Here is a 57,262-nt window from a genome sequence, read left to right on the forward strand (position 1 = left end):
CCATGCGCGTCTGATTGCAAACTTCGCGACGCCGCCGAGTTTCGCGCGCGTCCCGAACAGGGGCGTGTTATCGTTCGTCGAACGGCTCGGAATGCGAAGGAGACTCTGGGTGCGGACATCCTCTTGGCTCCACGTCCTTCGTCGCGCAGCCCGCCGGCTGAAGAGATGGCAGCGGCGGTTGGCGCGCGCTGCCAACCCCGACGGCAAGGACATGCACGAACTCTTTCTGTTTGGTCCTCACGGCTGATTGCTGGTTGCCTTGACGCATGCCCAATCGAGACCGCGGCAGATGTGATCCATCGCCACGCTGACGTCAGTCTGCCCACGCCGCGCATGTCGTGCGGCCGGATCACGCACAGAGCGATAACATGACAGCTCCTCGAGCGCGTCACGTCATCATCGTCGGCGGGGGCGCGAGCGGCGTCCTGCTGGCGCACCAGCTACTGCGTCAACCGACGGACGATGTCCGCGTCAGCCTGATCGAGCAGCGTCCCGACATCGGGCGCGGCATCGCCTATCATACCGGCAATCCGGATCATCTGCTCAATGTACGGGTCGCGAATATGAGCGCGCTGCCCGACCAGCCGGATCATTTCTGGCACTGGCTGATCTCGCGCGGGGCGGACGCGCCGCTCTGCCCTGATCCCTATTGCTTCGTGCCGCGGCGCATCTTTGGCGACTACATTGCCAGTCTGCTCGAGCAACAGGCGTCCGATCAGGCCGACATCCAACGCCTGTCGATCGTGCACGGCAGGTGCATCGCCCTCCGCGAACGGCGAGGCGACGTCACCGCCAGCCTCGACGACGGCCGGCAGCTGATCGGCGACATCGTCGTTCTCGCAACCGGGCACGATCCACGCGCGAACAGCCCGGGTCATGCCGATCCCTGGGCAGCACCGTCTGCCGCCGCGATCGCCGACGACGCGACCGTCCTGATCCTCGGCACGGGCTTGACGATGGTCGATTACGTGCTGTCGTTGCTGCGCGACGGACATCGCGGGCCGATCGTTGCGATGTCGCGGCGGGGCCTTCTCGCCAAACCGCACCGCCGGGTCGACGCCGTACGCATCGAGGAGGCGGAGGTCCCCTTCGGCTCCGGAATCGGCAGCCTGCTTCGCTGGCTTCGCGGCCGCATCGACCGGCACATCGCAGCGGGCGGCGACTGGCGCAGCGTCATCGACGGGCTTCGCCCCCACACCCAGCGGCTGTGGCGTGAGCTCCCGCTTTCGTCCAAGCGCCGGTTCCTCGAGCACGCACGCGCCTGGTGGGACGTGCATCGGCATCGGATGGCGCCGGAAGTGGAGGTCCGGATCACCGAAGCGATCTATGGAGGCCGGCTCACCCCGATGGCCGCGAAGCTGATCTCGGCCGAGCCCGACCGGACAGGCGCGAGCGTCAGTTACCGGCGACGCGGCGAGACCAGGCTCCATCGCATGCATGTCGGCGCCATCGTCGACTGCACCGGCATCGTCAAGGATCCGCGCGCAACCGCCAATCCCGCGGTGCGCAGCCTGCTCGAGCTTGGCCTGGCGCGCGTCGATCCGCTCCGCATCGGCATAGAAACCGATCGCAATTGCGCAATCATCGGTCACGACGGCGTCCCGTCACGTCGCCTGTATGCCGTCGGCCCGCTCACGCGCGCCGCGTTCTGGGAAATCAGCGCAATTCCCGACATCCGCAACCAATGCGCCGAGCTTGCCGCTCTGCTGGTTCGCGCCGACGAGGAGCGGCAACTCGCATCCCCCGCGCGCGTCTAGGACTTCGGCTCTGATTGAATCAGAACCGAAAATCCAGCCCTTTGTTCTGACGCGCTCTCTTCTTCACGCGAACCGGTGTCCACTTCGCTCGAAAATGCTCTAGCTGCTGCCGAAGCCGGCCGGAATGAACGCCGGCAGCTTCTCCTCGATGAAGTGCTTGACCTCCGGCGAGTTGAAGACCTGGATGAAGGCCTTCAGGCGCGGATCGTCCTTCTTGTCCGGCCGCGCGGTAAAGCGCAGCACGAGACCGTCATCGACCGTGCGGTCGATCACCAGCGCCGATTTCGGATCACCGCCGGCCGGTATCAGATAGGTGATATTGACGAGCGCAAGCGTAACGTCGTCGAGCGACCGGTAGGTCTGCGCCGGATCGAGCTCGACGATCTTCAGGTTCTTGGGATTTTCGATGATATCAAACCGGCTCACCGAAAAACCCTTGCCCGGCGCCAGCTTGATCAGTCCGGCGCGTTCGAGCAGGATCAAGCCACGCGCGCCGTTGAGCGGCTCGTTCGGGATCGCAACGCTGTCGCCGGACTTGATCTCGTCGAGCGACTTGATCTTCTTCGAGAACAGCCCGACGGGCGCGATCACGCCGACCTTGTCGACCTGGATCAGGTTGAAACCGCGCTGCTTGTTCTGGATCGCGAGATAGGTGGCGTGCTGGAACAGATTGGCGTCGACGTCGCCGCTGTTCACCACCTCGTTCAACGCGACCCAGTCCGACAGCTCGACGATCTTGACGTCCTGCCCCTTGTCCTTGGCGAGCTTGGCGGCAAAGGCAGCCAACTGACCGACCGGGCCGGCGCTGGTCGCAATCTTGAGAGGTTCGTCCGCAACGGCGGCCGCAGTCATGGCAAGCAGCACGCCAGCTGCCTGCGCCAGGCGCAACAATGTCTTCATGGTCTCGGTTTCAACTCCGTCTTCTGGGATCGATCAGGCCGCCTTGCGGCCGCTGCTTCCCGCCTCAGCCTCGGCCAATGCCTGGGTGATGTCAGCGAGGATGTCGTCGGGATGCTCGATGCCGACCGAAAGCCTGATGTAGCCGGGCGTCACGCCTGCCGCGAGCTGCTCCGCGGCGCTCAGCTGCTGATGGGTGGTCGATGCCGGGTGGATCGCCAGCGAGCGCGCATCGCCGATGTTGGCGACGTGATAGAACAGTTTCAGCGCATCGATGAAACGACGGCCGGCCTCGACGCCCCCTTTCAGCTCGAAGCCGACCAGCCCGCCATAGCCGCCCTTCAGATAGAGATCGGCGCGGCGCCGGTCCTCCCCGCTCTGCAGTCCGGGAAAGATCACATGCGAAACGGCGGGATGCCGTGCCAGGAAGTTCGCGACCTTGATCGCGTTCTCGTTGTGCTGACGCAACCGCAGCGGCAAGGTCTCCAGTCCCTGGATGAACTGAAATGCGTTCTGGGGAGCGACCGCGGCGCCGAGATCGCGCAGCAGCTTCACGCGTGCGCGCAGGATGTAGGCGATCGGACCGAGCGGCTTGGCTGCCTCGGTCCAGATCGCGCCGTGATAGGCATCGTCCGGCTGCGTCAGCAGCGGGAACCGCTCGGCGTGCGCCGCCCAGTCGAAATTGCCGCCATCGATGATCGCTCCGCCAATCGACGTGCCGTGGCCGCCGATATACTTTGTCGCGGAATAGACGACAATCGCCGCGCCGTGCTCGAACGGGCGCGCAATGAGCGGGACGGCGGTGTTGTCGAGAATCAGCGGCACGCCGAGCGAACGACCGATATCCGCGACTTCCCTGATCGGGAAGACGTTGAGCTTCGGGTTCGGCAGCGTCTCGGCGAAGTAGGCCCGGGTCTTCGCATCGGTCGCCCGGCGGAAGTTTTCCGGATCGGCCGGATCGACGAAGCGAACCTCGATGCCGAACTGCTTCAGCGTCTGCGACAGCAGCGTCCAGGTGCCGCCGTACAGATCGGTCGATGAGACGATATTGTCGCCGGCTTGCGCGATGTTGAAGATCGCGTAGGCCGTCGCCGACTGGCCTGACGCCACGGCCAGCGCGCCAACGCCGCCTTCCAGCGCGGCCAAGCGCTCCTCGAACGCGTCAGCCGTCGGGTTCTTGATCCTGGTGTAGATCTGTCCGATCGCCTCCAAGGCGAACAGCCGCGATGCGTGATCGGTATTCTCGAATTGAAAGGACGTCGTTTGGTAGATCGGAACGGCGACGGCGCCGGTCGCCGGGTCGGACCGGTACGATCCGCCATGCAAGGCAAGCGTCTCGACATTCTTGGTTTCGATCGGCATCTCGAAAATCTCCTGAAATCCGTGGACCCAGCATCAAAAGGCAAAGAATGATGCGCAGCAGCGTCCGCGACTGTCGAGACATCGGAGAAAATAGCGATGAGCGTGCTGGCGGCGCGTCTGATGGCGTCGCTAATTTTTCGGCCGTTGCGCCAATCGCGTAAGATTTGTTTCACTGCGCCGCCGGTTTGAACGGCTCAGCGGAGCTGATGGGCCATCTGCTGATCGCGCCTGCAAATCGGTACGCAATGTCGTGCATACCGTGATTTCGAACAGCACGACGAAGTCGAACAAACGAATCTCTGCTGCGCCAGATCGAAGACGAAGCACGATTTTGATCCTGTCTTTCCAAATAGAAAATAAAGCCGCGTAGCTGACGTGATAAATCACCTCTCAGTCCTCAATTGGCGGAATCGCGCGATGACCAGACCAAAGGAACTTCGTTTCAACGCGTTCAACATGATGGCGCCGAGCCACAACTGGGCCGGCCTCTGGTCACACCCGCGCGACACTTCACTTAACTACAACTCGCTCGACTATTGGGTGGACTACGCCAGAACGGCCGAACGCGGCCTGCTCGACGGCATCTTCCTGGCCGACGTCTTTGGCATCTATGACGTCTACGGCGGCAGTCCTGAGACTGCGCTGCGTCACGCCGTTCAGTTGCCGAACGCCGAGCCGACCCTGCTCGTCTCCGCCATGGCTTACGCAACGAGGCATCTCGGCTTCGGCATCACGTCCAACCTCACCTACGAACATCCCTACCAGTTCGCCCGCCGCTTCTCGACGCTCGATCATCTCACTCGCGGCCGGATCGGCTGGAACATCGTCACCGGCTATCTCGATAGCGGCGCCCGCGGAATGGGTCTTGAGGCCAACCGCGCGCATGATGAACGCTACGAGGCGGCCGAGGAATTCCTCACCGCGGCCTACAAGCTATGGGAAGGCAGCTGGGAGGACGGCGCGGTCCGCCGTGACCGGACAGCGCGCGTGTTCACCGATCCGGCAAGGATCCACAATGTGCGGCACCAGGGACCTCATTACCGGGTCGACGGCATCCACCTCGCCGAACCGTCGCCACAGCGCACACCGTTGCTGTATCAGGCGGGAACCTCGAAGCGCGGCCGCGCCTTCGCGGCGAGGCACGCTGAGGCGATCTTCCTCAACGGCCAGACCAAGCCCATTCTGGCCCGCGCCGTACGCGAGATCAGGGAGGCGGGCAAGGCGTTCGGACGCGACCCCTATGATATCCGCCTGTTCGCCGGAGCGACCGTGATCGTTGCCCCGACGCGCGCGGAGGCCAACGATCTGCTCGAGGAGTACGCAGGGTATGTCGATCAAGCCGGCCAGCTGGCCCTGCTCTCGGGCTGGACCGGCATCGATTTCTCGAACTATCGTCCCGATCAGGCGGTACGATATGTCGAGAGCAACGCGATCCAGTCGATGGTCGAGAATTTCACGTTGCGGAGCGACCGGCCGGTCAAGGTCGGTGATCTCGCGACGCTGAGCCGGGTCGGCGCACGCTCGCCATTCGTGGTCGGTTCACCCCAGGACGTGGCGGACGAGCTGATCGCCTGGGCCGACGAGACCGACGTCGACGGCTTCAACCTGTTCCGCCTCGTCGCGCCGGAATCGCTGACGTCATTCGTCGACCTCGTCGTGCCGGAATTGCAGTCACGCGGAGTCTACAAGACAGCCTATCGCGAAGGCACGCTCCGCGAGAAGCTGTTCCCCGGACGCGGTCCCTATCTTGACGCTACGCATCCCGGCGCCGGCTTCCGCCGCGCCTCGACGGCAGCGCGCACCGAGGCCGCCGAATAGATCAGCCTGGAAACCTCCTGGCGATGGGCGATCAACGCCCGTCACCAGGTTGCGATGTAGGTGCCCTTGAAGCGCTTCTCGAGGAATGCCTTGACCTCTTCGGAATGGTAGGCATCGATCAGCTGCTTGACCCAGGGCTTGTCCTTGTCCGCCTCGCGCACGGCAATGATGTTGACCCACGGGCCATCGGCCGCCTCGCGGGCAATTGCATCGGTGGCGGGATTGAGCCCGGCCTGAACCGCATAATTGTTGTTGATCGAGACCAGATCGACATCTTGCAAGGAACGCGGCAACTGCGCGGCATCAAGCTCGACGAAGCGCAGATGCTTCGGATTGTCAGTGATGTCGGCAATGGTCGACGCGACGTTATTGGGATCCTTGAGCTTGATCACGCCGTGCAGCGCAAGGATCATCAGGCCGCGCGCGCCATTGGAAGGATCGTTGGCGATCGCCACCCGCCCGCCATCCGGAAGATCGGCCAGCTTCTTGTATTTCAACGAGTAGACACCTTGCGGCGACGCAATCGTGTTGGCGACCTTGACGATCTTCCAGCCGGTCTTCGATATCTGGTTCTTCAAATAAGGCTCGTGCTGGAACGAATTGGCCTCGAGATCCCCGAGCGCGAGCGCCTGGTTCGGGATCACGTAGTCGGTGAATTCGACCACCTTGATGTCGAACCCATGGCCCGCAGCCACCTTCTTGACGACTTCGAGGATCTCGGCGTGTGGTCCGGCCGTGACGCCGACCCGGACCGTCTCGGCCCTCGCGGTGCCGACCAGGAGCGTTACCGCGGCAACCGCCGTCATCAGAATACGCATCATCTTCCCTCAGCGATTGGATCGTCGACTACCAGCCGGGCAGCACCGCGCCCTTGAACTTGGTCTGGACGAATTCCTTGATCTCGGGCGTGTGGTAGCTATCGACCAGGATCTTGACCCACGGCTTGTCCTTGTCGGCGGAGCGAACCGCAATCAGATTGACGTATGGCCCTTTCGGATCCTCGCGCAGGATCGGATCCTTGACCGGATTGAGACCAGCCTGCGTCGCATAGTTGGTGTTGATGACCGCCGCATCGACATCGTCGAGCGCCCGGGGCGCCTGGGCTGCGTCGACCTCGACGAATTTCAGCTTCCTGGGATTGTCGGTGATGTCGATAACAGTCGGCTTGAAGCCGACATCGCTCTTCAGCTTGATCGCGCCCTTGTCGCGCAGCAGAAGCAGCGCCCGGCCGCCATTGGTCGGATCATTGGGAATTGAGACCTTGGCTCCGTCAGGAACGTCGGCCCAGCTCTTGTGCTTGCGCGAATAGACACCGATCGGAAAATTGACCGTCAATCCCACCTGCTCGATCTTGTAGCCGCGATCGGCTTTCTGGTTGTCCAGGTAGGGCTGGTTCTGAAACGAGTTGGCCTGGATGTCGCCGGCATCGAGCGCGGCGTTCGGAACGACATAGTCGGAGAACTCGATGAGCTGAAGCTCGAGCCCGCTCTTCGCCGCGATCGGTTTCACGGCCTCGAGGATTTGTGCATGCGGCCCGGGCGTCACACCAATCTTGATCGTTTCTGCCGCGGCGGCGGTCGACCAGATCGCAACAACGCCTGCAAGTGCGAAAATGGATCGAAGCAACATCCTGGTCTCCATGGAACTGAAATCGTCATCAAGCTCATCGCCCGCTCCGGGGACGAAATCAATGAAATGAGAATCCAAATTTTCTCGCATGACGAGTTGCCACTGCTGCGGCCGCGAGGAAAAGAGAATGGAGGCGGCCGGGCATTTTGGCGCAGCGAGCGACCTATCTGCTGATCCCGGCCGCAACGCGCGCGCCAAAAATACTTTTTCTCGCTGACTTCGCTTGCAGAGAAAATTGCACTCGTTCGGGCGATTTCTCCGCGATTGCCTCCGGCGCTCTGATTGCACACAAATGACAACAGATCGAACCGGTTTAGGACGTCTCACCATGCCCATCTTTGCCCGCCCCATTCCGCCAGCGCAGGCCGCATCATCGGCGGCTGCGATGTCGCGCCGTCTTGCTGTCGCCGCCGTCGGGCTGCTTGCGATGACCTCGCTGGTTCGGCCTGCGGCGGCCGAGGAAATCCGGATCGGCTACCAGAAATCGTCGACGCTGACCGCGATCCTGAAGACCAACGGCGCACTGGAGAAGGCGTTGGCGCCGCTCGGCATCACCGTGTCATGGCACGAGTTCACCAGTGGCCTGCCGCTGCTCGAAGCCATCAATGTCGGCAGCATCGATTTCGGGGCCGACGTCGCCGACACCGTGCCGATCTTCGCCCAGGCCGCCGGCGCCAAGCTCGCTTACGTCGCGGAAGAGGCCGCCTCTCCATCGGCGCAGGCGATCCTGGTGCCGAAGGAATCCGCGATCAAGTCGCCGGCCGATCTCAAGGGCAAGAAGGTCGCGGTCACCAAGGGCGCAGGCAGCCACTTCCTGCTGCTGGCGGTACTTGCCAAGGCCGGACTGTCCTTCAAGGACATCACGCCGGCCTATCTGACGCCGGCGGATGGCCGCGCGGCGTTCGTCAGCGGCAATGTCGATGCCTGGGTCGCCTGGGATCCGTTCCTCAGCAGCGCGCAACGCCAGTCCGGCGCGCGCATCCTGACCGACGGCAGCGGCGGGCTCGCAAGCTACAAGCGCTACTATCTCGCGTCGGCCGCGTTCGCCGAAAAGCGGGCCGATGCACTGAATGTCATCTTTGCCAGGCTGGTCGAAACCGGCACCTGGGTCAAAGCCAATCCCAAAGACGCCGCGGCGCTGCTCGCCGGCCTGTGGGGCATCGACGCCACCACGGTGGAGGAGGCCAACAGCCATCGCTCCTACAAGGTCGGCGTGGTCACCCCGGCCGGCCTTTCCGAGCAGCAGCGGATCGCCGATACTTTCACGGCCGAAGGTCTGCTGCCACGCAAGGTCGATACCGGCGACGTCAAGATCTGGGCGCCGAAGGGATCGTGACGGCGCTGCGTCTTTAGCGGTGGCGCAGGCGACGGTTGACGCGGCGTGCCAGGTAGTCGCCGGCGGTCTGTACGGTCTGAACCAGTGCGATCAAAACGACGACGACCGCAAGCATCATTTCGGGCATGAAGCGCTGATAGCCGTAGCGAATGCCGAGATCGCCGAGGCCGCCGCCGCCGACGGCCCCGACCATTGCAGAGTAGCCAAGCAGGCTGACCACCGCGAGCGTCAGGGCCAGCACCAGGCCCGGCAAAGCCTCCGGGATCAGGACCTTGAACACGATCTGCAACGGGCTTGCACCGAACGAGGACGCCGTCTCGATCAGACCGGCATCGACCTCGCGGATCGCGGCCTCGACCAGACGGGCGATGAACGGCGTTGCCGCGATGGTGAGCGGCACAATTGCCGCGCCCGATCCGATCGAAGTGCCGGCAATCAGCCGCGTGAAAGGAATGATCGCAACCACCAGGATGATGAACGGCGTTGAGCGGGCCGCATTGACGATGACGCCGAGCACGCCATTGGCTGACGGCGCGGCGAACAGCTCCCCTTTCCGGCTGGTCGCCAGGAAAACGCCAAGCGGAAGGCCCAGCGCGGTCGCAACCAGCGCGGCCACCGAGACCATGAAAAGGCTTTCCCCCGTGGCCTGAACGATCAGGTTGATGAGTTCACGCGACATAGCCGAGACGCTCCACCAGAATGTCATGCTGAGAAAGATAGGCCAGGGCCTGCCTGGCCGCGGCTTCACCGCCGGGGATGCCGAGGATTAGCGAACCCACGTGCTGGCCGCCGATCTCGTCGATGCGGGCCGACAGCAGCGCCACGTCATGGGACAACTCGCGCGAAAGCCGCGCCACCACGGTGTCGCCGGCTTCGGTGCCGCGCACCTGCACGCGAAGGACCGCCTGCCCGCCTGCAACCGGTTGCGGCGAAAGGCGGCTCGCCAGCGAGACCGGAACACTGTCCCCGATCACCTCGGAAAGGAACGCCTGCGTGACCGGATGCCGGGGATGCGTGAAGATCTCCGCGACATGACCTCGCTCGACGACCTGGCCGCCGTCGATCACCGCAACCTCCTTGGCGAGCTGGCGGACAACCGACATCTCGTGGGTGATCAGCACGATCGTGACCCCGAGCTCGCGATTGATGTTGGCCAGCAGATCCAGAATCGCACGCGTGGTCTGCGGATCGAGCGCCGACGTCGCCTCGTCGGACAGCAGCACATTCGGCCGTGTCGCCAGCGCGCGGGCGATGCCGATGCGCTGTTTCTGGCCGCCGGACAATTCGGACGGATAGCGATCGTACTTGTCGGCAATGCCGACGAGCTCGAGCAGCTCGGCCACACGGACGGCGATGTCAGCCCTGGACCAGCCGGCGATCTCGAGCGGCAAGGCGATATTGTCCGCCGCCGTCCGCGACGACAACAGGTTGAAGTGCTGGAAGATCATGCCGATCGAGCGCTGCGCCAGACGGAGCTCGCGGCCGGCAAGCGCCGAGATCTCGCTGTTATCGACGACGACGCGGCCGCTCGACGGCTTCTCAAGCCCGTTGATGAGACGGACGAGGCTCGATTTGCCGGCGCCGGAGCGACCGATCACGCCGGTGATCGAGCCACGCGGGATCGCGAAGTCGATCGCCTGCAGGGCATGCACGCTCGGCTTGTCGCGATAGGCCGGATAGACCTTCGAGACCGCCTCGAAGCGGATCATGGCTTCGCTCGCGTTGGGAGCGAGCGGAATGGGCGGCAGCGGCGCAACAGGCTGCGCCGTCGTCAGGGATTGATGTATATTCATTCGGTCGGTCCAATTGGGAAATGGCTTCGGTCGCCGGGCGCAGCCCGGCTCAATGACCAAAGAGCAGATAGCTGCGGTCGATGCCGCGGAGATCGCGCGTCTCGTCGGTCCAGCCGACCGCGCGGCGGTAACTGCCCAACGCAGCAGTCTGCCGCAGCGCGACCACATCGGTCGGGCGAGGCTCCTCCGCATAAGGCGACACGTAAAGCGCGTCCTCGGGACAATACAATTCGCAGAGGAAACAGGTCTGGCAATCGCCCTGACGGGCGATCACCGGAATCCCCTCCGTCTTGTCGAAGACATTGGTGGGGCAGACATTCACGCAGATGTCGCAGGACGTGCAGCGCTCGGCGTCGATCACCTCGATCATTCCGCGGCCTCTGCATAGCTGGCCTCGGCATGCGGCCGCACCGTGGTCCAGACCTCGTCAAGGCCGCCGCTCGTCACGTAATGGCGTTGGCGGTCGTCCTGATCGGGATAGTCGTCGCGGCGATGCATGCCGCGGCTTTCGTGACGCGCCAGCGCGCTGCGGTACATCCAGCGCGACGTCGCCAGCATGGCCGCGCTCTCGCGGGCACGCAGCAGATCGTCCTTGCTCGCCGCATCGGCCGCCGAGGCGTCGGACCATTCCGCATCGAGCCGCGCCAGCGCGCCTTCGAGACGCGAGGCGTGCCGGAAATAGTTCAGCTCATACGGATAGACCTCGTTCTGGACCGCCTTTGCCAGCGCGGCCGGCTCAAACGCGCGACCCGCTCTGCTTCGAAACGCGACGGTACCGGCGGACGCCAGCCGTCGCTGACGTACCGGGCCCAGCTGCCTTGCATAGCCGGCAGCGCCCCATCCGGCCCAGGTCCCCGATGACATCGCCCAGGCGGCATTGTGGCTGCCGCCGCCGGTGAAGCCGCCGCAGATCAATTCGCGCGTCGCTGCATCACCGGCGGCGTAGAGTCCCGGCACGCTGGTGGCGCAGCTGTCGTCGACAATGCGAAGGCCGCCGGTGCCGCGCACGGTGCCTTCGAGCCGCAAGGTGACGGGGAAACGCTCCCTGAAGGGATCGATGTCGGTGCGATCGAACGGCAGGAAGAAATTCGGCTGCGACGCGCGCATGTGACGCTGCACAGCGTCGTCCGCCTTGTCGAGGCGGGCATAGACCGGTCCCTGAAGCAGCGCGCGCGCAATCGCCGATCGCCCGCCCTTGGATGCCGCACCGGGAACGACGCTGCCGTCCTCATAGCTGAAGGTCGCCCAGCCGTAGAACAGCGTCTTGGTCACGGAGCCGAACGCCGGCGAGATCGCATAAGGGTTGGAGAATTCCATGCTGCTGAACTCGGCCCCGACCTCCGCGGCCATCAGATAGCCGTCCCCGGTCAGCACATTCGATCCCAGCGTCTTGCTCAGGAACGCGCAGCCGCCGGTCGCGATGACGACAGCCTTGGCGCGCACTATCCAGCGATCGTGCTTCTGGCGGCGCACGCCGCCGGCTCCCGCAACCGAGCCGTCGTCATCCACCAGCAGCTCAAGCGCCGGACTGTGATCGAGAATGGTGACGCCGGCCTGCTTGGTGCGCTTGCGCATCAGGCGCATGTATTCCGGCCCTTGCAGCGAATTGCGCTGCGACTTGCCACCGTCGTCGACCGGGTAAGGGTAACCCCAGGCAGCCAGACGATCGCTGTCCTCGTAGGTCTGGTCGAGCACGCGCGCCATCCAGCGGCGATCCTGCAAGTACCCGCCCATCTTTTCGCGATTGGCCATCGCGGCCTCGCGCATTGCCGGATTGGGATCGACATACCAGACGCCGGTGCCGGCAGCCGCGGTGGCACCCGACGTGCCGCAAAATCCCTTGTCGGCGAGCACGACGCGTGCGCCGCGCTCGGCGGCGCTCACCGCAGCCCACGTCCCCGCCGGCCCGCCGCCGATCACCAGCACGTCAGCGTCGAATTCGACCGAGCCGCCTGGCACAGTTCGCTGTTCGGCGCGTCGCTCGTGGACTGTCATCGCTCAATTCTCCGAGCGGCACCGATTGCTTGCAATGCGCCGCAACAGCATCGTTACGCGAGTAGGCTTCGCTGGCAATTTCAGATATTTGCACAGACTTGGACGAAGCTTCCCCTGCCGCTGCGCGCCAAAGAATATTCATGCGGCGACGGGCGGGACGTTCCGTTCATCGCAGAAGATCGACACCGGATTTGTCCGCAGATCGCACGGGAGAGACGGATATTTCTTTTTGCATGGAGGCGCCGGCCGTTCGTTTTCATGCGGCCAGACAGGCGATATTTCGTGAATCGTCTCACCTCAATGCGTGGCAGCCATGTCCGATCGTCAGCTTCACCTCAATGTCAACCTATTGCACTCCGGCGTCTATGCGTCGGCGTGGCGGCTGCCCGAAAGCGATCCTCGCGCCTGCTTCGACGTCGGCCATTATGTGCGCGTGGCTGAGATCGCCGAGCGCGGCAAGCTCGATGCGATCTTCCTTGCCGACACACCGGCGATCACCGACCGCATCGACTACCGCTCCTTCACGTCGATGGAACCGACGATCGTGCTGGCGTCGGTGGCCGCGGCGACCAGCCATGTCGGGCTGATCGCGACCGCCTCGACCACCTACAACGAGCCCTACAACATCGCGCGTCGCTTCGCGACCCTGGACCTGGCGAGCGGCGGCCGCGCCGGCTGGAATGCGGTAACCACGGCCGACGCGTCGGCCAGCCGAAATTTCGGCCTCAGCAACGTGCTGGAGCACAAGGCCCGCTATGAGCGCGCCAAGGAGTTCGCCGAGGTCGTCCACGCACTGTGGGACAGTTGGGAGGACGACGCCTTCGTCGGCGACAAGTCCTCGGCGCGATTTGTCGATACGTCGAAGGTTCATCCGATCGCGCATCGCGGCGCCCATTACTCCGTGGCCGGCCCGCTCAACGTGCCGCGTTCGCCGCAGGGCCGCCCGGTGACCGTGCAGGCCGGCGGCTCGAGCGACGGCCGCGATCTCGCTGCCGCGCAGGCCGAAGCCGTGTTCACGCTGGCCCAGACGATCGAGGAAGGCGTCGCCTATGCGCGCGACCTGCGCGCCCGCGCCGCGGCCTACGGTCGCGCCGGTGACTCCATCGTCATCCTGCCGGGCCTTGCCACCGTGATCGGCAGCACCGAGGCCGAGGCGAAACGGCGGCACGATGAGCTGTGGGAGCTGGTTCCGATCGAGTACAGCCTCGCGCGTCTCGCGGGCACATTGCAGGTCGATCCGGCGATCCTAGAGCTCGACAAGCCGCTACCCGATCCACTCCCACTGCCGGCCAACGCCAACCACACCATGTTCCAGGGCACGGTGAACCTTGCGCGCCGCGGCAACCTCACCGTCCGGCAATTGTTGCGGGCACTCGGCGGTGGGGTCGGACACCGGATCATCGTCGGCACGCCCGAGCAGATCGCCAACGACATCGAGGCCTGGTTCAAGGCTGGCGCGGCCGACGGATTCAATCTGATGCCCGACGTGTTGCCGACGGGGCTCGAAATCTTCGTCGACAGCGTGGTGCCGATCCTGCAGCGCCGCGGTCTGTTCCGAACCAATTACGCCGGCACCACCTTGCGTGAGCATTTTGGCTTGCCTCGGCCGATCAGCCGCTTTGCGCGTCAGACGGAAACCGCCGCAACCGCGTGACGCAGCTATCGCGAACCCGCCAGCAGTGCTCTCGTATCATTTGCAACAGATGACGCTGCGCGGACGCGCGGGATGATCTCCTTCGCAAAGCGCTCCATCTCGGCCTCGAAAGGCTGGAACTGCAGCATGAACAACTCGATGCCCGCGGCATGGAACGCCTCGATCCGGGCGGCCACGTCATCATAGCTGCCGACCAGCCCGGCAGCGGTCCCGCCGTTGCTGCCGACCCGCTCCGACTTCTGCATGGTCTGCATCATCACGACCTTCGGATCGGTGTTCTGCCGCTGGATCGCCTTAATCGAGGCGTCCTGCCGCGACAGCTCCAGCAGCCGCTCATAGGCGGCCTGGGCCTCGGCCTGCGTCTGGCGCGCGATGACGAAGGCGGACAGCCCGAAGCGAAGCGGCGCCGAGGTCCGTGGCCGCGCCGCCACGTCGGCAATGAGGCCCGCGACATCCTCGAGCGGCTGACCGTTGATGAACCAGACGTCGCCGTGGTCGGCGACCAAAGCGCGCGCCGGCTCGGACTCGCCGCCGACATAGATCAATGGTCGCGGTCGGTAGAGGCTCGTCGGCCGCAACAGATAATCGCGGACGTCGAAATGTTCGCCCTTGTAGGTCAACCGCTCGCCCTGCATCAGGCGCGAGACGATCGTGACCCACTCGCGGCCATAGGCGTAACGGGCATCGTGCTCGGCAAAGCCGATGCCGGCCTTGTCGAGCTCGGGCCGGTTCCAGGCATTGACCAGGTTGATCGCGAAGCGTCCGCGGCTGATGTTCTCGATCCCGAGCGCAAGCTTGGCCAGAACCACCGGGTGGTAGAGATAGGGTTTGATGGCCGCGATGATCTCGATCCGGCTGGTCAATGCCGCAACGGCCGCCGCCGCGCTCCAGGCCTCGAGCTGATCGAAATCCTCCTGATGCGGATTGATGGTGTGCTGCGCGATCAGCGTGGAATCGTAGCCCAGCGCTTCGGCGGCAAGCACGAGGTCGCGATTGCGCTCCCACGATGCGTCATACGGCTCCTCCGGATCCTGATAGGCCGCGCGCGAACCATGGACCAGCGCCCAGATGCCAAAGCGAAGCGGTCGTGTCGACATTCCGTCTCTCCGATTTCCCTGACGTTGCGTCGGCGTGTTTTCAAAGAAGCACGGCGGCAGATCAAGCAGCGGCGCATCAAAAGATTATCCTTGCCGCGCGGCGCGCGCCGATGAACCAGAAAACTCCGGACGCAGCGACAATTGGAATACGGCTCTATTTCTGTTCGAGAAAATTCGTGGGACAGTTTGCGTCGCATGAGCCGCGCGCCCTTTCGAACGACGACGAACCGTCAATCGAGAGAACGGCAGACCATGCCGCGCGCGATCAATGACGTCCGCGCGCCGTGTTGGATGAGGACCGAACAGACTTGAGCAACCTCGAACAGGCTGCGCCATCAACCGCGTTTGATTCAACGCCGCGCAGCGATCAAACCGCATCGCCGTCCCGGAAGCCACGAGTAGAGATCGGCCGGCGCGGCATGCTGCTGCTGTCGTGGCTCGCCCCGGTCGTGCTTCTGATCGTCTGGGAATTGCTGGCGCAGGCCGGCTGGCTCTCGCCGCAGGTGCTGCCGGCACCGAGCAAGGTCGTCCGGACGGCATTCAAGCTGGCGACGTCCGGAAGCCTGCTGAACGATCTCGGCGTCAGCCTGCTGCGCGCAACGGCCGGTTTTGCGATCGGCGGCAGCGTCGGATTCGCGCTCGGCATCCTCGTGGGCTTCTCGCGGATCGCGGAGGCCGCGATCGACCGCAGCATCCAGATGATCCGCGCGATCCCGTTTCTCGCCGCGCTGCCGCTGGTGATCGTCTGGCTCGGCGTCGGCGAAGCCCAGAAGGTCTTCCTGGTCGCGCTCGGCGTCGCCTTCCCGATCTACATCAACACCACGCTGGGTATCCGGCAGGTCGACCCGAAGCTGCTCGAGCTCGGCCGCGTCCAGGGCCTCGGAACGCTCGAGCTGATCCGGCGCGTCATCCTGCCCGGCGCCCTGCCCTCGATCCTGACCGGTGTGCGCTATGCGCTGGCGACCGCGTGGCTGGCACTGGTGGTCGCAGAGACCATCGGCGCCCAGTCCGGCATCGGCTTTCTCGCCATGGATGCACGCGAGTTCCTGCGCACCGACGTGATCGTGCTGACGATCGTGATCTATGCGCTGATCGGTGTCGCCGCCGACGGCATCGCGCGCGCCCTGGAGCGACGGCTATTGGCCTGGCATCCGAACTATGGAGGCGCACGATGACGTTGCACGCCGTGCCCTCACCGGCCGCGATTGCGCCGGCCGTCGTGGTGACGGGACTGCATCGCGCCTATGGCAGCCGCGTGGTGATCGAGAACCTCAACCTGCGCATCGAGCGCGGCGAGTTCGTCGTCCTGCTCGGCGAAAGCGGGTGCGGCAAGACCACGCTGCTGCGGGCGCTGGCCGGCCTCGATGCGATCGACGGCGGGCGCATCATCGCACCACGGCGGCCGGCCGTCGTTTTCCAGGAGCATCGGCTGCTGCCGTGGGACAGTCTGTGGCGCAACGTCTCGCTCGGCCTCAATGCGAGCGACGCCCGTCAGCGCGCCGCCACCGCGCTCACCGAGGTCGGACTCGGCGGCCGTCTCGATGACTGGCCGCGCAACCTCTCGGGCGGACAGGCGCAGCGCGTGGCGCTGGCGCGCGCGCTGGTGCAGGAGCCCGAGCTGCTCTTGCTCGATGAGCCCTTTGCCGCGCTCGACGCGCTGACCCGCATTCGCATGCACGATCTGGTGCGCGAGCTGGTCGCCGTCCATCGGCCCGGCGTTCTCCTGGTCACCCACGACGTCGACGAGGCGATCGCGCTCGCCGACCGCATCCTGGTGATGCGCGAGGGCCGGATCGCGTTCGAGCATCGCATGAAACGTAACGGCGCAGCGCCGATCGCCCGCACCGACCTGCTGGCGGAGCTCGGCGTCGGCGCCTCTCACCCCATTCCTGCCTGAGGACCACTCGATGTCTATCCTACGGTTCACCAACCCCACCCGTCGCAGCTTCCTTGGCGGCGCCGCCTTCGGCGTCGGCGCGCTTGCCGGCTTTGACCTGTCCGAGCCGGCGCATGCGGCGACCGGCCGCGTCACCGACACGGTGCGTCTGACCTGGGGTTTGAGCGGCCTCAATCTGATCGCCAAGGAGCGCGGCGAGTTCGAGAAGCTGCTGGCCAGGGACGGCATCAAGGTCGAGTGGCTCGGGCCGTTCCCCAATCATGCACCGACGCTGCAGGCTGTGACCGGCGGCAGCGCCGATTTCAGCTTCGGCGGCAGCACGACGCCGGCACTCGCCGCGATCATCGCCGGCTCGCCGCTGGTGTTCACGCAATTCGTGGTCTACGAGCCGCGCACCACTGCGATCATTGCGCGGGATGACTCCGGCATAAACAAGGTCGAGGATCTCGTCGGCAAGTCGGTGGCGGTGAACCGTTCGGGTCTCGGCGAATTCCTGCTGGTTGCGGCGCTCGAGAAGCACAAGGTCGACCGCTCCAAGGTGACGTTCGTCTATCTCAACCCGCCGGACGCAGCGCCGGCGCTGGCCTCCGGGAAGGTCGACGCCTGGTCGATGTGGAGCCCGGGCGTCGATATCGCGCGGCTCGAATACAAGGCGCACGACATCTTCCTGGAAGGTCGCGATCTCGAGTTCCAGATCGACTACACGTCCTACCTGACCACCCGAAAATTCGCGACCGACAATCCTGCGCTGGTCCGGGCCGTCAACGATGCCTTCCGCGCCGAGGGCAAGTGGATCTCCGCGAACAGCAAGGATGCCGAATACATCGCGCAAAAGGCCGGCAAATACAGCGACCAGGTCCGCGACCAGTTCATCGCGCTGAACCGGCAGTATCGCTACTTCGCCGCCAACGACGAAAACTTCCTCGCCGAGCTGCAACGGGCCGCCGACTGGCTGGTCGCGCGCAAGGTGCTCCCGGAGCCGATCAAGGTCACCGACCATTTGGCCCAGGTCTGATCAACAACCGTCCGACTAATCAACGCGCTTCGAGTGACACCAATGAACAAGCCTTTATCCGCTACCTCGCTGGAGCCTTCCGACCGCCTCCGCAGCCACGCGCCCGATATCGACGCGCTGCTTGGCCGCATCGCGGAAGGCGCCGCCGACCGCGAACGCGAGCGCGTCCTGCCGTTCGCGCAAGTCGATCTCATTCGCAAGGCCCGCCTCGGCGCGTTGCGGCTTCCGACCGAATCCGGCGGCGCGGGTCTGTCGATTCGCGCATTGTTCGAGATCGTCATCGGTCTCGGCGAGGCCGACGCCAATGTCGCGCATATCCTGCGCAACCATTTCAGCGTCGTCGAACGCCTGGTGCGCCGGCCGAAGGACGATCAGCACAGGCAGTGGCAGAAGGCAGTCGCCGACGGCGCGATCATCGGGCTTGCGGCGACCGAACTCGACACGCCGAAGGTCGGCAACGTCACGCCGAACACGACACTCACTGCCGACGGCGACGACTATTTGCTCAACGGCACGAAGTACTACAGCACCGGCACGCTGTATTCGGACTACGTCCTCGTTCGCACCGCCGACGCATCCGCCACCAATGCCGCCGTGCTGATTCCGGTCAACCGCGAAGGCATTGAGCTCATCGATGACTGGGACGGCCTCGGGCAACGATTGACGGCGACCGGCACCACTCACTTCCGCAGCGTGCGCGTCAAGCGCCAGGAGGTCGTGTTCGATGCACCGGACACCGGCTATGGCATTCCCTACTCCAACACATTTGCCCAGCTCTTCCTGACCGCGATCAATGCCGGCATCGCGCGCGCCGTGCTGCGCGACGCCAGCGCCCTGGTGCGGACCCGCAAGCGAACGTTCTATTACGCGCCGAGCGAGGTTCCGGCGGACGACCCGCTGCTGCAACAGACCGTCGGCCAGATCGCCAGCGGCGCGTTCGCCGCCGAGACCGTGGTACTTGCGGCCGCGGAGGCGCTCGATGCCGCCACCGACGCTTTCGATGCAGGCGACGAAAACGCCGTCGATGCCGCGCACAGGGCGGCGCTGCTGTCGGCCAAGGCCAAGATCGTTGCGGACGAATTCGCGATCCGGAGCGGCAGCCTGCTGTTCGACGTCGGCGGTGCATCGGCCACCAAGAAGGCGACCAATTTCGACCGCCACTGGCGCAACGCGCGCACGCTGGCGTCGCACAATCCAAACACCTTCAAGGCGCGCTCGATCGGACAATACGAGATCAGCGGCACGCCGCTACCCGCCAAGGGCTTCTTCTAGAGCCCCGCTCCGATCGAATCGGAACGAAGCTCTGGCTTGTTGTTTTGATGCGTTTTCTTCACGCGAACCGGTATCACTTCGCTCGAAAACGCTCTGGCGAGGTCCAATCCGGCGAGGCAATGCAAGGGAGAATCCCGATGAGCAGGCCGGATATTCATCTTGTCGACGCCGACCACGAGGTCGAGCGTCAATTTCGCCTTGTCATGCGCCGCCTCCCGGGCGGCGTTTGCATCATCACCGCAGGACAGGGTGAGGACATCACCGGCATGACGGTGACCTCGCTGACGTCGCTCAGCGCCAGCCCACCCCGGTTGCTGGTCAGCATCAACCGGCAGGCATCGTCCTTCGCACCGATCGCGCGCCATCGGCTGTTCGGCGTCAACATCCTCGGCTCCGACCAGCAGGCCCTGGCCGAGCGCTTCAGCAATGGCCGGCTGAAAGGCAGGGAACGCTTCGAGGGCACCGACTGGACCCATGGAGCCTCGGGCGTGCCGTTGCTGCAGCGGTCGCTTGCGATGATCGAATGCCAGGTCGAGGAGATCATCGAGCGGCATTCCCATGGCATCATCGTGGGCCGCCTCGCCAGCATGGAATTGTCGCATCGGCTGTCCGGCCTCACTTACTGGAATGGACAGTATGTCCAGATCGATCACGAAGCCGATCTCGACCTATTGGCCGAAGTCAGCATTCCTCTGGCGCATGTCCGTTAGAACAGAGAAAGGGCGCAGCATGAAACGCGAATTGCCGCCAGCATCGCCTCCGTCAACGGCCGGTGCGGTCAGCAGACCACCAGGCCGCTGGCAGCTCGACCGGATCGTGGCCGAGTTGCGCACGTCGCGGGAGGAGACCCACAGCATCCGGCAAGACGGCGAGGCCCGCCGTGCGCCCTCGCGCGACGTGCTGGAGGCGATCCTGGATGGCCTCACCGAGGCGCTGTTTCCGCGCCACTACGGCCAATCGGACCTCGACGGCGAGAACATCGACTATTTCGTCGGCAATACGCTGAGCATAGCATTGGATTCGCTCAGCGCGCAGATCCATCGCGGCGCGCTGTTCGTTGGCGACGAGCTGGAGCCGGGCTTTGCGCACGAAGAGGCGATCGAGCTGACACGCGCATTCGCCACCCAACTGCCGTCGGTCCGCGGACTTCTGATCAACGATCTGCGGGCGGCATTCGTTGGAGACCCGGCGGCGCGGAATTTTCCCGAGATCCTGATCGGCTATCCCGGGATGACCGCCATCATCCACCATCGCCTTGCGCATCTGCTCTACCAGATCGGCGCGCGGCTGGTGGCGCGCCTGATGTCAGAGATCGCCCACACAAGGACCGGCATCGATATCCATCCGGGCGCTCGGATCGGTTCCGGATTCTTCATCGATCACGGAACCGGCGTCGTGATCGGCGAAACCGCCATCATCGGCAACAATGTCCGGGTCTATCAGGCCGTCACGCTCGGCGCGCGGCATTTCCCGACCGACGACGAGGGCCATGTGATCAAGGGCGACGCCCGCCATCCGATCGTCGAGGATGACGTCGTGATCTACGCCGGCGCAACCATACTCGGCCGGATCACGATCGGCCGCGGGTCGACCATCGGCGGCAACGTCTGGCTGACCAAGGACGTGCCGCCGAACAGCATTGTGGCGCAGGCCACCGCACGAAACAGTCCGAGCGGCGCCTGAACCACGGCCTCACGCCGCGACCTGTGCCTTCCATCGCATCAAGCGCCGTTCCAACGCCTCCAGGACGGCATTGAATGCCAGCCCGATCACGGTGATCCCGGTTATGCCGAAATACATCTGCGGGATCAGGAAGCTGTACTGGCTGTTGATGATGAGATAGCCGAGACCGGCCTTGGCGCCGACCATCTCGGATGCGACCAGCACCAGCATGGCTGACGCACTGGCGAGGCGAATGCCGACAAAGATCGTCGGCAGCGCCGCCGGCAGGATCACCTTGCGGAACAGCTGCTGCGGGGTCGCGCCCATGGTCCGCGCCGACTTGATCAAGAGCGGATCGACCTGCTTCACCGCGGCGATGGTGTTGAGCAGGAGCGGCCAGGCGCAGCTATAGACCACCATCGTGACCTTCGAGAGCTCACCGATGCCGAGCAGCAGGATGAACACCGGCAACAGCGCGAGCGGCGCGGTATTGCGGCAAATCTCGATGAACTGGTTCAGCAGATCGCCGAGCCTTGTGTACCAGCCGACGGCCAGCCCGAGCGGGACGAACAGTACGACTGACACCAGAAACCCGCTCAGGGCGCGGAGCAGGCTCGCGGAGGCGTCGTCATAGAGCTCGCCGGTTTGCGCGAGCTGCCAGCCTGCGGCGATGACGTCAGAGAAGGGCGGCAGGAACACCGCGTCGATCAAGCCGAGCCTGGGCGTGGCCTCCCAGATCGCCAGAAGGGCGATCAGCAGCAGGGAACGGCGCCCGAAAGCTGCCAGACCGCGGGTCGCGGCGCGGACCGCGCTCACCAGCGGTGACCGCACCGCCGGCGTATGCTCGTCTCGCCGCCCATGCGCGAGCTCCAGCAATGTCAGCATCTCCAGGCTAGACATGAGCGACTTCCTTTACTTCACGGTCGGCACGGCCTGCGCTGACCCTGCCCGCCGATTGCCCCTGCTGCGCCTTCTGCACTTCCTCGCGGAGCAGGCTCCAGATCTCATGGCGCACGCGACCGAATTCCGACAACGAGCGCACATCCTCGGCTTCGCTGCGCAAGGCCGCGGGGATGTCGACAATCTGTTTGATCCGGCCCGGACGCGACGTCATGACCGCCACGCGCTGACCGAGCACAACGGCCTCGTCGATGCCATGAGTGATGAAGATGATGGTCTTGCCGGTGGCACGCCAGATCCGCAGCAACTCGCCTTGCAGCGTTTCGCGCGTCTGGGCATCGAGCGCGGCGAACGGCTCGTCCATCAGCAGCACCTCCGGATCATAGGCAAGGCTGCGCGCGATCGCGACGCGCTGCTTCATGCCGCCGGAGAGCTCATGCGGATAACGGTCAGCAAAACCGGACAGCCCGACCAGGTCGAGAAAGTGCCGCGCAATCTCTCCGCGCTGCTTCGGCTTGAGGCCGGCAATGTCGAGCCCGAACTCGACATTCTGCGCGGCGGTGCGCCATGGAAACAGCGCATACTGCTGGAAGACGACGCCGCGGTCGCGTCCGGGCCCGACGATCGGCCGGCCGTCGAGCAGGATGCGGCCGCTGGTCGGCCTCGCAAGCCCGCCGAGCAGATCGAGCAATGTCGACTTGCCGCAACCGCTTGGACCGACCAGGGCCAGGAATTCGCCGGCGCGGACGTCGAACGTGATGTCCTCGAGCGCGGTGAAGCGGCCCGCCGGCCGGCCTCCCTCGCCTCGGGTGACGAACTCCTTGCGGACCTTGTCAAAGCTGATCTTGACCGACGTCATCGCGCCTCCGCCGTCCTTCCGGGACGGAAATAGTTGAACTCGTTGGTGTAGGTGTCCGAAGCCTTGATCTGGCCCGGCTTGAGCAGGCCGTCCTTGACCAGCCAGTCGATCCAGACCTGCAGCTCGGCATCCGAGATCACGCCGCCCTTGGACGCGACGCCGGTGCTCTTCCAGTACTTGATTGAGGAGGCATCCTCGTTGCGCTTGCGCTCCGTGATGATCCGGTCGAAGCGGGCCCGCACTTCATCGGGCGGCGTCGTCTGCGCCCACTGAATGGCTCGCGAGATACCCTCAACCAGCTTGCGGGCGGTGTTCGGATTGTCCTTGATGAACTTCTCCCGCAGCACATAGGCACCGCCGGTGAATTGTCCGAACAGATCGGTATCGTTGAAGAGCGAACGGATTCCGCCACGCTCCAGCGCCTTGTCGCGCAACACGCCGCTGAGCGCGCTCACCTCGACCTGCCCTTGCCGCAGCGCCTGCTCGCCGGTGACGGGTGGGACCGCCACCAATGTCACCTGCTTGGCCTCGCCGGCGCCAAGGCCGTTCCGCGCCAGATACTCACGCAGCACGAACTCCAGATGGGCGCCAAGCGTATTGACCGCGACCTTCTTGCCGATCAGGTCGCGGGCCGTCTTGATCGGACTGTCGTCCTTCACATAGTAGCCGTAATAGGTGTTTGCGTCGGAACCGTAGTAGCCGACCACCGCCTTGATCGGCGCCTTGGCCGCGATCAGCTTGATAATCGCGCCATAGAATGCGCCGCCGACGTCGATGTCGCCGGTGACGACGGTCTGGATGTCCTGCGGTCCGCTGATGGTGTTGCCGACCCATTTGAGCTTCAGGGGCGCGAGGTAGCCGAGGTCCTCGGCGAGCTCGGTGAACGTCACCTGCCCGGCCCAGCCTTGATAGCGGATCTCGGTCTTCTCGAGCGGAGGCTCGGCGAAGGCCGGAGCGATCAGACCCGACGCAAAGGCGCCGGCCAGCAGCAATCGCACCGCCCGGCGCGCGGCGGCTCGCCGCGCGCGCAGAATTCGAATGATGGCATTCATCGTGTTGCTCCAATAGGCGACATGCTCAGGCTGCCTTCGCCGACTGCGGCTTCGGCGATTTGATCCGCGTCACGCTGTGGCGGCCGTCGACGCTGACCGGAACCTCGCCATCGATGGTGGCGCGGCGCACCACGCGATGCTGCTCGCCGTAGTCATTGACTGCGTAATGCTGGGTCGCGCGATTGTCCCAGATCGCGACGTCTCCTGCCCGCCAGCTCCAGCGCACGGTGTTCTCGGGAGCCGTGATGTGAGACTGGAACAGATCGAACAGCTTCTGGCCGTCATATTTCGGCAGGCCGACAAAGCGCTGGACGAAATTGCCGAGCACCAGGGTGTGCTCGCCCGTTTCGGGATGGACGCGCACGACCGGATGCTCGGTCTCATAGATCGTCCCGGTGAATACCTCGTCGAAATGCTTTCTGTCGGCGTCGGTGGCGCGAGACTTCACCGCGTAATCATAGGCATTGCTGTGAACCGCCCAGAGCTCGTCGGCGAGCTTGCGCAACGGTGCCGGCAGATCGAGATAGGCCGCCGCCGTGTTCGACCAGACGGTGTCACCGCCATAGGGCGGAATCACCACGCCGCGCAGCACCGAGATCTTCGGATAGGCATCGACGAACGTGACGTCGGTATGCCATTGGTCCGCGCGGCCGCCACCACGCCCCGAATCCAGCTCGAGGATCGACGACGTGCCCTTGCTCGGGCCGATGGTCGGATGCGGCACCAGTTTGCCGAGCCTGACCGCGAAGCGCTCCTGCTCGCCGTCGTCGAGGTGCCCCTGGTCGCGAAAGAAGATCACCTTGTGCTCGAGCAGCACCTGGTTGATGGCACGGATGACCGCGTCGGGAAGGTCACCCGACAGCTTCACATTCTTGATCTCGGCACCAAGCCGGGCAGCACGCTTGACGATGTCGGCGCGCGGAATGACGTTGTCGATGGTGGTCGTGTTGCTCATGATGTTGGTCTCGTCGCCGCGATCCCCTGGACAAGGCTCCGCCATGCGCCGGTCGCGGAAACGACGGCGGAGATGAATGATGTGGTCGTGATCCTCGCTATTCCGCCGCGACGGGCTGCGGCGGCCGCCAGACAGCCGGCGCATAGAGCTCGGCGGTGAAATTCTCCGCGATCTCTCCGTTGATGCGCGCCTCGTGAGATGCAAGGTCGGCCAGGAACAGATCGCGGCTGATCCTGGCGGTGATCCCCGGAATGTCGCGCTTGAAGCTTGGAACGTCGCCGATCGGCAGGCCGAAGCTGACAAATGCCGCCGGGTTGAAGACGTGAATGTCCTTCAGATACGGCGCGCGGCCCGGAACTTTCTCCAGATACTCGTGCCCGGACCCGAGATAAGGATAGGCCGCCAAGCCATCGTCCTTTTCGCCGTCAGGCGGCACGAAGCGATCTCGCCACAGCAGAATTTCGTCGACGAAATCGCCGAGCTCGGACTGCGCGCCAAGATCGACGGAATAGCCGGTCCCGGTAATCGCGAAATCGAACGCGAACTCGCCCTGCGGAGTGATGGCGACCGGCCGTACCCCCTTCAATTGCGCCGAGGTCCACGGCGCGCCCAGATGCAGATGAAAATTGGGAAAGGCGACCGCGCGCGAGATCGCATCCGGCGGCGGCGTCGACCCAGCCTGCCTGAACCGAATCGCCTGATGCCAGCGCACCGCATCAGGCAAGCTGCCATAATTGTCATAGGCTCCCGGGTAGCCGCGGATCCGAATGACCGGCAACGCGGCCAAGGTCTCCCGGCGCGCAAACAGATGAACGTCACGCGCTCCGGCCTCAAGGGCCGCGGCCGCCGCATCGAAGGCCGACGCAGCACTCCCGACCACCGCAACGGAGAGACCACGCAGCGGCCTGAAATCGATCTTCTCCGATGTATGCGCATGGAATCGCTTCGGCAGGGCCCGCAGCGCATCAGGGACATAAGCGCCCCCGCTACCCGCAAAACCGGTTGCGAGCACCAGCTTGCGCGTGGTCTCGATGGTCGTGACCCCGCTCCGCTCCAGATGTAACCGCAGATGATCGGCTGCGGGCTCGATGTGGAGCAGCCGCGTGCCGTAACGAATGCCGGCGCCAGTCACGCGGCGATACCAGTCGAGATAGGCCGCCCAGTCGAGCCGCGGAATCCGATCGAGCGCGTCGAAGGCCGCCGCGCCATGGCGCGCTTCATACCATGCCTGGAAACCAAGACCGGGCAGACCGAGCTCCGGACCTGGAAGCGTCTTCGGGGTACGGAGCTTGTGCATTCGCGCGCTCGTCAACCACACGCCGGCCTTGCTGGCGTCGGCGGCGGCATCGATCACCGAAACCTTGCCGATCCCGGCGCGCCGAAACGCAAACGCGAAGGCCGCGCCGGACTGGCCACCGCCGACCACGACGACGTTGTGATCGATCCCGTCGCGATCAGGCACCCAGTTCTGCGGGTCGGCCCCGATCAGCCGGAGGGCCTCGCGGGCGACGCTGTCAGGATCGGATTGCGGCATGAATGACCACCTCGCTTTGACGTTGCAAATCGTAAAAGCGATCGACATTCAGTCAATGAAACGAAACCAGCTTTGTTTTCGATAGCAGGCAATGTTCGCGTCGTGAACAACGCGGGCATTGAAATATTTGCGATGATCGCCGCCTGACCGATCGTCTCATGTGCATTGCGACGTGCGGGATCGGCGCGATCGATTGGGAAAACCTCCCAAATCATGCACCGCCCGGATCGGCGCGATCGCACTCATCTCCGGTGAACGACGAACTCGTCACGTTCATGCTCGCTTGCCGCGCAACAATGCAAATTCATTTCATCGCCGTCGACATAGAGTCTGCCGCAACGCACGCGCCTGACGTCGACGCGCGGCGAGCAACGATGGGTCTCTCGAAATGCCGCAAACTGTTGGCGACATCAGCCTTGAACACGATACTCCGGAGCTCGCCCGCTCCTATGATGAAGCGGGACTCGTTCAATTTCGCCACGGCAAGTTCCTGATCGGGCCGCTCGCCATCAAGTCCGGCGAGCACGTGCTCGACATCGGGACGGGAACCGGCAGGCTTGCGGAATTCGTGGCCGGACTGGTCGGCCCGGACGGCCGCGTGATCGGTATCGACCCGCTTGCCGGCCGCATCGAAATTGCGCGCCTTCGACAGGGGAATAACCTCCAGTTCGCCGCCGGGCGCGCCGAAGATCTGTCGGACTTCGACGACGCCCAGTTCGACGCGGTCTATCTCAACAGCGTCTTCCATTGGATCTCCGACAAGGATCGCGCGCTGCGGGAGATCCGGCGCGTGCTCAAGCCCGGCGGCCGCCTCGGATTGAATGTGCAGGATCCGTCCAGGCCGCACCAGTCGCGCCTGCTGCTTCGTCGCGCCATCGTCGAGGCGGGTCTTGCCGGCGATCGCCAGGACTCCAACCCGGTGCTCGGATCGACCGACGAGGAGCTCAAATCGCTGTTCGCGGCACACGGCTTCGTCGGCTACCGTAGCGAATTGCGCGCGCTGATCGATATCCACGACGATGCCGCATCGCTGCTGCAGTGGTCGGAAGCGAGCGCATTCGGCAATTTCCTCGAAGCGTTCACCCCTCACGAGCGCGACCTGGTGCGACGCACCTTCGCGCGCCTTGTCGAAGAAAAACGCACGCCCGAAGGTTTGAAGCTGGAGCGCTACCTGCGCTTCGCGTTTGCGCACAAGGCGCCGTCCCACCAATAACGATCGGCAGAACTCACGAGATCCGAGATGAGCAAACGACAGCTTTCCCTCAACCTCTTTATCTATCCCGGCGGCCATCACGAGGCGGCATGGCGCTACAAGGGCTCTGCGGCGGATCGCATCCTTGACGTTACCTACTATCAGGAGCTGGCGCAGCGCGCCGAGGCCCAGAAATTCGACGCGATCTTCTTCGCCGACGGCCCCGCGCTGGCCGACAATGTTCGCTACGCACAACGATTCCGGTTCGAGCCGATCACCTGGCTGGCCGCAATCGCCGTCGCCACGAAACGGATCGGCCTGATCGCGACCGCGTCGACGACCTACACCGAGCCCTACAACCTGGCCCGCCTGTTCGCGTCGCTGGATCACCTCAGCGGCGGCCGGGCCGGTTGGAACATCGTCACGACCAGCACGGCGCAGGCGGCGCAGAACTTTGGCTTGCCCGAGCATCCGCCTCACCACGAACGCTACGAGCGGGCGCGGGAATATCTCGATGTCATCACGCGGCTGTGGGACAGCTGGGAAGACGACGCGGTGGTGAACGATCCCGCATCCGGCATTTTCGCCGATACGGGAAAGATCCATCCGATCGATCACGTCGGAAAGCACTTTCGGGTGCGCGGCCCGCTCAACATCTCGCGGACGCCGCAGGGACGGCCGGTCTATGTCCAGGCGGGCTCGTCCGATGACGGACGCGCCTTTGCCGCGCGCTTTGCCGAAGCGATTTTCACCGCGCATCAGACGCTGGCGAGCGCCCAGGAGTTTTACGCGGACATCAAGCGGCAGGCACGCGCCTTCGACCGCAGCCCCGATCAGGTCAAGATCCTGCCGGGCATCAGCCCGTTCATTGCCAGCACGCAGGCCGAAGCCGACCGGTTGCAGGACGAGTTCAACGAGTTGATCCAGCCGGAATACTCCTTGACCCAGCTTCGCCAGATGATCGGGCTCGACCTCTCCGGCTTCGACCTCGACGGTCCCTTCCCTCGCCATCTGATCGACACCGGTAGCGCCCGCGGGGTCGCCAGCCGCTTCAAGCTCGTGGTCGACATCGTCGATCGCGAGCAGCCGACCATCCGCCAGCTCGTGCAGCGTCTCGCCGGGGCGCGCGGCCACTGGGTGATCGCGGGCCCGCCGGAAAAAATCGCCGACAACATCCAGACCTGGTTCGAGAACGGCGCGGCCGACGGCTTCAACGTGATGCCGCCCTGGCTACCCGGCGGGTTCGATATCTTCGCCGAGCAGGTCGTGCCAATCCTGCGCAAGCGCGGCCTGTTCCGCGATGAGTACGGCGGCACGACGCTGCGCGACCATTACGGACTGAGCCGGCCGCAAAGCCTGTTTTCCGGATCGATCAAGGCGATCGCCTGATCGCTGATCGCCTGACGTGCTCGAAATCGCCGACCTCGCGTCGGCCGAATCGCTGTTTGCCCACAGTCCAAGGATTTGAGAATTCAATGACCACTGCGCGTGTCCTGTTGCTTTCGACCCTGCTCATTCTCGGTGCTCTTACCGGCGCCGCCCTGCACGCGGAGACATCAGCAAAATCCGATCTGAAAGTCGGCTTCGTGCCGGGCCCCTATATCGACGAATTCAAGGTTGGCGTCGCGCCCGAACTCGAGAAGAAGGGCTACCGTATCCGCTATGTCGAGTTCTCGACCGGGCTGGAAGCCAACAACGCGGTGTTCAAGGGCGAGATTGACGCCAATGTCATGCAGCACACGATCTTCCTGAACTCGTACAACGAGCGGCAGCAGACCGACCTCGTCGGCATCGTCCACGTCCCGACGCCCCCGATGGGGCTTTACTCGAAGAAGCACCCGGTCGGCTCCCCCATCAAGCCCGGCTCGACCGTGGCCGTGCCCAACGATCCCGTCAATCTGCAGCGCGCGCTCTGGATCCTGCGCGATCTCGGTCTCGTCGAGATTCGCGACTCCAAGCCGGTCGATGTCAGCGAACTCGACGTGATCAAGAACCCCGGCGGCATCAAGATTGTGCCGCTGGAAGCAGCACAGGCGCCGCGCGCGCTCGACGACGTTGATTTCGCCGCCATCCAGGGCAACTTCGCAATCTACAGCGGCCTGAAGCTGACCAACGCATTCGCCCTGGAGAGGATGACGACGCCCTATATCAATGTGGTCGCGGTGAAGCAGGCCAATGCGGGCTCACCGTGGGCGCAGGACATCGTCGCCGGCTACAAATCACAGACGTTCAAGACCGCGATCCTGTCCGACCGGTTCTATGACGGGTTTACCCTGCCGGATTACCTGAAGCGCTAGACCCAACCACCATCAACGATATGGCTCTGGTTGGTGCAGGCGCCGCTGTCATCGGCGGCGAAGAACAGCACGACGCGGGCGATGTCATCAGGCACGAGTTTGCGCTTGAGGCATTGGCGCTGCATCAACTCGGCGACGCCTTCAGGCGTCAACCACAGATCCTGCTGCCGCTGGGTCATGATCCATCCGGGCAGGATGGAATTGACCCGTATGTTGTGCGGCCCGAGATCGCGGGCCAGCGCCCGGGTGAGGCCCTGAACGGCTGATTTGGCCGTTGTGTAGCAGGGCATGTTGCCCTGGCCGATCACCCAGCTCACCGAGCCGATGTTGACGATCGAACCGCCCCCTGCCTGCTTCATGTCCGGCGCGACCGCCTGGGCGCTGAAGAACTGGTGCTTCAGATTGACGGCGATCCGCTCGTCCCAGAATTCCGGTGTGACGTCCTCGATCGCGTGACGGTCGTCGCGGGCCGCATTGTTGACCAGGATGGTGACCGGCCCGAGCGCCTCGCGGATGCCGGCGACTGCGCGCCGCAGCGCGCCGATGTCGCGCAGATCGGCATGTTCGAAGTGCACGCGGGCTTGTGCCCCGAGATCGGACAGCAGCTGCTCCGAGGCCGTCAGGTTGATGTCGATGAAGCCAACCCGCGCGCCCTGGTCGATGAACTGGCGGACGATCGCCTCGCCAATGCCGGAACCGCCGCCAGTGACCAACACGGTCCGGTCCTTGAGACTTGGATAGATGGCGCCCTGCATTGGCATCCTCTCGATTTTGGCGCCTGAAGGGCGTCGGTTGCGTTGCTGCGGCTCAAGCAAAAGGGCCACAAATCCCGAGGTTCACTCGGTCGTCTCCATGAGGCTGCGGTCGACGACCCGCAGCGTCCGCCGCACCATGCCGTCGACGATGGTCGCCGACTCGCTTGGACGCACATATATCGCCGTGGACTTGAGCAGCCACGGCAGCACCGCCTGGTTGAGCCGACCTTCATAAGCACTGCGCATCATGTCAAATGCCTGCAGGCCGGGACCTGCGAGGATGACGTGATGCGGGCGCAGCACCGATATCGTCGTGGCGACCGCCTCGGCAAGCGCGTGGCCCGCCTGCTGGAACAAGTGCTTGAGGCGGGAATCGCCGCTCCGTGCCCGATCGCGCAGCAGAGCCATCTGCGCCTCGGACGGTTGCTGCGACGCCGCCGGCGGCAGGTCGAGAAAGGTGCGGGCATCGCGGTAAAGCGCATAGTCGGCAAGATGGGCCTCGATGCAGCCGCGCTGACCGCAGCGGCATTGCGGGCCGTTCAGCGCCAACTTGACATGACCGATCTCACTGCCCGCGCCCGCCCCCCAGCGCGCTTCACCGTCGACAATGATGCCCATGCCGACGCCGTGGCCCACCATAATCGTGGCCGTGAGGCCCTGCGCCAGTGCCGGTTCGGCGGCTGCGAGGGACAGCGCGACCGCGACCGCGTCGTTTGCCATCACGACCTCGACACCGAACGCCTGGCGAATCGGCTTGGCGAGATCGACGTCGGTGATCGACAGCGCCGGGCTCCACAGATGCCGGCCGGTGTCGCCGTCGACGATGCCCTGCAGCGCTATCCCGATTCCGAGCAACCGATGTCGTGGCGTGGCGGTCGCCTCAAGCATGGCGTCGATCTGTGCGATCACGAGATCGCATAATGCGCCTGCATCGAGCGCGCGCGTCGCGAGTTCAAGTCGCGATTGCGCCAGGGCGGAGCCGCTGAAATCGGCGATCAGTGTCTCGACCAGATTCATGCGCAGCGAGACGGCGATGATGCGGCCAAACTCGGGATTCAGGGTCAGCAGGACTGCCGGCCGGCCGCGGCGACGGCCGCCATCCGCATCCTCTTCGTCGGCATCGTCGGGCCACAGCGTCGCCGCATCTGTCTCGGCTTCGCACAGCAGGTCTTCCGCCATCAGCTTCGACGTGATCGCCGAAATGGCCGGGAAGCTCAGGCCCGTGCTGCGTGCGAGCTCGACCCGCGGCAACGGCCCTTGGCGTCGCAAGACCTCGACGAGACGGCCGGGGTTCGATCCGCGGGCCAGGCTCGAAGCACGTCTCAACGGCTCGGACTGCTCGTTCATATTGGCTTTTTTAATTCTCTTGATGAAATTATTCAACGCGGGCTACTCAGATATGGGCCGAAAAGCGCGGATAGAGGCTGAAATGCATCATCATCATACTATTAATGCTTGAAGACGCCGGCATGAACATCCTTGACTGGACATTTTGTCGCGCTAATTTATTAGTTACGTGAATAAAATAAGGCGTGAAAAGCGCCGGGCGTGAAATCCCCTCACCGGGGGTGTCGACAGGGAGGTGCATATGAAGATCTCAACGAGAGAATTGATCGTGCCGCTCTTGGCGGGCGCTGCCGCGCTCGCGATGGCGACGGGGGTAGCACAGGCACAGCAGAAAAAGACCATCGCGCTGGTGACCAATGTCGCGGCCGACTTCTGGACCATCGCGGGCCGTGGGCTTGAGAAGGCGCAGAAGGAGCACCCGGACTACAATATCGAATTGATCGTCACCAATGAAGGGACGGCGGCCGGCCAGCGGCGCGAACTGGACGATCTGCTGGTGCGCGGCGTCGCTGGTATCTCGATCTCGGTCGACGATGCACCGCATGCAACCGAAGAGCTCAACAAGGTTGCGGCCAAGACCGTGCTGATCACCACGGACAGCGACGCGCCGCAGAGCAATCGCCTCGCCTATATCGGCACCGACAACGTCGCGGCAGGGCGGCAGGCCGGCGAGGAGATCAAGAAGGCGCTGCCGAACGGCGGCAAGATCGCGCTGTTCGTCGGAACGATGGACGCCGACAACGCCCGCGAGCGGGTGCAGGGCATCAAGGAAGCGATCGCCGGCACCAAGGTCGACCTGGTCGACGTGTTCACCGACCAGGTGGACTTCGCCAAGGCCAAGGCGAACATGGAGAACGTGCTCGTCAAATATCCCGACATCGCGCTGCTGTCCGGCCTGTGGAGCTACGAGACGCCGCTGATCTATGACGCGGTGAAGGCCGCAGGCAAGGCCGGCAAGGTGAAGATCGTCGGCTTCGACGAGGATCAGCGGACGCTGCGCGGGATTTCCGACGGCACGATCGAATCCACGGTCGTGCAGCAGCCCTACGAGTTCGGCTATCTCTCCGCCACCAACATCATCAAGACGCTGAACGGCGACAAGTCCTGGATTCCGAAGGACAGCAAGCTGATCGTGCCGACCAAGGTGATCAGCAAAACCAACGTCGCGGAGTTCGCCGCACATCTGAAGGAACTGCTCAAGAAGTAACTTCAGTCGGCTTCAACGCCCGGCCGCCACAGGCCGCCGGGCGTTGTGCAGGAGGACATGCCGAATGGCGGAAACGCTACTGGAGCTCAGCGGAATCAGCAAGACCTATCCCGGCGTCAGGGCGCTCGACGACGTCAATTTGCGCGTCAATCGCGGCGAGGTGCTGGGCCTGATCGGCGAGAACGGCGCCGGCAAATCGACGCTGATGCGCGTGCTCGCCGGCGTGATTGCGCCGAGCGCCGGCGTGATCCGCATCGACAGCACCGAGCACCCCCGGATGACGGTGACCGAGGCGACGCGATGCGGCATCGCCTTCGTGCACCAGGAGCTGAACCTGTTCGAGAATCTCGATGTCGCCGCCAATGTCTTCATCGGGCGCGAGAAGCTGGCCGGCGGCCCGCTGAAGCTGGTTGACAATGCGCAGATGCATGCCCGCGTGATGCCGCTGCTGGAACGACTGGGCGCCGATTTCACGCCGGGAACGCTGGTCGAGAATTTGTCGATCGCGGAGCGCCAGATGGTGGAGATCGCCAAGGCGCTCTCGATCGACGCCCGCGTCATCATCATGGACGAGCCGACCTCCAGCCTGACGATTTCGGAGACCGAGCGGCTGCTCGAGGTGATCGCCGACCTGAAGGCGCACGGCATCTCGGTGATCTACATCTCTCACCGGCTGGGCGAGATCATGAGCTGCGCCGATCGCGTCGTGGTCTTGCGCGACGGACGCACCGTGGGGGAATTGGCGCGCGACGAGCTCAGCCACGCCGCCATGATCCGGCTGATGATCGGCCGCGACCTGAAGGCGCTGTATACGCCGCCGGCATGCGCGCCGCAGCCCGGCGGCTGCGATATCGCAGGCGTCGTGACCACGGCCTTTCCCGACCGGCCGATCGATCTGTCGGTGCGGCGCGGCGAGATCCTCGGCCTCGCCGGGCTCGTCGGCGCCGGCCGCACCTCCCTTGCTCGTGCGGTGTTCGGCGTTGATCCGCTGCTCGGTGGCGAGATCAGGATCGACAACGCCCCGGTCGGCGTCGCCTCGCCGCGTGATGCGATCAGGCAAGGAATCTACCTGGTGCCGGAGGATCGCAAGAAATCCGGCCTGGTGCTGGAACTGCCGATCAGGGAGAACGTGACGCTCGCGAGCCTGCTGGATCATGCGCGGATGTGGCTGGTCAACGGCGCGGCCGAGCGCAGAATCGCCAAAGACCAGGCCAGGCGGCTGTCCATCAAGGCGCCGAGCATCGACATCGAGGCCGTGACGCTGTCCGGCGGCAACCAGCAAAAGGTGGTGCTGGGCAAGTGGCTCTCCATGCAGCCGCGCGTGATGTTCTTCGACGAGCCGACCCGCGGCATCGATGTCGGCGCCAAGAGCGAGATCTACGCGCTGATGCGCAGCCTCGCCGACCAGGGCGTCGCGATCGTGATGATCTCCTCGGACATGGAGGAAGTGATCGGCGTCTCCGACCGGGTGGCGGTGATGCATGAAGGCAGTGTCAGCGGCGTGCTCGAGCGCGACCAGTTCAGCGAATACAACGTGTTGAGGCTGGCGGTCGGCCAAGCGCTCGAAACCATGGAGACCGCTGCGCCATGATGAAGAAGGAACTCGGCTTGTTCTTGCTGCTGGCGGTGATCTCCGCCATCACGGGCGCGATCAATCCGGCCTTCCTGTCGTTCGTGAACCTGCTGAACATGGCCAATCTGATCGGACTGTTCGGTGTGTTTGCGCTGGGTGAAGGCCTCGTCATCATCACCGGAGGAATCGATCTTTCGCTCGGCTCGATGTTCGCGCTGCTTGGCGTCATCTTTATCGACCTGCTGACGACGTATCAGGTGCCCTGGCCTTTGGCGCTGCTGCTGGTCCTGATGGGCGGGCTTGCGCTGGGCGGCATCCAGGGCTTCCTGATCACGCGTCTGAAAATGCAGCCCTTCATCGTGACGCTGTGCGGGTTGCTGATCTATCGCGGCGCCGCGCGCTACTACACCAGCGATTCGACGCGCGGCTTCGGCTACGGTGACGAGGCAAGCACGCTGAGCGGCATCGCCTCCGGTAATATTGCGGGCATCCCGAACACCTTCATCTTCCTGATCATCCTTGCGCTGATCCTCGGCGTGCTACTGCACCGCTCGGTCTACGGGCGCTGGCTTTATGCCGTGGGCAAGAACGAGGAAGCGGCGCGCTTCTCCGGCATCAACACCAACCTCGTGATCGCCACCGCCTATGTCATCAGCGGCGGGCTCGCCGGCGTCTCGACCGTGATGTTCGTCTTCTACACCAACTCGGTCTCTCCGAGTTCGTTCGGCAACTTCTACGAACTCTATGCGATTGCGGCGGCCGTCCTCGGTGGCTGCAGCCTGCGCGGCGGCGAGGGCTCCATTCTCGGTATCGTGCTGGGGACCGCGTTGCTGCAGGTGCTGCAGAACCTCGTGAACATCCTGGGCATTCCCAATTCGCTGAACTTCGCGGTGATGGGAACCGTGATCCTGATCGGCGTGCTGGCGGATCAGCAATTGCAGGCCCGTCGACGGCGCAAGGCCGCGCTGGCTGGCCTCGCCCGCACGGCGCCAAGATCGAAGGAAGGTACAATTCTGCAAGGCGCAGCTCCGCATCGCGCGACTGCGTTGCCGACGACGGGCGATCAGGCATGACAACTTGAAAAAGGAAGCACCCGGACCGGGAATATGGTCGCGGTGATTTGAGTAGAGGAACGAGGGGAGGAGTTCGATGCGCAAGATCGATCAAGCTCACGGCGCTCGTATCCAAACTGGCGTGGGCTGGCCCAGCTGAGCCGCAGGCAGACCCTCGCCGCCGTCTTGAAGAGCTTTGGCGTGCGCGCGGACTCTATCTCTGGTTGATGAACAGATGTTTTGAAACTACCACGTTTCACGCTGAAGGGCTTTGGGCGGGAACGTGGCACAAAAATAGACAAAGCCGGGGACGCTGGGAGTGCAGAAAATGTCACTTAGGTCTGTAAACACCGCGCGGGCGTGCGGCGTGGGGATCGCGTTGTTATCTCTGTTCAGCGGCGGCGCGCATGCGGCCGATCTCATGACGAAGGCGCCGCCGGTGCCTTACACGGAGACCGATGATTTCTGGACAAGGCCATATCTGTTCGGCGATCTCGGCAGGACGCAGCTAAAGGAGCGAGGTATCTCGCTGGCCCTGACGCTGGGCGACGAAGCCGTAGGCAACTTGTCGGGCGGCAACAGGAACACCGCGACCCAAGCCGGACAGCTGTTCTTTCAAGCCAAGTTCGATATGGCGAAGCTTGCCGGCATCCAGGGCGGCACGGTCGGCCTCACGCTGGTCGACCGCTTCGGCCGCAACCTGAATGACGAGGCGGGAATTCCGGCTCTGCAACTGACCAACGAAGTGTTCGGCCGCGGCAGTATTCTCCGCCTGACAGAACTCTATTATTCGCAGAAGCTGTTCGATGATCGCCTTGAGCTCAAGGGCGGCCGTCTTCCGGTCGGCTCCGACTTCTTCTTTGGTCTCTGCGAGTTCATCAACCTGACCTTCTGCGGCGGCCAGCCGGGCAACATCCAGGGCGGCTACATCTACAACTGGCCGGTGAGCCAATGGGCCGGTGTGGTGCACTACAACTTCGCCAAGGAATGGCAGCTCTCGGTCGGCGTCTACGACGCCAATCCGAACTACCTGACAACATCGGACTCCGCGACTTACTTCTTGCCCGGTGTCCCTGGCTCGAGCCCGGCCTCAGGCGTGCTGGTGCCGGTCGAGGTCGTCTGGGCGCCGAGCGGTCCGTTGAACGGGACCTGGAGATTTGGCGGCTGGTATGACAGCGCATCGACAATTGATGGCGGCCTGCCGGGGATCATTGCGATCTCGCCGGGCACCGGCGGTGTCTCGGACCAGAATCTCGGAGATTCGCGCGGTCGTTATGGCGTCTATGAATCGATCCTGCAGCGGCTGACGGTTGAAGGTCCCAAGGCGCAGGGCTGGTACACCTTCCTCAATACGACCGTCGCCGACCACCGCACGTCGTACCAGGATTACCAGATCGCCTTCGGCTTCAGGCACACCGGAACGTTCGCCTCGCGCCCCGAGGACGAAGTCGGCTTTGCGGTCGGCACGACCCATGTCAATACGGCTGCGCTCACGCCCAACGCCGGAGGAAACGAAGTTCCGATCGAAGCCTGGTACGGGTGGCAGGCGACGGGCTGGATGAACCTGAAGTTCGACGCCCAGTATGTGATGCATCCTGGCGGGCGCGGGTACAATGCCGCCGGCGTGAAGACCGACAACGCCTGGATTCTCGGTCTGCGCACGCTGGTGCACTTCTGAGCCGGAGGCGGCCAGCATGCCTGAGCGAAGCCAACCATGGTAACCCCTCAAGACGCCGGGCTAGCAGTCCTGGAGTTGAAGGGCATCGGCAAGGAGTTCGGCGCCATTCGCGCGTTGCATGGCGTCGACCTCCGCGTGTCGCCCGGCGAGGTGGTCGGCCTGATGGGCAACAACGGCGCCGGCAAGTCGACTCTCGTCAAGATCATTGCCGGCAACTTTCCGCCAAGTCACGGCGAGATCCGCTTTGACGGCAAAGCGGTTCATTTCGCCCGTCCGATCGATGCCCGGTCTCGACGTTGTGACGAAGGACAACGTCGCGGCGATGCCGAAATAAGCGCGCAGGCAGCCCGAGCGGAACGGCATGGATCCGGACCTGTGCTCGCGGCCGACCGACATCGGTATCCCGCTGAGCGGATCTCGGCGGCCATCTTCAATGGCGCCGCGATCGCATTTGACGAGCGCTAGGGAACAATGAGCGTCCCGGTCTCGCCGGTCAGCGCGGCCATTGCGCAATTGAGATGGCTGATGATCGCGCGCTTTCCACCACCCTCGAGAAAGCGGATGGCGGCATCGACCTTGGGCCCCATGCTTCCCGGCGGAAAATGCCCCTCGCGATGATAGGCCTTGATCTGCGCCAGGCTGACCTGATCCAGCTCCCTCTTGTCGGGTTTGCCGAAATTGATCGCGACGCGGGGCACTGCGGTCAGGATCAGCAGTTCCTCGATGCCAAGCACGTTGGCGATATGGGCCGAGGTCAGGTCCTTGTCGATCACTGCCGGCACGCCGGTGCGCACGCCCCGTTCGTCGCGGATCACGGGCATACCACCGCCGCCGCCTGCGATGACGATGGTGCCGCGTTTGACCAATGCGTCGACCAGAGAAATGTCGCAGACATGTTTCGGTTTCGGAGACGGCACGACATGGCGCCAGCCACGTCCGGAGTCCTCGCGCATTTTCCAGTTCAACTCGGCGCTGATGCGCTGGGCTTCCTGCTCGGTGAAAAACGGTCCGACGAACTTGGTCGGATTGGCGAAGGCGGGATCGTTGGCGTCGACCTCGACCTGGGTCAGCAAGCTGGCGACGTGCCGGCCGTTGCCATGCGCGCGCAAGACGTTCTCGATCGCCTGCATCAGAAGATAGCCGATGCCGCCCTGGCTGTGCGCGACGCAGATGTCCATCGACATCGGCGGAATCCGGCTCATCGTCAGCATCTGGCGCATCATGATCTTGCCCACCACCGGTCCGTTGCCGTGGGTGATCACCAGCTCGTTGTCGAGCTCGGCCAGCGGCAGCAGCGCCTCGGCCGTTTGCTGCGCGACGGCCTTCTGCTCGTCCGAGGTGCCGCTGATGTCTTCGGGGTGGACGGCATTGCCGCCGATCGCGATCACGAGACGGCGCGGGACCTCATTGAGTGTTCGCATAGCGCGGCATCCTGACGTCGTTGACGGAAAGAGCGAGAGCGAGATCACAGGCCTGGGCATTCGACGGCGCCACCACGATGCCGGCGTCTTCGAGCAGCCTGATCTGCGCCGAACGCACCTGGCGATCGAGCTCGGTCCCCGTCACCGACGCAACCAGGACCGGCGCGTCATCCGCGCGGCCCGCCACGACAGCCGCAAGATGCGCTGCCGGATTGTCATGTGCGCCGTATCCGACCACGAGATCGAGCAGAATGACGGCGACCGCGGGATCGACCAACGCCGCCCGCAAGGCATCGTCGCGCACCGAGGGATCGATCATCGGATGCGGTCGGCCCTGGGTATATTCGTCGGCCCCGAGGTCGACGATGCGGTCCCGCCCCTGCGCCTCGGGCTCCCCGAAATGCGGGACGCCGGGAATGGCGGCATTCGATGCCACCTTGCGGCCGCCCGCGGCAAGGATTACCTGCGCCTCGGCACAGAGCGTGCCGCCGGCGAACAGCCCCTCGATGCGCTGCGCCGCCTTGCGTCGCTGCGGCAAACGCGCAGCCACGGCGGCAGCGTCGAACTTGCCGCCAATGCTCCGGCCGTTGCCGAGGGTTTTCTCGGCCGCTTCCCTCAACGTACCGGCAAAGCGTGCATTTGGCGGCAGATCCGCCGAGGCGGCGCCGATGAAGCAAACCGTGTAGGGCTTCGAGCTGTTTCCGATCCGGCCGAGCACGGCCCGGGCGACGTCCGGATGCGGCGGCTTGGAGATGAGCACGACGCGATCGGTCTCGGGATCGGCATCAAGGGCGTCGATCGCCATCAATGTCGTGATGCCGCCGATCTCCTTCTTCAAATCCCGTCCGCCGACGCCGATGGCGTGGGAAATGCCCTCGCCCGCCTCGGACAGCAGGCACGACACCTCCTGCGTCCCGGTCCCGGATGCGCCGATGATCCCGATCCTGCCGCGCTTCAGCCGGTTGGCGAAGGCGAGCGGCGCGCCGCCGATGACCGCCGTGCCGCAGTCCGGTCCCATCATCAAGAGGCCCGCTTCGCGCGCCTGCTGCTTCAGCGACAATTCATCCGCTATCGAGACATTGTCGCTGAACATCAGGACATGAAGTCCGCGGTTCAGCGCCTTGCGCGCTTCCGCCGCGGCGAACTCGCCGGGAACGGAGATCAGGGCGAGGTTGGCAGCGGGTGCGGCCTTGACGGCCGCGGCAATGCTGCGCGGCCGCCACGCCGCTTCACCGCTGCGGCTCGTCTTGGGGCGGTCAAGCGCCTTTTGCGCTTCGGCAAGCGCAGCGCGTGCCGCCGCTTCGCTCTCGGCCTTGATCGCGAGGATCAGATCATTACCCTGCGCGACCACCTCGCCATCGAGCAATCCGGCGTTGCGCAAGATCGCCTGGTTGGACGGCGTGCCCATCATCAGCGCGGCTTCGACGACGCCCGCCGCCGACGCGACCTCGCGCGACAACCGCATCAACGCCACCGAGTCGAGATAGAAGCCCTTGCGAATTTCGTTCAGGACATACGCGCTCATGACACCCCCAGATCTTCCGCAATGGCGAGGACCGCCTGCCGGAAGCAGGCCATCGGCGCCCGCACCACGCCGGCGCCGACCTGGCCGATGCCGGGCTCGCGATGCGCGATGCCGGTGTTGATGACCGGTGCGAGGCCGGTCTCCACCACCAGGCGAACGTCGATGCCGGTCGGCACGCCGGCAAAGTCGAGCGCGGGGATCGTCCATTCCGGATTCTGCCCGACAGTGATTTCGCTCATTGCCCGCGTGAAATTGCCCGCCGACGACGGTGCGCCAGCGCCGATGAAGCCGGCAACCGCCGGAGCTGCCGCCATCGCGAAGCCACCAAGCCCAACTGTCTCGACGATAGCGGAGTCGCCCATGTCGGGATTGGCATCCTTGCGCGAATAGCCCGGGAAATAGAGCCCTTCCGGCATCTCCACCGGCGCCGTGAACCAGCGATCGCCCAATCCGCTGACGCGGACCCCGAAATCGGTTCCATTGCGGCACATCGCGGTCACCACCGTCGAACCGCGAATGCCGTTGGCGGGATCGGTCAGCGCCTTGCCCATCGCCATCGCGATGTTGAGGAAGAACTGATCATTCTGCGCGATGAAGCCAATGCAGCTTGCGAGAACCTCGTTGTCGTTCGAGGTGCGCGCCAGCGCCGACCCGATCTCGCGCAGGAACACGCTGGAGCAGGCCAGGTTGCGCTGGTGCATTTCATCGCCCATCGAGAGCCCGCGCGCGATGATCGCCTTCAGGTCGATCCCGCCATGCGCGCGGATCGCCCTGGCCAGCACCGGCCCGAATACGTCACGCAGCCAGCCGAGGCGCGCCAGCACGCTATCGTCATTGCCGCCGAAGCGCATGACCTTGCCGAGGCCCTCGTTGATGGCGCAGTAGGCGCGGTTGCCGTATTTGGCGTTTTCGACGACGAACACCGGCATGGAGACCGTGGTCATGCCGGTCATCGGACCGACCGCGCCGAAATGATGGTTGGGGTGAAAAGCGACGCCGCCGCCCGCCGCGAGTTCGAAGGCGGCTCCAAGATCCGGAGCCCAGCCTTCGAACACGATGGCGCCTGCCACCGCGCCACGCATCGGACCGCACATTCGGTCCCAGGTGATCGGCGGCCCGGCATGAAGGATCATGCGTTCCTTCAACCCCTCCAGCACATCGCGCGCTGGAACGATATCGACCAGCCTGGGCTCACCCTCGAGGATGCGTGCCAGCGCCTGCTTGTTGGCGTCTTCGATCAGCTTCATGGCCGCTCTCTCACGTACCGAGCTTGGCGAGCAGTGCTGCCATTTCGGGATCGCCATCGGCGGGCGGCGTCCAATCGACCTGCACGACCTCGATATCGCAATCCTGCAAGTCCTTCACAAAGCCTGCCAGCCCGACGTTCACCACGCTCGGCTTGCTCATCAACAGACGCCCGCTCGGCGTATCTTCCTGCTTGGTCACCACTCGCGGCCTCCCGAGATCCGATGCATCGATTTTAGTAAGAAAGTTTTTACTTTGTCAAACACCGCAACCTTTCGTCCGAATTCCCGTTGCGTCGCATGATCGTTTAGGCCCCTGCGATTGATCGCGTCGGCGGGCCGTCGCCGGCGAGGCCGGCATGATGCAGCGCGCTGTCGTTGAGCAGCCGGCACTCGATCGCGCGCAACACCATCAGCGCACCTGCAAACGCATCCAGTCCAGAGCTTTGCCCGATCCGCGACAGCGACGCGACCGCGGACTTGATACGATCCACCCGTCCGCCAATCGTCGCGTCGATGGCTTCATGCAGCGCCGCCGCCGCGAAGCCGAGCACGGCACTGTGCAGGTGGGCAGCACTGATCTCATTGGTCCGACCGAGATGCGCGCGACAGGTCTTCCACAGCGCATCGCGCGTCGCGAGACGGCCGAGGCCGGCGAGCGCGACCAGCGCGCCGCCGATCAAGTCGTCGCCGGATGGCGTGAGCCCGGGACCAAGGCCGATCAATTCGACGATCTCCGGGTAGTCACGCGGTACACATCGCTCTCCGCGAAGCCCGGCCTCGATCAATCGCCTAAGCGCGGCGAGCCCCGGCGCCGCCGCAGCGAGCACCCGAGACGACCTTGCGAGAGGCTCCGCGCCACCCGACGCAGCGAGCCCCTGCTCGACCGGCAAGCGACGCCATACCTGATCGACCATCGCAAGCCCTGCCCGCAAACTGTCGAACGTCCATTCCGGCGCCGGCGGCGGCGCCCATACTGAGGCCGTCTCGAAACCGGCAAATCGCATACCGTCGACGAGCAGCATCGTGTCGACGATCGCAACCTCTTGTCCGGGAACGAGCAACCGCGGTTCGATCCCAGTGCACAGAAGATGCAGCGGGCCGGAGCCGAGGTCTTTGACACCGATGCAGATCCAGCAATCGTCGAGCACCGCATAAAGGCTGCGCTCGAACACCGCCGCAATGCGGCCGCGCCGTCCGCTGCGCAGCGCGCGGCGCGCCAGCACGCCGACCTCGATCACGGCACCGCCGTCGTACCGTTCAGACACCGGCGCGCCGGGCAGGTCACGAAACGTATTGCCTGGCCGCATCACACCGATCTCCCGCTGCGCAACCATGGCGTCAGGACGCGAGCACTGCGGTTCGCGGCACACTACTCCCGTGGGCCTCTCCGCCGAGATAGGCGGCTTCAAGCGACGGATCTTCCGCGATGATTTCGGCCGCGCCGCTCTTCAGGATGGCGCCGGTCTCGAGCAGATAGGCCCTGTCGGCAAGCGCAAGGGCTTGTCCGGCCATCTGGTCGACCACGATCAAGGTCATCCCCTCGACGCGAAGCCGCTCGAACGACGCGAACAACTCGTCGACGACAAGGGGCGCCAGTCCAAGCGACGGCTCGTCAAGCATGAAGACCTTGGGCGCGGTCAGAAGCCCACGCGCGACCGCGAGCATCTGCTGCTCGCCGCCCGACAAAAGGCCCGCGCGATGATTGATGCGCTCCTTCAGGCGCGGAAAGCGGGCAAACATCGCGTCGATCTCCGCGTCGAGATCGAGGCCCTTGCGTGCGAAAGCGCCGAGCTGCAAGTTCTGCCGCACCGTCAGCTCGGGAAACACCTGCCGTCCTTCGGGCACCAGCACGATGCCTGCCCTGGCGCGGATATGCGCCGGCATCTTGTCGACGCGGGCGCCGGACAGCCGAATCTCTCCGACCGACCGCGGTGGTTCGAGGCCGGCAATCGAGCGCATCAGGGTGGTTTTCCCTGCTCCGTTGGCACCGAGTACGGCGATGGCCTCGCCGGGGGCGACGGCAAGGTCGACCCCACCGAGCGCCCGCGACAGGCCATAGAAGGCATCGAGCGTGCGGACTTCGAGCGCCGTGCCTTGTTTCGCCGGGCGCGGCGCGCGGCGCCGCTCACCCGACGGCGCGTCGCCGAGATAGGCCTTGCGGACCAGCGGATCGTTACGGATCGCCGCCGCATCGCCGATCGCGATGCGCTTGCCGCCATCGAGAACGACGATGAGGTCGCTCAGCGACATGATCATCGGCATGTCGTGCTCGACAATGATGACCGCGATCCCGGTCTCCGCGATGCGACGGAGCAGAACCGTCAGCCGCTGCTTGTCACCCTTCGAAAGACCCGCGGCCGGCTCGTCGAGCAGCAGGATCTTCGGGCGCAGCGCGAGCGCCCTCGCGATCTCGACCAGTCGCTTTTCGCCATGGGGCAGCGAGTCCGCGCGTCTGCTCAAATCGCCGTCGACACCGGCAAAGCGCAACAGCGACCGTGCAAGGCGCTCCTGCGCGTCATTGTGCAGCGCCGACACGATGTTGCCGAGCTTGCCCGCCGTCGCCGCCAGCAGGACATTCTCGATGATCGAGAGCGAGCCGAATAGCTGCGTCGTCTGGAACGTTCGCGCCACTCCGACACGTGCAAGCTGGTGCGACGGCAAACCGGTGACGTCGCGGTCACCAAGCTTCACGGTGCCGGATTTCGGACGGTAGAAGCCGCAAAGCAGATTTAGCGCGCTGGTTTTGCCCGCACCATTGGGGCCGATGACGCTGGTCACCGTGCCGGGTTCGGCGGTAAACGAGACGTCCTGCACGGCGCGGACACCGCCGAACGAGATCGAGAGGTTTGCGACGTCAAGACGCGACGCGCGACTGGTCCCGATGCCAAGATCGGCGACCGGCTCGGCGCCCATTGCGCCCGTATCGGCCTTCGATCCCGTCGGCAGGATCCTTGCCGCGAATTGCTCGATCAGCCCCATGATGCCTGAGGGCGCGAGCCGCAGCACGGCGAAAAGCAGCACGCCAAAGGCAAGCAGACGATACTCCGCGAGATCGGACAGCATTTCCGGCAGCAGCACGACGAGCGCCGCCCCGATCACCGGCCCCAGCGCCGAGCCGGCGCCGCCGACCATGACGCCGAACAGCAGCAGGATCGACTGCAGAAAGGGGAACGAACTCGGGCTGATATAGCCCTGGAGGGGCGCAAACAGCGCTCCCGCCAACGCCATCGCTGCGGCCGAGATGATGAACGCCACGGTGCGGACCCGCACGAGATCAATGCCGATCGAGCGCGTCGCAACCTCGGTGTCGCGGGCGGCACGCATGGCGTAGCCCCAGCCGCTCCGCTTCAAGCGCTCGAACAGGATGAGGCCGGCGAACACCAGCACGATGCCGGCGATCGCCAAATGCCGCTCCGACAGCGGAAAGCCGAACACTTCCGGCGGCGCGGTCAAGATCAGGCCGTTGCCGCCGCCCGTGAGGTCGCGCCACTCGATCGTGCCGTGCTCGACGATGAAGCCGAAGGCGATCGTCACCATCGCGAGATATGGACCTCGCACGCGCAAGGCCGGCATGGCAAGCAGACCACCGACGACGCTGACAAGAGCAATCGCGGCAGCCGTCGCCGCAAGATAGGGCCACCCCGCCTTCTCCATCAGGAGTACGGTCGTGTAGGCCCCGATCGCCATGAAGCCGATGTGGCCGAGCGAGATCTGCCCTGCCAGACCGAGCAGCACGTTGAGGCCGATACAGGCGATCGCCGTCAGCGAGATGGTCGCGACCAGGAACACGCCGTAGCTGTCGGCAACGGCGGCATAGAGGATAGCGGCCGCGAGTGCCGCGACGGCGGCGAGAATAGAGACGCGAGAGGTCATACCTTTTTCACTCCGGCTCGGCCGAGCAACCCGTGGGGGAGGACGACGAGGATCGCGATCACCGAGGCGAATGTGATGATCTGGGTGTAGACCGATCCTAGGTAATTGGTCGCGAACACCTCGATCAGGCCGAGACAGAGCCCGGCCAGCATCACGCCCCAGGCGCTGCCGAGGCCGCCGATGATCGCCGCCGCGAAGGCCTTGATGCCGAACAGCGTGCCCATTTCGGAGGACACGTTGAACAGGGGCGCGATCAGCAGCGCCGCGACCCCTGCCAGCATCGCCGAGACCGCGTAGCTTGCCGCGATGGCGCCGCTGACGTTGATGCCCATCAGCCGGGCGGCGTTCGGGTTCTGGACCACCGCGAGCATGGCGACGCCGTGACGCGTCCGGCGACTGAGCAGATGAAGTGCCAGCGCCAGCAGCAATCCGACCACGGGAATCAGGAGTTGCAACGGATAGACCCCCGCGCCCTCGACGATCTGGATCGGCTTGGCCGCCAGGACGGACGGAAAGCTGCGCGGCTCCTTGCCGAAGACGAACATCATCAGGTTGTCGACGATGATGCCAACCGCAACGGTTGCCATCAGCCAGTTGTCGGAGCCGCGCTGCACGAACGGCCGGACGGCAAAGCGCTCAATCAGCAGGCCATAGACCGCGCAGACGAGCAGAACGGCGGGAATGCCGGCCGCGGCCGGCCATCCCCACAGCACGAGGAAGAAGTATCCGGCAACGGCTCCCAGGGTCATCGAGCTGCCCTGGGAGAAATTGACCGTGCCGGAGACGGCGTAGGTGACGTGGAAGCCAAGCGCAAGCAGCCCGTACATGCTCCCGAGCGCCAGTCCTGTTATCACCGCGGGAAGAAATGACATCGATGACTACCCTGCTTGTTTGTCGGACGATCTCGCGCGGTCAGTTCCGCGCGAACGGCATGATGTGGTTGTCCTCGAACCGCGCCCAGATGTAGTCCCCCGCCGTCAGCGCATCGTGCTTGTCCTGCGCGAACGGCTTCTCATAGGTCTTGATCAAGCCGTCCACGCGGTCGATGGCGTAGAAACCGTCACGGACGGCGGTCGGTTCGGTGCCACCGGCCTTTTCGATTGCTCGCGCAATGACCAGGATGGAATCGTAGGCGTTGGCGACGCCAACCGCCGGCGTCACGTCCGCAGGCCCCTTGATGTCCGAATACTTCGCCTGCAAGGCCGACATCACCCGCTTGCCGACCGGCGACAGGTTCCCGAAGAAGCTGTAGGTCTGGACGAAAATCACGTTCTCCGCGCTCGGCCCGGCGAGCTCGGTGAAGCGGCCGCCGGCCGGCCCCCAATGCGAAACGATCGGTGGCGCCCAGCCCATGCGGTCGAGCGATTTCACCACCTGGGAGGACGGTCCGACATTGCCGACCAGGTAGAGCGTATCGGCGCCCGCCTGCTTCAGCCGCGACAGCTGGGACACGACATCGACGTCGTTGCCTTCGAACTTCTCGACGCCGGCAGGCTCGATTCCTGCGGCCTTCAATGCCGCCTTCAGGCCATGCTCGTTCGACTCGCCCCAAGGATTGTTGACCAGGATGAGCCCGGGCTTTTTCGCATTGTAGGTCTTGCGCGAGAACTGGACGATCGCCTTGTCGACCTCATCGTCCATGGCCGAGACGCGGAACACGTAGTTGGACGGCGCGCCGTTCCGCGTGATGTTGGTCCCGGCGGCCCACGGCACCACGAACGGCACCTTGACGTTGTTGACGAACGGCACGATGGCGAGCTCGACCGGCGTGTCGAGACCGCCGACCAGGACCGCGACCTTCTCGCGCTGAATCAACTCGCGCGCGGCGATCAGCCCTTTCGCCGGATTGCTCTCGTCGTCGCGGCGGACGAGCTCGAGCGGACGTCCAAGCACGCCGCCCTTCGCATTGATTTCCTCGATGGCAATTGTCGCTCCGCGGGTCAGCGCCTCGCCGGCGCGCGCCGACTGTCCCGACAGGGCGGTCACCAGGCCGATCTTGATCGGTTCGGCCGCGCGCGTGCCAGACGCGAACGGCAACGCGGCCAGCAGGATCGTCGCTGCGGCGTGCCAAACCGGCCAACGACGCGCAGGTCCGGACGAAACTATGCTCCTGAAGTTCATCTTCGGTGTTCCTCCGCTGATGGCGGCCTCGGCATCGAAGCCGCCAGTTCCTCCGCTGCCGCTTATGCGCGGACTTGACGGAAGTAAAAACTTTCTTCAAAAATATTCCGATGTCAAGCGAGCGATCAGCCGCGCGGAGAAAATTCCGATGGACCCAAGGAATGTCGAGGCCCGCGACGTGTTGATCTCGATCGCGGAAGATGGCGACCGCCTGTCGCGCGGGGAAGCGGTATTGCGCTCGGATTCTGTCGGACCGGCCCTCGCGGCTCACGGACGCTATCGCTACAGCGCGATCGGGCAACGCTCGGATTTCAATTGGCCGCAAGGGCGGCGGCTTGCCGTCTATGTCGGCCTCAACCTCGAGCATTTCGCATTCGGCGACGGGCTCGGTGCCGAGCTCTGCCCCGGCGGTCCGCATCCGGACGTCCTCAACTACGCCTGGCGCGACTATGGCAACCGTGTCGGCGTGTGGCGCCTGATCGAGCTGTTCGACGAGCTGGAGCTGCCGCTGTCGGTGCTCGCCAACAGCAGCATGTATCACTACTGCCCCGAAGTCATGGAGGCATTTCGCTCCCGCGGCGACGAAATTGTCGGTCACGGCCGCACCAATTCCGAGCGCCAGGGTGTGCTTACGCCCGACGAGGAGCGTCAATTGATCGCGGAGGCGACCGATGTCATCGCGCGTGCCGAAGGGCGGCCGCCGCGCGGCTGGCTGGGGCCCTGGATTTCGCAATCACAGGTCACACCCGATCTGCTGGCCGAAGCAGGCTACGAGTACCTGCTCGACTGGTGCATGGACGATCAGCCGGTGTGGTTCTCGACGCGGAACGGCGGCCGCATCCTTTCAGTGCCCTATCCGCAGGAGTTGAACGATATCCCCTCGATCGTCGGTCGCAAGGACTCCGGTGAGCAGTTCGCCACCATGATCACCGACACGTTCGAGGAGATGCTGGCACAATCGAAAAGGCAGTCGCTCGTCATGGGAATTGCGCTGCACCCCTATCTGGTCGGCCAGCCGCACCGCCTGCGTCCGCTGCGCCGCGCCCTGCAGACAATCCTGGCGCGGCGTGACGAGATCTGGATCACCACCGCTGGAGGCATAGCCGCGTTCTCGCGCGCACTGCCCGACGGCATCGTCCCAACATGATGAAAACAAATCGGGACCCGATCGCCTCGCCGTTGCAACGAACCGGAGACGACCAGTGAGCACTGCCGACACGCTGTTTCGAAACGCCCGACTGGTCGATGGGCGCACCGTCGATATCGCCGTGCGCGATGGCCGCATCACCTCGATCGCGTCGCACTCGCAATCGCCGGTCGCGGCCGGCGAAACCCTTGATCTGGCCGGACGCCTGGTGTTGCCGGGGCTGGTCGATGGTCATATCCACCTCGACAAGGGCTTCGTCGGCGACGATTGGAAGTCCCACCGCCCCTGCACCGCCGGTTTCAGCGTGCGCGAGCGCGTCAAGTTCGAAAAGGAGGCGCTTGCCGGCGCCAGGCCGATTGCGGTGCGGGCGGCGGCGCTGATCGACCTCTGCGCCGCGCACGGCACGACCCAGATGCGCAGCCACGTCGATATCGACCTTCAGGTCGGGTTGCGCAATCTCGAGCAGGTCATGGCGGCGCGCGACGCGCACCGCGACAAGGTGTCGGTCCAGATCGTCGCCTTTCCGCAAAGCGGCATCGCGACGTCGCCGGGCGTGGCCGGACTGCTCGACGAGGCGGTTCGCGCCGGCGCGGACCTGGTCGGCGGCCTTGATCCGGCGGGTTACGATGCCGACATCGACGGGCATCTCGACGTCATCTTCGGCATTGCCGACCGCCGCGGGGTCGGCATCGACATTCACCTGCATGACGGCGGCTTGCTCGGTATCTTCGAGATCGAGAACATTGCACGCCGGACGAAGGCCCTCGGGCTCGGCGGCAAGGTCACGATCAGCCATGCCTATGCGCTCGGCGAGGTGCCGCGTGACGTCGTTCAGCGCACCGCGCAGCTGCTCGCCGAGGCCGGGGTCGCGATTTTGACCAACGCGCCCGGAGCGCATGCGTTTCCGCCGGTGCTGCTGCTGCGCGATGCCGGCGTCAATGTGTTCGCCGGCAATGACAACATCCGCGATTCCTGGTGGCCCTATGGCGACGGCGACCTCCTGGAGCGCGCCATGATCGTCGGCTACCGCTCCGGCTTCAACACGGATGCCGACCTGGCGGCCGCCTTCAACATGGTAACCACCAACGCCGCGCAGGCCCTCGGCCTCCCGGACTATGGGGTGGCCGAGGGTGCGGCGGCGGACTTCGTCGTGCTCGACGCGCAGCACGTGCAAGAGGCCGTGGTGGCCCGGCCCAGGCCGCGCGACGTCTACAAGAATGGCCGACTTGTCGCGCATGGCGGCACGATCGTGACGGCGGCGTGCTGATGTGGATGTGGAGACCGGAACATCGGGAAGGTTACCCCTTGACGAGCCACCGCAATAGCGATCTCAATCCCGCGAGCCTGCGCGGCAGGGCCCCGCATCCCGTTGAACATGATGGGCGGGGACATATTGTCCGCGCAGGGCTCGTACAACCTGAGAAAAGCTTGTCCCGTGACTGAAACGACAGCATCGACCACCCCGGCCCGCAGCGCCACGCGCGGCAGACGGGCACGCGATTCCGCGTTGACGAAGGAAGCGATCCTGCACGCGGCGACGTTCGAGTTCTGCCGCAACGGCATTGGCGGGGCTCGGGTTGAAGCCATCGCGAAGCGCGCCAAAGCCAACATGCGGTTGCTGTACGCCTATTTCGGCGACAAGAACGGCCTTTATCTCGCCGTGCTCGAACACGTCTACACCGAGATCCGCGCGGCCGAACAGCAACTCAAGCTCGACGACCTCGATCCGGTCGCGGCCATGCGCGAGCTGATCAACTTCACGTTCACCTTTTTCGGGGCGCACCAGAACTATATTGCGCTGATCAACAATGAGAACCTGCAGCGCGGGCGCAACCTGCGCAAATCGCGCAAGATCGCCGACCTCACGCTGCCCTTGGTCGCGAGCATCGAAAACATCCTTCGCCGGGGCCTCGCGGTCGGGCTGTTCCGCAGCGACGTCGATCCGGTTCAGCTCTACGTCACGATCACGGCCATGAGCTATTTTCATGTCTCCAACCGCTACACGCTGTCGGCGATGTTCGACAAGGATCTGGGAGAGCCGGACTGGCTGGAGAAACGTCGCCACCACGCGCTGGACGTGATCATGACCTGGTTGACGGCGACGGCGGCCGCAAGCGAGGGAAAACGGAAACCGCCCGCGGCCAGAACACCGGCCGGCGCCGCTCGCTAGCTCGCGCGCGGCAAAATTCCGAACAGCCTGCAGGTAAGCGCTAAGGGTGCTCGCTTCACCGGGCAGCGACGACGCCGTCGCTGCGGGGATCGCTGGCGCCCTCGAGCAGTCCATCCGGGTGCCAGACGATTGCGCCGGCGTGGCCCATGAATTCCTCGAACGCCCCGACCACCTGGATGTCGTGGCCGAGCGCCCGCAGCGCGTCGACGACGGCAGGATCGAAACGCGATTCGATCTTGAGATTGTTGTTCTCCTCGCCCCATGTGCGACCGAGCAGCCAGCGCGGCGCGGTCACTGTCGACTGAAGGTCCTGACCGTGCAACGCGTAGCGCGTGAAGATCGCCGCCTGGGTTTGCGGCTGCCCTTCGCCGCCCATCGTGCCGTAGGACAATAGCCGGCCATCGCTGAGTTCAGCCATTGCGGGCTGAATGGTGTGGAACGGCAGCCGCCCAGGTTCCAGGCGGTTGATATCGGTCTCGGCGAGACCGAAGCTTGTCCCACGGTTCTGCCAGGTGACCCCGCTTTGGGGCAGGATGACGCCCGAGCCAAACTCCCAATAGATGCTCTGAATGAAGCTGACGCTAAGGCCGTTCCGGTCGGTCGCAGCGAGCCAGACCGTATCGCCCTGGGCCGGCGGGTCAGGCCAGCGCGCTGCATGATCGACGGCGACGGTCTTTTCGAGCGCCGCAATGGACTCGTCGGTAAGAAACCCGGCCGCCGACCGCGCCATGTAGTTGGGATCGGTCACGTAGCGATTGCGGATGCGGAACGACGCCTTCGTGCTCTCGACCAGCCGATGCAGATGATCGACCCCGTCCGCCTCCTTCGCCATGCGCCGGGCATAGAGCGCAAGAATCAACAGCGAGGCCAGGCCCTGCGTCGGCGGCGGCATGTTGAACACCTTGTGCCCCGCCACATCGACCGACAGCGGCGTCACCAGTGAAGCTTGATGCTGCTCCAGATCGGATAGGCGGAGCGGGCTGCCGAGCCGTTCGAGATCAGCCGCCATCGACCGCGCCAGGTCGCCGCGATAGAAATCGGAAAGGCCGGCTTGCGCCAGCTGCCGCAACGTGTCTGCCACGCGCGACTGCCGCAACCGCGTGCCGACCGCAAGCGGAGCGCCATGCGGCAGATAGACTTCGGCAAAGCCCGGCACGTCCTGCAGTTCAGCGCGCTTCTTCGTGGTGTTGTCGTGCAGAGTCTGGGTCACGGCGACGCCATCGGCGGCATAGCCGATCGCAGGCTCGAGCAGCCGCGACAACGGCATGCGCCCCCCGTGGCGATCGCGGCTGAGTTCATAGGCCTTCTGCCAGCCATCGACGGTCCCGGCAGCGGTGAGTGCCGCGAGCGGTCCGCGGCTTGGGATGGTGCTGCAGCCATGCTCGCGATACCAGGCGCGGCTGGCGGCCTTCGCCGACTGTCCGCACGCCTGGATTCCGACCGGCGAAGAGCCCGCCCGGCCGACCAGCCAGAAGCTGTCGCCACCAAGGCCGTTCATATGCGGATAGACCACCGCGATCGTAGCGGCGGACGCAATCATCGCCTCGACCGCATTGCCGCCCTCGGAAAGGACGGCGAGCCCGGCCTGCGCCGCAAGGTGATGCGGCGCGGTCACCATTCCGCTATAGCTTCGCTTGGTCTGCAGCATGAACGCGTTCTCCGAAAACTGCAGTTTGTAATAATATTCTTACTTACATTGTCAAGCGGCCGTCGCCTGGCTGCGGCGGCGCGAACGCTCTGCTGGCGGAGTGCCGCGCGAGGCGGATCGAAGCGAAAGCGGAAATCGGCCGCGCAAAGCTGCGTGTCAGCGGCAGCGGGGCGGGTCGCCGAATTCCCGGAGGTCCTGAATCTGTTCCGAAAAAGATGCAAAAAATGTAGTCTCCCGAACCATGGCGACGATCCACGAATTCGGCCCCTACCGCCTCGACGCGGAAGCCGTGATGTTGTTTCGAGAGTCCGAACCGGTCGCGCTCGGGCGGCGCGCGGTGACGCTGCTTCGGCTGCTTGTCGAGCAGGCCGGAACGCCGGTTTCCAAGGACGCATTGATGCAGGCGGCCTGGCCGGGCCTTGCGATCGAGGAGAGCAACCTGACGGTGCAGATCGCCGCTCTGCGGCGGGTATTTGCCGACGTCGCGGGCGGTGCGACCTGGATCGAGACCCTGCCGCGCCGCGGCTACCGCTATGTCGGGCCACTGGTCGCTGTCGAATCCGGCGCCGGCCTGCCCACCTCGCCGGCAATAACAGTGCCCGATGGGCCGTCGCTTGCAGTGCTGCCGTTCTCGAATCTCAGCGGCGATCCCGCGCAGGAATATTTTTCCGACGGAATCACGGGAGACATCATCGCCGAACTGTCGCGCTTCCGCTCGCTGTTCGTTGTCGCCCGCCACTCCAGCTTCGCCTACAAGGGCAAGACGCCCGAGATCAAGCAGGTCGGCCGCGAACTCGGCGTCAGGTACGTGGCCGAAGGAAATGTGCGCAAGATCGGCAGCCGGATGCGGGTGACCGTCCAGCTTCTCGATGGCGCGAGCGGTTACAATCTCTGGACCGAGCGCTACGACCGCGAACTCGAAGACATCTTCGCCCTGCAGGACGAGATCGTCCGCGCAATCGTCGCAGCCCTTCCGGGCCGGCTCGAGGACGCCGGCCGCGAGATCGCCAGACGCAAGCCGACCCCGAACATTACCGCGTATGACCTGGTTCTGCTGGGCAACGAGCGATGGCGTCAATTGACCGTGAAGGGCATGGCGGAAGCCAGGCAGTTTTTCCGGGACGCAGTCGCGCTCGATCCGCAATATGCCCGCGCTCACGTCAACATTGCCTGGACGATCGTCTGCGACGTGTTTCTCGAATCGCCCGGCACGGCGAAGCTCGACGACGCGCTGAGCGAGATCGAGACCGCGCTCGACATCGACGGCGGCGACGCCTGGGCCCATGGCGTCTTCGCGCAATTGCTGTTCCTGCGTCGCGAGGATGCCAAGGCTGAAATCCATTTCAGCCGGGCTCTGGAGCTCAATCCAAACGACGCCGATGTCGCCGCCGTTTTCGCGAACATTCTGGTCTACTGGGGACGGTGGCGAGAGGCACTCACATGGATCGGTGCGGCCAAACGACTGAATCCCTTCCCGCCCAATCTGTACCACTGGTACCACGCGCTCGCGCTCTATTCGGGGCGCCGGTACGATGAAGCAGTCAAGACGCTGATGGAGGCGCGATCCCCCGACCGCTGGTCGCACAGTCTGCTTGCCGCCTGTCATGCGCAGATGGGTCGGCACAGCGAAGCGCGATCCGAAATTGAAGCGTTCGTCACGGAGCGTTGTCGTGAAATGAGCGCGAACGGCGCAACGCCGCCGGCGAACACCCTCGATCTCGTTCGAGCGCGGGCCGAAAGGTACAGAAATTCAGTCGATCGCGAGCACTTCCTCGACGGCTTTCGCAAGGCCGGCCTATCGGGCTGAGCCGATCGGAATATGGCGTGGGGCAATTCGAGGCCCGTGGTAGCGGGGGAGCGCCACCGCCTTTCCCCACACCCAGAGAATCCACGGCAACTTCTGCAATCTTTCGCCCAATATCGAATCGCAAACGCTTCCGATGCGCGCCGTGCGGAAGTTCTTTATGGAGGTCGAGGACGAAGGGGAGCGTCTCCGCGGAACAACGCAGCGTCTGATCTCTGAATCTTTTGGATCTGGCCTGGGATCAGCTCAATCTGAGGAGATTGAGAATTGGAAAACTCCAAGAAGGCGTCCGTGGTTTCGAATATTTGACCCACGAGCCCGCGATGCTCTGGTTCGATGATGGAGTAAATGTCGGGTTTGTCGCACCTCCACCATCCTGACCATAGTCCCGCTTTCTTCTCATTGGGATCAAAAATAAGGATGAGCGCCCCGCCGTCCTCATAGATGAGCTCAGCGGGCACGCAGCCGCGTATAATCAACGTTTGCAGAACGTGGCAAAACTCGTACCCAAATACGTATACATCAGGCTTTAACTTAACGACGATAGGTTGGTCTGCGTTATCGTACCCGAAGGAGTCGGTGCTGCTTGGCGGTTTAATCACTTTGATGCTTCCCGCGCTTGCGCCATGAAGCGAATCGCTTAGCTGCCCGCTTGGGATCAGTGATCCTGGTTGGTCAGCCTATACGTCAGGCGCTCACCTCGATACCCCGGGGAGCATTAGCCGCCCGTGCCCGACGCTCTGAGATACGTCGCTCTATACCGCGCCGGCGATCGGGTATCGGAACCTGCGAATCCCGCACGTTGCTCCTTCGCCTGACAAGAATTCGCCGATCAGCCACCCTGCGTTCCGAAACCACTATTCGGGCGTCTCTCCGCACTACGCTTGCCGATCCGGCGATCGCTCTCTCCGGACGGGCGGCGTAAGCCCTGCGCGCCACCACTTCGCGGAGCGCCAGCCAGATGAACTCGCTGTTGGTGGAAAGATATCGCCGCCATAATTTGCGCGGCTCCATCATCAGCCGCCAGAACCACTCGAGACCGAGCGATTGGAATAGCCGAGGAGCGCGCCTGATGAAGCCGGCCAAGACGTCGAAGCTGCCACCCACCCCCAGGATGACGGGAACTTGCAGCCGATCCCGATAGCGCTCGCTCCACACCTCCTTGAACGGAGACGGCAAGCCGATAAAGAGAATGTGGGCACCGCTCGCTCGTATCTCATCCACGATAGTTTCGTGCTCATCCGGACCGAAGTAGCCGTTCCGGAAACCAGCGATCTTCAGTTGCGGAAAGCGCGCCTCGCAGACGCGCGCGAGCTTTTCGACCACTTCCTGATGCGCCCCTAGAAAATAGACACAAAGTCCGTTGGACGCGGCAGCCGTTAGAAGTCCTTCCATCAGATCGATGCCGGCCACGCGTTCCGGCATGTGTTGACCTGACGCCCGTATTGCCCAGACCACTGGCATACCGTCTGCGACCGTCATATCCGCCGCGGAACATGCGTGCGCCAACTCCACGTCTCGCCGCATCATGCAGAGATGCGACGCATTGATCGTCATGACGATGTGGGAATTGCTCGAGCGGCGACAGATATCGACACAGCGCTGCGCCGCCTGATCGAGCGTAACCGCATCAAATTCGACGCCCAATAGGCTTACGTGTTGCTTCATCTGCTCAACTTCCCTGCGGCGATTGCCGGCTGGCTTGCCACCGAGCCACTTGCTCGGCGTCCAGGCGAGCCGTGGCAGCTCGTTTACCCAGTCTCAGGCACGCGTGCTGATAGGTGCGAAGAAAACGTCTGAACTCGGGGTCATTGTAGCGCGGCAACCCCTTTGCCCAACTGCTGAAGTAACCCCAAAGCATCGCGATGCTTCCGATGAACATTGGGTGCGCACGAAGACGGGAGGCCGCCACCGCCAGATAGTAAAACGGCGAGGTGCCCATGAAATACTGACCGAAGCCAGCACGAATTCTGCCTGCCCAGATGCTGTTCTGGCTGGCCCCTTGCGGACGAAGGTGGACGAACCGGATTGGTTCTGAATCGACGCTCTCGGCGATCCAGCCCAGCATTCTGGCGCGGTGGCAATCGATGCCATCCCACATGACCTGTCGCACGAACCCCCCGATCTGCTGGAAGCACGCAACGCGATAGAATTTCGTCATTCCAACCGACATCTCGTCGCCGCAGACCTCGGGCACGAGCTCGCCGGTTTGGGGATGAACGAACCAGGGTTTGCCGGAGGTCGTTCCGATACGTGGATTGCCCTCCATTCGCTGCATCAGCAGTTCGAAGTAGCGAGGCGGCAGGTCGAGATCCATATCAAGCTTGCACAAATAACCGAAGTCGCCGAGCGGCACTTGATCAAGACCATCATAAAACGCCTCAATCACGCCGGGCCCCACCCGCCGGTGGCCTCGGTCCTGACGGCGCACGACGCGCAGATAAGGCAATCGCACCGCATACTCTTCCAGGATCCGTGGCGTCTCGTCGGTAGATCCGTCGTCAACGACGATCCACAGCGCAGGCGGCACCGACTGTGCAGCCACGCTGTCCAGCGTGCGGCGGAGATAGGGTCCCTCATCGCGGCAGGGCGAAATCAGCGCATACCTGCGCGGCGCCGCGTTGCGCGGAGACCCTGAAGCACTGTTAAGCTCGTCCACAGCCTTACTCCCGGTAATATCCTTCGGACCTGACCCCATTTCTTGCCTCGATGGTTCTGAGC

51 protein-coding genes and 1 pseudogene (1 of these 52 running past the window's edge) are annotated in these 57,262 nt (G+C 64.3%); 23 read left to right on the forward strand and 29 right to left on the reverse strand.

Annotation, left to right across the window (positions count from 1 at the left end; genetic code table 11):
- The first annotated feature begins 368 nt into the window (after window positions 1-368).
- Window positions 369-1,757: an FAD/NAD(P)-binding protein gene (locus QJT82_RS06055; protein WP_028338462.1), complete on the forward strand. Its 1,389-nt coding sequence runs from the start codon at window positions 369-371 to the stop codon at window positions 1,755-1,757.
- Between the two features lie 99 nt (window positions 1,758-1,856).
- Here the strand turns inward: QJT82_RS06055 and QJT82_RS06060 are convergent, their stop codons facing one another.
- From QJT82_RS06060 to QJT82_RS06070, 3 genes are all read right to left on the reverse strand, one after another.
- Window positions 1,857-2,657 carry a MetQ/NlpA family ABC transporter substrate-binding protein gene (locus QJT82_RS06060; protein ID WP_035630819.1) on the reverse strand — a complete coding sequence of 267 codons (801 nt, stop codon included), beginning with the start codon at window positions 2,655-2,657 and terminating at the stop codon, window positions 1,857-1,859.
- Window positions 2,658-2,690: 33 nt separating this feature from the next.
- A complete protein-coding gene (locus QJT82_RS06065) occupies window positions 2,691-4,016 on the reverse strand; it encodes a PLP-dependent transferase (RefSeq protein ID WP_028338461.1) in 1,326 nt (441 codons plus the stop codon).
- A gap of 129 nt (window positions 4,017-4,145) precedes the next feature.
- Complete coding sequence (locus tag QJT82_RS06070; protein WP_155258326.1) at window positions 4,146-4,403, reverse strand: hypothetical protein; 258 nt, start codon at window positions 4,401-4,403, stop codon at window positions 4,146-4,148.
- Window positions 4,404-4,433: 30 nt separating this feature from the next.
- Between QJT82_RS06070 and QJT82_RS06075 the strand changes: the two genes are divergently transcribed.
- Complete coding sequence (locus tag QJT82_RS06075; RefSeq protein ID WP_028338460.1) at window positions 4,434-5,834, forward strand: LLM class flavin-dependent oxidoreductase; 1,401 nt, start codon at window positions 4,434-4,436, stop codon at window positions 5,832-5,834.
- Window positions 5,835-5,875: 41 nt separating this feature from the next.
- Here the strand turns inward: QJT82_RS06075 and QJT82_RS06080 are convergent, their stop codons facing one another.
- Entirely contained in the window at window positions 5,876-6,652 is a 777-nt protein-coding gene (locus QJT82_RS06080) for a MetQ/NlpA family ABC transporter substrate-binding protein (protein WP_028338459.1), read from the reverse strand.
- A gap of 28 nt (window positions 6,653-6,680) precedes the next feature.
- Entirely contained in the window at window positions 6,681-7,475 is a 795-nt protein-coding gene (locus tag QJT82_RS06085) for a MetQ/NlpA family ABC transporter substrate-binding protein (RefSeq protein WP_028338458.1), read from the reverse strand.
- Window positions 7,476-7,791: 316 nt separating this feature from the next.
- On the opposite strand from QJT82_RS06085, the gene QJT82_RS06090 reads away from it, so the two are divergent.
- Window positions 7,792-8,799 carry an aliphatic sulfonate ABC transporter substrate-binding protein gene (locus QJT82_RS06090; RefSeq protein ID WP_028338457.1) on the forward strand — a complete coding sequence of 336 codons (1,008 nt, stop codon included), beginning with the start codon at window positions 7,792-7,794 and terminating at the stop codon, window positions 8,797-8,799.
- A gap of 13 nt (window positions 8,800-8,812) precedes the next feature.
- Here the strand turns inward: QJT82_RS06090 and QJT82_RS06095 are convergent, their stop codons facing one another.
- Genes QJT82_RS06095 through QJT82_RS06110 form a run of 4 tightly spaced genes read right to left on the reverse strand, consistent with a single transcriptional unit; the run spans window position 8,813 to window position 12,587 of the window.
- Entirely contained in the window at window positions 8,813-9,478 is a 666-nt protein-coding gene (locus QJT82_RS06095) for a methionine ABC transporter permease (RefSeq protein ID WP_038382360.1), read from the reverse strand.
- On the reverse strand, window positions 9,468-10,592 hold the full coding sequence (locus tag QJT82_RS06100) for a methionine ABC transporter ATP-binding protein (protein WP_028338455.1): 1,125 nt from the start codon (window positions 10,590-10,592) through the stop codon (window positions 9,468-9,470). Before QJT82_RS06100 ends, QJT82_RS06095 begins: the two co-directional genes overlap by 11 nt.
- 49 nt (window positions 10,593-10,641) lie before the next feature.
- Complete coding sequence (locus QJT82_RS06105; protein WP_016840109.1) at window positions 10,642-10,962, reverse strand: ferredoxin family protein; 321 nt, start codon at window positions 10,960-10,962, stop codon at window positions 10,642-10,644.
- Window positions 10,959-12,587 carry an FAD-binding protein gene (locus QJT82_RS06110; protein WP_028338454.1) on the reverse strand — a complete coding sequence of 543 codons (1,629 nt, stop codon included), beginning with the start codon at window positions 12,585-12,587 and terminating at the stop codon, window positions 10,959-10,961. The genes QJT82_RS06105 and QJT82_RS06110 overlap by 4 nt, the downstream gene beginning before the upstream one ends.
- A gap of 313 nt (window positions 12,588-12,900) precedes the next feature.
- On the opposite strand from QJT82_RS06110, the gene QJT82_RS06115 reads away from it, so the two are divergent.
- Window positions 12,901-14,241, forward strand: a complete 1,341-nt coding sequence (locus tag QJT82_RS06115) for an LLM class flavin-dependent oxidoreductase (RefSeq protein ID WP_028338453.1) — start codon at window positions 12,901-12,903, stop codon at window positions 14,239-14,241.
- A 5-nt stretch (window positions 14,242-14,246) separates the two neighbouring features.
- On the opposite strand, the gene QJT82_RS06120 is transcribed toward QJT82_RS06115, so the two are convergent.
- Window positions 14,247-15,338, reverse strand: coding sequence for an LLM class flavin-dependent oxidoreductase (locus tag QJT82_RS06120; protein WP_028338452.1), 1,092 nt, complete (start codon window positions 15,336-15,338; stop codon window positions 14,247-14,249).
- On the opposite strand from QJT82_RS06120, the gene QJT82_RS06125 reads away from it, so the two are divergent.
- The 7 genes from QJT82_RS06125 (at window position 15,329) to epsC (ending at window position 21,205) form a co-directional block, all read left to right on the forward strand.
- On the forward strand, window positions 15,329-15,610 hold the full coding sequence (locus QJT82_RS06125; protein WP_155258325.1) for a hypothetical protein: 282 nt from the start codon (window positions 15,329-15,331) through the stop codon (window positions 15,608-15,610). The genes QJT82_RS06120 and QJT82_RS06125 overlap by 10 nt on opposite strands.
- Before the next feature lie 147 nt (window positions 15,611-15,757).
- Window positions 15,758-16,513, forward strand: a complete 756-nt coding sequence (locus tag QJT82_RS06130; protein WP_085970476.1) for an ABC transporter permease subunit — start codon at window positions 15,758-15,760, stop codon at window positions 16,511-16,513.
- The gene (locus QJT82_RS06135; protein ID WP_028338450.1) at window positions 16,510-17,235 is read left to right on the forward strand and encodes an ABC transporter ATP-binding protein; all 726 of its coding nucleotides are present in this window, start codon (window positions 16,510-16,512) and stop codon (window positions 17,233-17,235) included. The genes QJT82_RS06130 and QJT82_RS06135 overlap by 4 nt, the downstream gene beginning before the upstream one ends.
- Before the next feature lie 10 nt (window positions 17,236-17,245).
- Entirely contained in the window at window positions 17,246-18,250 is a 1,005-nt protein-coding gene (locus tag QJT82_RS06140) for an NrtA/SsuA/CpmA family ABC transporter substrate-binding protein (protein ID WP_028338449.1), read from the forward strand.
- 42 nt (window positions 18,251-18,292) lie between these two features.
- Entirely contained in the window at window positions 18,293-19,522 is a 1,230-nt protein-coding gene (locus QJT82_RS06145; RefSeq protein WP_028338448.1) for an acyl-CoA dehydrogenase family protein, read from the forward strand.
- 137 nt (window positions 19,523-19,659) lie between these two features.
- Window positions 19,660-20,232, forward strand: a complete 573-nt coding sequence (locus QJT82_RS06150) for a flavin reductase family protein (RefSeq protein WP_028338447.1) — start codon at window positions 19,660-19,662, stop codon at window positions 20,230-20,232.
- 19 nt (window positions 20,233-20,251) lie between these two features.
- Window positions 20,252-21,205 (forward strand): serine O-acetyltransferase EpsC, encoded by a 954-nt coding sequence (gene epsC, locus QJT82_RS06155; protein ID WP_028338446.1) that lies wholly within the window; start codon window positions 20,252-20,254, stop codon window positions 21,203-21,205.
- Between the two features lie 9 nt (window positions 21,206-21,214).
- On the opposite strand, the gene QJT82_RS06160 is transcribed toward epsC, so the two are convergent.
- From QJT82_RS06160 to QJT82_RS06180, 5 genes are all read right to left on the reverse strand, one after another.
- Window positions 21,215-22,084 (reverse strand): ABC transporter permease, encoded by an 870-nt coding sequence (locus tag QJT82_RS06160; protein ID WP_028338445.1) that lies wholly within the window; start codon window positions 22,082-22,084, stop codon window positions 21,215-21,217.
- Window positions 22,077-22,943: an ABC transporter ATP-binding protein gene (locus tag QJT82_RS06165; protein WP_028338444.1), complete on the reverse strand. Its 867-nt coding sequence runs from the start codon at window positions 22,941-22,943 to the stop codon at window positions 22,077-22,079. The genes QJT82_RS06160 and QJT82_RS06165 overlap by 8 nt, the downstream gene beginning before the upstream one ends.
- Window positions 22,940-23,995: an ABC transporter substrate-binding protein gene (locus tag QJT82_RS06170; protein WP_028338443.1), complete on the reverse strand. Its 1,056-nt coding sequence runs from the start codon at window positions 23,993-23,995 to the stop codon at window positions 22,940-22,942. The genes QJT82_RS06165 and QJT82_RS06170 overlap by 4 nt, the downstream gene beginning before the upstream one ends.
- A gap of 25 nt (window positions 23,996-24,020) precedes the next feature.
- Window positions 24,021-24,950 (reverse strand): TauD/TfdA family dioxygenase, encoded by a 930-nt coding sequence (locus QJT82_RS06175; protein ID WP_028338442.1) that lies wholly within the window; start codon window positions 24,948-24,950, stop codon window positions 24,021-24,023.
- 97 nt (window positions 24,951-25,047) lie between these two features.
- Window positions 25,048-26,484: an FAD-dependent oxidoreductase gene (locus QJT82_RS06180; protein ID WP_028338441.1), complete on the reverse strand. Its 1,437-nt coding sequence runs from the start codon at window positions 26,482-26,484 to the stop codon at window positions 25,048-25,050.
- A gap of 388 nt (window positions 26,485-26,872) precedes the next feature.
- Between QJT82_RS06180 and QJT82_RS06185 the strand changes: the two genes are divergently transcribed.
- The 3 genes from QJT82_RS06185 (at window position 26,873) to QJT82_RS06195 (ending at window position 29,973) form a co-directional block, all read left to right on the forward strand.
- Window positions 26,873-27,697, forward strand: coding sequence for a methyltransferase domain-containing protein (locus QJT82_RS06185; protein ID WP_028338440.1), 825 nt, complete (start codon window positions 26,873-26,875; stop codon window positions 27,695-27,697).
- Window positions 27,698-27,724: 27 nt separating this feature from the next.
- Window positions 27,725-29,065, forward strand: a complete 1,341-nt coding sequence (locus tag QJT82_RS06190) for an LLM class flavin-dependent oxidoreductase (RefSeq protein WP_028338439.1) — start codon at window positions 27,725-27,727, stop codon at window positions 29,063-29,065.
- 86 nt (window positions 29,066-29,151) lie between these two features.
- Window positions 29,152-29,973: a MetQ/NlpA family ABC transporter substrate-binding protein gene (locus QJT82_RS06195; protein WP_028338438.1), complete on the forward strand. Its 822-nt coding sequence runs from the start codon at window positions 29,152-29,154 to the stop codon at window positions 29,971-29,973.
- On the opposite strand, the gene QJT82_RS06200 is transcribed toward QJT82_RS06195, so the two are convergent.
- Window positions 29,970-30,728 carry an SDR family oxidoreductase gene (locus QJT82_RS06200; protein ID WP_028338437.1) on the reverse strand — a complete coding sequence of 253 codons (759 nt, stop codon included), beginning with the start codon at window positions 30,726-30,728 and terminating at the stop codon, window positions 29,970-29,972. The two genes, QJT82_RS06195 and QJT82_RS06200, sit on opposite strands and share 4 nt — an antisense overlap.
- A gap of 81 nt (window positions 30,729-30,809) precedes the next feature.
- Entirely contained in the window at window positions 30,810-32,075 is a 1,266-nt protein-coding gene (locus tag QJT82_RS06205) for an ROK family protein (RefSeq protein ID WP_028338436.1), read from the reverse strand.
- A gap of 241 nt (window positions 32,076-32,316) precedes the next feature.
- Between QJT82_RS06205 and QJT82_RS06210 the strand changes: the two genes are divergently transcribed.
- From QJT82_RS06210 to QJT82_RS06230, 5 genes and pseudogenes are all read left to right on the forward strand, one after another.
- Entirely contained in the window at window positions 32,317-33,282 is a 966-nt protein-coding gene (locus QJT82_RS06210; RefSeq protein ID WP_051447694.1) for a sugar-binding protein, read from the forward strand.
- 64 nt (window positions 33,283-33,346) lie between these two features.
- Window positions 33,347-34,873 carry a sugar ABC transporter ATP-binding protein gene (locus QJT82_RS06215; protein WP_028338434.1) on the forward strand — a complete coding sequence of 509 codons (1,527 nt, stop codon included), beginning with the start codon at window positions 33,347-33,349 and terminating at the stop codon, window positions 34,871-34,873.
- Window positions 34,870-35,928: an ABC transporter permease gene (locus QJT82_RS06220; RefSeq protein WP_028338433.1), complete on the forward strand. Its 1,059-nt coding sequence runs from the start codon at window positions 34,870-34,872 to the stop codon at window positions 35,926-35,928. The genes QJT82_RS06215 and QJT82_RS06220 overlap by 4 nt, the downstream gene beginning before the upstream one ends.
- A 307-nt stretch (window positions 35,929-36,235) precedes the next feature.
- A complete protein-coding gene (locus QJT82_RS06225) occupies window positions 36,236-37,585 on the forward strand; it encodes a carbohydrate porin (RefSeq protein ID WP_028338432.1) in 1,350 nt (449 codons plus the stop codon).
- Window positions 37,586-37,621: 36 nt separating this feature from the next.
- Window positions 37,622-37,876, forward strand: a pseudogene (locus QJT82_RS06230) (ATP-binding cassette domain-containing protein); the annotation flags it as partial.
- A 170-nt stretch (window positions 37,877-38,046) separates the two neighbouring features.
- Here QJT82_RS06230 and arcC read toward each other — a convergent pair.
- The 8 genes from arcC to QJT82_RS06270 all read right to left on the reverse strand — a co-directional run bounded on the left by arcC (window position 38,047) and on the right by QJT82_RS06270 (window position 47,688).
- A complete protein-coding gene (gene arcC, locus QJT82_RS06235) occupies window positions 38,047-39,006 on the reverse strand; it encodes a carbamate kinase (RefSeq protein WP_028338430.1) in 960 nt (319 codons plus the stop codon).
- Window positions 38,990-40,531, reverse strand: coding sequence for an acyl-CoA synthetase FdrA (fdrA, locus tag QJT82_RS06240; RefSeq protein WP_035630810.1), 1,542 nt, complete (start codon window positions 40,529-40,531; stop codon window positions 38,990-38,992). The genes arcC and fdrA overlap by 17 nt, the downstream gene beginning before the upstream one ends.
- Entirely contained in the window at window positions 40,528-41,778 is a 1,251-nt protein-coding gene (locus tag QJT82_RS06245; protein WP_028338429.1) for a DUF1116 domain-containing protein, read from the reverse strand. Before QJT82_RS06245 ends, fdrA begins: the two co-directional genes overlap by 4 nt.
- Before the next feature lie 10 nt (window positions 41,779-41,788).
- Window positions 41,789-41,980 (reverse strand): hypothetical protein, encoded by a 192-nt coding sequence (locus tag QJT82_RS06250; RefSeq protein WP_028338428.1) that lies wholly within the window; start codon window positions 41,978-41,980, stop codon window positions 41,789-41,791.
- A 103-nt stretch (window positions 41,981-42,083) separates the two neighbouring features.
- Window positions 42,084-43,085, reverse strand: coding sequence for a DUF2877 domain-containing protein (locus QJT82_RS06255; protein ID WP_196238112.1), 1,002 nt, complete (start codon window positions 43,083-43,085; stop codon window positions 42,084-42,086).
- Between the two features lie 31 nt (window positions 43,086-43,116).
- Window positions 43,117-45,651, reverse strand: coding sequence for a branched-chain amino acid ABC transporter ATP-binding protein/permease (locus QJT82_RS06260; RefSeq protein ID WP_028338427.1), 2,535 nt, complete (start codon window positions 45,649-45,651; stop codon window positions 43,117-43,119).
- On the reverse strand, window positions 45,648-46,523 hold the full coding sequence (locus QJT82_RS06265; protein ID WP_028338426.1) for a branched-chain amino acid ABC transporter permease: 876 nt from the start codon (window positions 46,521-46,523) through the stop codon (window positions 45,648-45,650). The genes QJT82_RS06260 and QJT82_RS06265 overlap by 4 nt, the downstream gene beginning before the upstream one ends.
- Window positions 46,524-46,563: 40 nt before the next feature.
- Window positions 46,564-47,688: an ABC transporter substrate-binding protein gene (locus QJT82_RS06270; protein WP_028338425.1), complete on the reverse strand. Its 1,125-nt coding sequence runs from the start codon at window positions 47,686-47,688 to the stop codon at window positions 46,564-46,566.
- A gap of 103 nt (window positions 47,689-47,791) precedes the next feature.
- Between QJT82_RS06270 and QJT82_RS06275 the strand changes: the two genes are divergently transcribed.
- The 3 genes from QJT82_RS06275 to QJT82_RS06285 all read left to right on the forward strand — a co-directional run bounded on the left by QJT82_RS06275 (window position 47,792) and on the right by QJT82_RS06285 (window position 51,089).
- Window positions 47,792-48,919 (forward strand): polysaccharide deacetylase family protein, encoded by a 1,128-nt coding sequence (locus tag QJT82_RS06275; RefSeq protein WP_028338424.1) that lies wholly within the window; start codon window positions 47,792-47,794, stop codon window positions 48,917-48,919.
- A gap of 55 nt (window positions 48,920-48,974) precedes the next feature.
- Window positions 48,975-50,186 carry an amidohydrolase family protein gene (locus tag QJT82_RS06280; protein WP_028338423.1) on the forward strand — a complete coding sequence of 404 codons (1,212 nt, stop codon included), beginning with the start codon at window positions 48,975-48,977 and terminating at the stop codon, window positions 50,184-50,186.
- Between the two features lie 126 nt (window positions 50,187-50,312).
- Window positions 50,313-51,089 carry a TetR family transcriptional regulator gene (locus QJT82_RS06285; protein WP_245288611.1) on the forward strand — a complete coding sequence of 259 codons (777 nt, stop codon included), beginning with the start codon at window positions 50,313-50,315 and terminating at the stop codon, window positions 51,087-51,089.
- Between the two features lie 55 nt (window positions 51,090-51,144).
- Here the strand turns inward: QJT82_RS06285 and QJT82_RS06290 are convergent, their stop codons facing one another.
- On the reverse strand, window positions 51,145-52,737 hold the full coding sequence (locus QJT82_RS06290; RefSeq protein ID WP_028338421.1) for a gamma-glutamyltransferase family protein: 1,593 nt from the start codon (window positions 52,735-52,737) through the stop codon (window positions 51,145-51,147).
- Window positions 52,738-52,978: 241 nt separating this feature from the next.
- Between QJT82_RS06290 and QJT82_RS06295 the strand changes: the two genes are divergently transcribed.
- Entirely contained in the window at window positions 52,979-54,544 is a 1,566-nt protein-coding gene (locus QJT82_RS06295; RefSeq protein WP_028338420.1) for a tetratricopeptide repeat protein, read from the forward strand.
- Between the two features lie 684 nt (window positions 54,545-55,228).
- Here QJT82_RS06295 and QJT82_RS06300 read toward each other — a convergent pair.
- The 3 genes in view from QJT82_RS06300 to QJT82_RS06310 are tightly spaced (at most 4 nt apart) and all read right to left on the reverse strand, a layout consistent with a single transcriptional unit that may run on beyond the window.
- Entirely contained in the window at window positions 55,229-56,209 is a 981-nt protein-coding gene (locus QJT82_RS06300) for a WecB/TagA/CpsF family glycosyltransferase (protein WP_028338418.1), read from the reverse strand.
- 4 nt (window positions 56,210-56,213) lie between these two features.
- Complete coding sequence (locus QJT82_RS06305) at window positions 56,214-57,200, reverse strand: glycosyltransferase family A protein (RefSeq protein WP_051447705.1); 987 nt, start codon at window positions 57,198-57,200, stop codon at window positions 56,214-56,216.
- A gap of 4 nt (window positions 57,201-57,204) precedes the next feature.
- Window positions 57,205-57,262 carry the 3' portion of an AAA family ATPase gene (locus tag QJT82_RS06310; RefSeq protein ID WP_028338416.1) on the reverse strand. Its footprint extends 2,150 nt past the window's final position, so 58 of the gene's 2,208 nt are visible here — the last part of the coding sequence; its start codon lies beyond the right edge, outside the window; its stop codon occupies window positions 57,205-57,207.

Origin of the sequence: Bradyrhizobium sp. Mp19 (genome assembly GCF_029952935.1) — a bacterium.
In the GTDB taxonomy this organism is placed as follows: domain Bacteria; phylum Pseudomonadota; class Alphaproteobacteria; order Rhizobiales; family Xanthobacteraceae; genus Bradyrhizobium; species Bradyrhizobium elkanii.

Bases quoted from the DNA above. Each gene is read 5' to 3' on its own strand.
- QJT82_RS06055 (WP_028338462.1), top strand. From the start codon at position 369: ATGACAGCTCCTCGAGCGCGTCACGTCATCATCGTCGGCGGGGGCGCG.
- QJT82_RS06060 (WP_035630819.1), bottom strand. From the start codon at position 2,657: ATGAAGACATTGTTGCGCCTGGCGCAGGCAGCTGGCGTGCTGCTTGCC.
- QJT82_RS06065 (WP_028338461.1), bottom strand. From the start codon at position 4,016: ATGCCGATCGAAACCAAGAATGTCGAGACGCTTGCCTTGCATGGCGGA.
- QJT82_RS06075 (WP_028338460.1), top strand. From the start codon at position 4,434: ATGACCAGACCAAAGGAACTTCGTTTCAACGCGTTCAACATGATGGCG.
- QJT82_RS06080 (WP_028338459.1), bottom strand. From the start codon at position 6,652: ATGCGTATTCTGATGACGGCGGTTGCCGCGGTAACGCTCCTGGTCGGC.
- QJT82_RS06085 (WP_028338458.1), bottom strand. From the start codon at position 7,475: ATGGAGACCAGGATGTTGCTTCGATCCATTTTCGCACTTGCAGGCGTT.
- QJT82_RS06090 (WP_028338457.1), top strand. From the start codon at position 7,792: ATGCCCATCTTTGCCCGCCCCATTCCGCCAGCGCAGGCCGCATCATCG.
- QJT82_RS06095 (WP_038382360.1), bottom strand. From the start codon at position 9,478: ATGTCGCGTGAACTCATCAACCTGATCGTTCAGGCCACGGGGGAAAGC.
- QJT82_RS06100 (WP_028338455.1), bottom strand. From the start codon at position 10,592: ATGAATATACATCAATCCCTGACGACGGCGCAGCCTGTTGCGCCGCTG.
- QJT82_RS06105 (WP_016840109.1), bottom strand. From the start codon at position 10,962: ATGATCGAGGTGATCGACGCCGAGCGCTGCACGTCCTGCGACATCTGC.
- QJT82_RS06110 (WP_028338454.1), bottom strand. From the start codon at position 12,587: ATGACAGTCCACGAGCGACGCGCCGAACAGCGAACTGTGCCAGGCGGC.
- QJT82_RS06115 (WP_028338453.1), top strand. From the start codon at position 12,901: ATGTCCGATCGTCAGCTTCACCTCAATGTCAACCTATTGCACTCCGGC.
- QJT82_RS06120 (WP_028338452.1), bottom strand. From the start codon at position 15,338: ATGTCGACACGACCGCTTCGCTTTGGCATCTGGGCGCTGGTCCATGGT.
- QJT82_RS06130 (WP_085970476.1), top strand. From the start codon at position 15,758: ATGCTGCTGCTGTCGTGGCTCGCCCCGGTCGTGCTTCTGATCGTCTGG.
- QJT82_RS06135 (WP_028338450.1), top strand. From the start codon at position 16,510: ATGACGTTGCACGCCGTGCCCTCACCGGCCGCGATTGCGCCGGCCGTC.
- QJT82_RS06140 (WP_028338449.1), top strand. From the start codon at position 17,246: ATGTCTATCCTACGGTTCACCAACCCCACCCGTCGCAGCTTCCTTGGC.
- QJT82_RS06145 (WP_028338448.1), top strand. From the start codon at position 18,293: ATGAACAAGCCTTTATCCGCTACCTCGCTGGAGCCTTCCGACCGCCTC.
- QJT82_RS06150 (WP_028338447.1), top strand. From the start codon at position 19,660: ATGAGCAGGCCGGATATTCATCTTGTCGACGCCGACCACGAGGTCGAG.
- epsC (WP_028338446.1), top strand. From the start codon at position 20,252: ATGAAACGCGAATTGCCGCCAGCATCGCCTCCGTCAACGGCCGGTGCG.
- QJT82_RS06160 (WP_028338445.1), bottom strand. From the start codon at position 22,084: ATGTCTAGCCTGGAGATGCTGACATTGCTGGAGCTCGCGCATGGGCGG.
- QJT82_RS06165 (WP_028338444.1), bottom strand. From the start codon at position 22,943: ATGACGTCGGTCAAGATCAGCTTTGACAAGGTCCGCAAGGAGTTCGTC.
- QJT82_RS06170 (WP_028338443.1), bottom strand. From the start codon at position 23,995: ATGAATGCCATCATTCGAATTCTGCGCGCGCGGCGAGCCGCCGCGCGC.
- QJT82_RS06175 (WP_028338442.1), bottom strand. From the start codon at position 24,950: ATGAGCAACACGACCACCATCGACAACGTCATTCCGCGCGCCGACATC.
- QJT82_RS06180 (WP_028338441.1), bottom strand. From the start codon at position 26,484: ATGCCGCAATCCGATCCTGACAGCGTCGCCCGCGAGGCCCTCCGGCTG.
- QJT82_RS06185 (WP_028338440.1), top strand. From the start codon at position 26,873: ATGCCGCAAACTGTTGGCGACATCAGCCTTGAACACGATACTCCGGAG.
- QJT82_RS06190 (WP_028338439.1), top strand. From the start codon at position 27,725: ATGAGCAAACGACAGCTTTCCCTCAACCTCTTTATCTATCCCGGCGGC.
- QJT82_RS06195 (WP_028338438.1), top strand. From the start codon at position 29,152: ATGACCACTGCGCGTGTCCTGTTGCTTTCGACCCTGCTCATTCTCGGT.
- QJT82_RS06200 (WP_028338437.1), bottom strand. From the start codon at position 30,728: ATGCAGGGCGCCATCTATCCAAGTCTCAAGGACCGGACCGTGTTGGTC.
- QJT82_RS06205 (WP_028338436.1), bottom strand. From the start codon at position 32,075: ATGAACGAGCAGTCCGAGCCGTTGAGACGTGCTTCGAGCCTGGCCCGC.
- QJT82_RS06210 (WP_051447694.1), top strand. From the start codon at position 32,317: ATGAAGATCTCAACGAGAGAATTGATCGTGCCGCTCTTGGCGGGCGCT.
- QJT82_RS06215 (WP_028338434.1), top strand. From the start codon at position 33,347: ATGGCGGAAACGCTACTGGAGCTCAGCGGAATCAGCAAGACCTATCCC.
- QJT82_RS06220 (WP_028338433.1), top strand. From the start codon at position 34,870: ATGATGAAGAAGGAACTCGGCTTGTTCTTGCTGCTGGCGGTGATCTCC.
- QJT82_RS06225 (WP_028338432.1), top strand. From the start codon at position 36,236: ATGTCACTTAGGTCTGTAAACACCGCGCGGGCGTGCGGCGTGGGGATC.
- arcC (WP_028338430.1), bottom strand. From the start codon at position 39,006: ATGCGAACACTCAATGAGGTCCCGCGCCGTCTCGTGATCGCGATCGGC.
- fdrA (WP_035630810.1), bottom strand. From the start codon at position 40,531: ATGAGCGCGTATGTCCTGAACGAAATTCGCAAGGGCTTCTATCTCGAC.
- QJT82_RS06245 (WP_028338429.1), bottom strand. From the start codon at position 41,778: ATGAAGCTGATCGAAGACGCCAACAAGCAGGCGCTGGCACGCATCCTC.
- QJT82_RS06255 (WP_196238112.1), bottom strand. From the start codon at position 43,085: ATGCGGCCAGGCAATACGTTTCGTGACCTGCCCGGCGCGCCGGTGTCT.
- QJT82_RS06260 (WP_028338427.1), bottom strand. From the start codon at position 45,651: ATGACCTCTCGCGTCTCTATTCTCGCCGCCGTCGCGGCACTCGCGGCC.
- QJT82_RS06265 (WP_028338426.1), bottom strand. From the start codon at position 46,523: ATGTCATTTCTTCCCGCGGTGATAACAGGACTGGCGCTCGGGAGCATG.
- QJT82_RS06275 (WP_028338424.1), top strand. From the start codon at position 47,792: ATGGCGGCCTCGGCATCGAAGCCGCCAGTTCCTCCGCTGCCGCTTATG.
- QJT82_RS06290 (WP_028338421.1), bottom strand. From the start codon at position 52,737: ATGCTGCAGACCAAGCGAAGCTATAGCGGAATGGTGACCGCGCCGCAT.
- QJT82_RS06295 (WP_028338420.1), top strand. From the start codon at position 52,979: ATGGCGACGATCCACGAATTCGGCCCCTACCGCCTCGACGCGGAAGCC.
- QJT82_RS06300 (WP_028338418.1), bottom strand. From the start codon at position 56,209: ATGAAGCAACACGTAAGCCTATTGGGCGTCGAATTTGATGCGGTTACG.